Below are 56000 nucleotides of genomic sequence, written 5' to 3'. Positions count from 1 at the left end.
GATCTCGCCCGAGCAGTCCAATGCCGGGATCATTCCCGCCGACATCGCGCCGAAGGCCGGCCGGATCGGACTCGTGTCGAAGTCGGGCACGCTGACCTACCAGATGATGTACGAGCTGCGGGACTTCGGCTTCTCCACCGCGGTCGGCATCGGCGGCGACCCGATCATCGGCACGACGCACATCGACTGCCTGCAGGCCTTCCAGGACGACCCCGAGACCGATGCGATCGTGATGATCGGCGAGATCGGCGGCGATGCGGAGGAGCGTGCGGCCGAGTACATCAAGGCCAACGTGACCAAGCCGGTCGTCGGTTATGTCGCAGGCTTCACCGCACCGGAGGGCAAGACGATGGGCCACGCGGGCGCCATCGTGTCCGGCTCGGCCGGCACGGCCGCGGCGAAGAAGGAGGCCCTCGAGGCCGCCGGCGTGAAGGTCGGCAAGACGCCGAGCGAGACCGCCGCCCTGATGCGCGAGATCATGGAGCAGGTGGGCGCGCAGGCCTGATCCGCAGGCGCGACGAGTCGGCGGGCCCCGGGAGACTTCCCGGGGCCCGCCTTCTTCGTTGTACTGGCCGGGCCGTCAGGTGCTGTGTGCGCCGGGCTCATCATCCTCGGCGCCCGCACCGTTCCGGCTCTCGCGGCGCGGACCGCTGGCCCGCACCGCGCAGGACGCGGATCGGCTGTCGGGCAACCCTGCGCGAGCGTCGGATCGGTGCGCCCCGCGGCGCGCGATCAGCCCGCGCGCCTCCGTGCGGCGCTCAGGCCTGGACGGCGCGCTCCGCGGCGCGGGCGACCACCGCGCGCCACTGGTTGTCGGTGAAGTCGAACTTGGCGGTGGTGTTGGCCTGGACGAAGATCACCTGCTTGCCGACCGACAGCACGCCGAGGCGGAACCGGGACTCGGTGCTCGCGTTCTGCTTCTCCACGGCGGTGAACGCCGCACCCTGCGCGGTCTCCTTGCCCAGCTCCACCTTGATGTCGCCGCCGACCTTGTTGGCCTTCGCCGTCAGCTTGTCGTCGGCGCAGCCGGTGATCCCGTCGATCAACTGCTTGCGCAGGGCGTCGGCGGCCTTGTCGTCCTTCGTGGTGATCACGACCTGGTCCAGGCCGAAGTTCTCCGGCGCCGAACTGTCGTTCGTCAGCAGCATCGTCGACTGTTGGCGCTGGGCATCGCGGCCCCCCGCGCTGGCCAGATCCTGGCTGACGCACGTGCTGGTGGCCAGGCTGACCCGATCGGCCACCGCAGCCTCGCCCCAGGCGCCGATGCCCTTGGAGATCCGCGGCACGTCCGAACCGAGCAGCAGGCCGGTCGGCTTCGCCGGCTTCGCCGGTGGGCCGTCGGTGACCTCGATCTTGCCCGAGGCGCACAGACCGCCGGCGACCGAGCACTGGCGGTTCACGGCGGACGCAAGCGCCTGCACCGTCGGCTCCATCTCGACCTGGTTCTTGATCCGGGTGACGTCCAGCACCTGCACCACGCGGCCGGTGCGGGCGATCACCACATTGTGGGTCTCGTTCTCCTCACCCTGGTAGGTCGCCTTCACCGCGGCGGCCTCGTCGCCGACGCCCTCGATCGTCGAACCGCCGGTGATCACGAAGGTGCCACCGCGCGTACAGCCGGCGAGCGCGTCTGCGTAGTTCGCGTACACCTTCTCGGCCTGCGCCGCATCGGGATAGGCATCGGTCAGGTGCACCGCCGCGGTGCCGTCATCGCCGCTGGCCTGCAACTGGCGCCACCAGCTCAACTCCGGTACGGGAAGATTCGGGTCCGTTCCGACACAGACCGGAACCGGGGTGTCGCTCGGGCGGCCCTGCACGGTCCGGGTGGCCTGCCAGCTTCGCGCGTCGTCGATCTTGGAGGCCTCGGAGTCGTTGATCAGCGACTGCTCGCTGAGCACGGGGGCCGCGCTGGGCTCGGTCGGTCCGACCGGCTGTCCGGCCACGGTCTGCCGGTCCGGCCCGAAGGCCGCATAGGCGACCAGGGTCAGCGCGGTGAGCAGGGCGGCGGCCGCGGCCACGCCCAGGGCGAGCATTCGCCGGCGGGCCGAGGTCTCGGGGCTCGCCGGCGCCCAGCCGGCGCTGCGGGAGCGGCGAGGTGGCCGGGCCGCTCCGTCGCCGGAGCCGGAATCCGCGTTGGCCGGAGTGCTCTCGGAGCTGGCGGCCGCGGCGGCGGCCGGGATGACCGTCGCGGCGGTGCCGGCAGCGGCAGCCGCCGCCGAACCCGGCCGGGCCCACGGGCTGCCCGCCGGCGGTGGCGCCGCCGCACCCTCGTCGGTGGCCTTGGGGGCCTCGGGGGTGTCCTCCGGGCGGGCCAGCGGCAGGTTGATCTTGGGCTGGATCCGGGTGTCCTCGTCCTCGTCCGTGCCGGGCGCATCGGCCCGGGTGGCTCCGGCCGCGTCGGCGGGCACGCTGGGCAGCAGCACGGTGTCGGCGTCGCGGGAGGCCGCGGTCGCGGTGCTCGGCGTCGCCGCGGCGCGGTGCACCCGCACCGACCGCGCGGGCCGCTGCTCGCCCTGGACGAGCGGGGCCGGGGTCAGCCCGCGCCGGGCCTGGATCACCGGCTGGTCGGCCGCGGTCGCGTCGGTCGCGTTGTCGGCGAGCGCGCGGCGCCCGGGCGTCGCCTCCGGGTGAGGGGTCGCCGGCGTGGGGTCGGTCGCCGAGTCGTCGGCGGCCGCCCGGCGCGGTCGATTCTCGTGCCCTTCGGTCACGTGCGGGTCCTTCCATCTGGGCATGGGACCTACCAACTTTAGCTTGGTCAGCGAGTCCCCGCGATTTCCGACGGGCCGTGCGCGAGCATGGACCGCGTCATGACTTCCCCCATCTCGCGAACGCATTCCCGGGCGTTCAGGTTCCGGATCCGCAGCGATGACGCCCCCGAACCCGAATCCGGTCCGCAACTGCCGTGGTGGGCGGTCGCGGTCGGCGGGGCACTCGCCGCCGCCGCGATCGGCTGGCTGGTGGTGAGCGGAATCACTGTTCTCGGCTGGCTCAGCGCCGGCGCGGGAGACCTCGGCGACGCGATCGCGCTGGGCACCCAGTTCTGGCTGTCCGGCAACCTCGGGTACGCCGGGATCGGTGGCGAGACCTGGACGATGACGCCGCTGGCGATCACCATCGGGGCCGGCGTGCTGATCGCCCGGTTCGCCGCTGCGGCCGCGAACCGCCGGGCGATGACCGGCCGCCACTACCTGGCTGTCAGCCTGCTCACCGGAACGGTCTACGGCGTCGTGGTCGGCGGCGTCGCCCTCGCCGCGCGCGGGGGCGGGGTGGCGGCCGGCACGGCCTGGCTCGGGGCGTGGGCGCTCGGCGTGGTCGCGGCCGCCCTCGGCGCGCTGTCGGCCCTACCGGGCGCATCGCCCAGCCGCTGGCCCGGCTGGACCAGAGCACTGCCGCGCGCCGCCGCAGCCGCCGCGCTGGTGCCGGCGCTGGCCGGGGCGACGCTGCTGGTGATCGCCTTCGCGACCCGGCTGGACCGGGTGGCCGCGCTGGCCGAGGGCATCGGCGGTGGCCCGGGCGCGTCCGTGGTGCTGTTCGCCGCGCAGTTGGCGTACCTGCCGAATCTCGTGGTCTGGGCCGGTGCCTACGCGCTGGGAGCGGGCTTCGGGCTGGGCGAGGGCTCGATCGTCGCGCCGTCGGGGGTCCAACTCGGCCTGCTGCCCGGGCTTCCGGTGTTCGGCGCGGTGCCGGACGAGGGCGTCGGGCCCCTGCCCCCGGCGGCCTGGCTCGCGGTGGGTGTCGCCGCGGGTGCGTTGGCCGCCGTGGTCGTGCTGCGCCACCGGCCGCTGGCTCCGGTCGGTGAGGCGGCCGGGGTATCGGCGATCGCCGCCGCAGCCGCCGGCCTGGGGTGGCTGGTGGCCGGGTGGCTGTCGGCCGGCGATCTCGGCACCGGCCGGCTGGTCGGGCTGGGTCCCCGGCCGATCGAGTTGCTGGTCTTCGGGCCGGGGGTGATGGTGCTTGCCGCGGCCCTCGGCGGCGCCGCGTGGGCGCTGCTCCGGCCGCGCCTGGCCGCTCGCCGGAACGGCTAGGCTGCGCGGGTGGCGTATCGCGTTGTCGTCCTGGTCTCGGGATCGGGGACCCTGCTGCAGAGCCTGATCGACGCCACCGGCACCGCCCACCCCGCGGTCGAGGAGACCCCCGCCGAGCTGCCCGGAGTGGAGATCGTCGGCGTGATCAGCGATCGTGCCGACGCCGCCGCGCTGACCCGCGCCGCCGACGCGGGCGTACCCACCGAGGTCGTCGCCCTCGCTTCCGCCGCCGACCGCGATGCCTGGAATCTCCGGCTGCGCGACGCGGTCGCGCGGCACGATCCGGACCTGGTGATCAGCGCGGGATTCATGCGCATCGTCGGGCCGCCCTTCCTGGAACGCTACGCCGGGTCCATGATCAATACGCACCCGTCGTTGCTGCCGGCCTTTCCCGGCCGGCACGCGGTACGCGATGCGCTGGCCCACGGCGTCCGGGTGAGCGGCGCCACCATCTTCATGGTCGACGAGGGCGTCGACACCGGGCGGATCATCGCCCAGCATCCGGTTTTCATACATCCGAGCGATGACTCCGAGACGCTGCACGAGCGGATCAAGGTCGTCGAGCGGCAACTCCTGATCGACACCGTTCGGCACTTCGCCGAGGAGGGACGCCATGTCCGCGACTGACCAGTCCGCCGAGCCCGACCAGCTTGATCAACAGCGCCAGCCGATCCGGCGGGCCCTGGTGTCGGTCTACGACAAGACCGGCCTCGCGGAGCTGGGCCGCGCGCTGGCCGATGCCGGGGTCGAGGTCGTCTCCACCGGCTCCACCGCCCGGGCGCTGGCCGATGCCGGGGTCGCGGTGACGCCGGTCGAGCAGGTGACCGGATTCCCCGAGGTGCTCGACGGCCGGGTGAAGACCCTGCATCCGGCGGTGCACGCGGGCATCCTCGCCGACCGACGCCTGGCCGCACATCGCGATCAGCTCGACGAGCTGGGTATCGCGCCGTTCGACCTGGTGGTCAGCAATCTGTATCCCTTCGCCGACACCGTCGCCTCCGGCGCCGCACCCGAGGAGGTGATCGAGCAGATCGACATCGGCGGCCCGGCGATGGTCCGCGCCTCGGCCAAGAACCACGCCTCGGTCGCGATCGTCACCGCGCCCGGGCAGTACCCGGCACTGGTCGAGGCGATCGCCGCGGGCGGCTTCACCCTGGCGCAGCGACGCGAGCTGGCGGCCCGTGCGTACCGGCACACCGCGGCCTACGATGTCGCCGTCGCGAGCTGGCTGGGCGATCAGATCGCCCCCAGCGACACCGACGACACCGACGACACCGCGGGCTTCCCCGAATGGTTCGGCGCCACCTGGACGCGCGCCGAGGTGCTGCGCTACGGGGAGAACTCCCACCAGGGGGCCGCGCTCTACCGTGGCGCCGAGCCCGGGCTGGCATCGGCCGAACAGCTCGGCGGCAAGGCGATGTCCTACAACAACTGGGTCGACACCGATGCCGCGCGGCGCGCCGCCGACGACTTCGCCGAGCCGGCCGTCGCGATCATCAAGCACGCCAACCCGTGCGGCATCGCGGTCGCCGACGACATCGCCGCGGCCCATCGAGCCGCCAATGCGACCGACCCGATGTCGGCCTACGGCGGCGTGATCGCCGCCAACCGCCCGGTCACCGAGCAGATGGCCAGACAGGTTGCCGAGGTGTTCACCGAGGTGATCGTGGCTCCGGACTACGAGCCCGCCGCGTTGGAGGTACTGGCCGCCAGGAAGAACCTGCGGATCCTGCGCCGGGCCGCGGGCGAGCGCGAGGCGCCGACCGAACTGCGCCAGATCAGCGGCGGCCTGCTGCTGCAGACGGTCGATCGCTTCACCGCGCCCGGCGACGACCCCGCTAACTGGCGCCTCGTGGCCGGCCAGGCGGCCGATGCCGACACCCTGGCCGATCTGGCGTTCGCCTGGCGTGCGGTCCGCGCGGTCAAGTCCAATGCCATCCTGCTGGCCCGCGACCGGGCCGCGGTCGGGGTCGGGATGGGCCAGGTGAACAGGGTCGATTCCTGCCGGTTGGCGGTACGCCGCGCCGGGGATCGGGCCCCGGGATCGGTGGGGGCCTCCGACGCCTACTTCCCGTTCGCTGACGGCGCCCAGTTGTTGATCGACGGCGGGGTGCGGGCCATCGTCCAGCCGGGCGGGTCGATCCGCGACGACGAGGTGATCGCGGCGGCGCAGGCGGCCGGGGTCACGATGTACCTCACCGGCGCCCGGCACTTCTTCCACTGACCGTCGTGGCGAGACCTCGCGGTTCCGACACCTGGGCGATCATGGTGGTGCTCGCCGGGATCGCTGCCGGGCTGGTGATCATCGCCGTCGGGCCGTGGCGGCTGGGGGTGGCCGTGGTCGGCGCGGCGACGATCCTCGCCGGCGTGCTGCGCCTGGTGCTTCCGGTGGCGTGGGCAGGGCCGCTGCGGGTGCGTTCCCGGGCGGCCGACACCACGGTGCTGCTCCTCGCCGGCGCGCTGATCATCGTCCTCTCGGTGATCATCCCGATGCCGGGCTGATCACCGAGAGTCCGATCCTCAGATCAGGCCGAGCTGCTTGACCGCCTCGGCCTCCTCGCGGAGCTCGGCGACGCTGGCGTCGATCCGAGCCCGGGAGAACTCGTTGATCTCCAGGCCTTCCACGATGCTCGCCTCGCCGCCGGCCTCGGTGACGGGGAAGGAGGAGATCACGCCGGGCTCGATGCCGTACGCGCCGGTGGTCGGGATCGCCGCGGACGTCCAGTTCCCCCCCGGGGTGCCGAGCAGCCAGTCGCGGGCATGTTCCAGGGTGGCGTTGGCCGCAGATGCGGCCGAGGAGGCGCCGCGCGCCTCGATGATCGCCGCGCCGCGCTTCTGCACCGTGGGCAGGAAGTAGGACTCGACCCACTCCAGGTCCTTGCCGATCGCGTCGAACGCGGGCTCACCGTTCACCTTCGCGTTGAAGATGTCCGGGTACTGGGTGGCGGAGTGGTTGCCCCAGATGGTCATGTTCGTCACGGCGCTGACGGGTACGCCGGCCTTGTTCGCGACCTGCGCGATGGCCCGGTTGTGGTCCAGCCGGGTCAGCGCGTTGAACCGCTCGGCGGGGATGTCGGGCGCATTGCGCTGCGCGATCAGCGCGTTCGTGTTGGCCGGGTTGCCGGTGACCAGCACCCGGATGTCATCGGCGGCGTGGTCGTTCAGCGCCTTGCCCTGCGCGGTGAAGATGGCGCCGTTGGCCTCCAGCAGGTCGCCGCGCTCCATCCCCTTGGTCCGCGGGCGGGCGCCGACGAGGAGGGCGAGATTCGCGCCGTCGAAGATGGCATTGGGATCGTCGCCGATGTCGATCGACTCCACCAGATCGAAGGCGCAGTCGTCGAGCTCCATCACGACACCCTCCAGGGCCTGCAGGGCGGGGGTGATCTCCAGCAGCTTCAGCCGGACCGGCTGGTCGGCGCCGAGCATGTCGCCCGCGGCGATCCGGAACAACAGGCTGTAACAGATCGCGCCGGCAGCTCCGGTGACGGCGACGGTGACGGGCGGCTTGCTCACTGGCTCTCCTGGCTGGTGGGATGGGTCCTGGTGCCGGTCGATTCCGACGCCACGACGCTAGCACCCGCCCACGGAGCCGGTCAGGCCTGATCGCGCGGGCGGCGCTCCACGTAGGTCTCGGTGACCGACGAGCGGCGGCGCATCGCGGTCATGATCAGGCCGAGGATGATCGACAAGATGCCGGCGCCCAGCAGGATGTAGCCGAGCGTGTCGTCGTCCATCCCCGGGATGTTTCCGTCCCAGGCGAACGCGAGGATCAGTCCGGCGACGAGGAGTACGATGCCGATTCCGATGAGTCCCATGCCGCCATCCCTTCCGCTTGACGCTCGGCCGCCCTCGCGGCCGGTCGATTCGTCACCTTGTCAGGTGCCGGTCGCGCTGGCAAGGTCTCGCCCGCCGGCCCGCCGATGAGTCGCTCGGGCATCGACGCCGAGGCGGCCCTGGTTCGCCTGCGGCCGCGGTTGCGCGAGCTGGCGGACGGGCGTACCCGCCTGATCGGCATCGACGGTTTCGGCGCGACGGGCAAGACCACCTTCGCCGACCGACTCGCGGCGCAACTGCCCGGCGCGGTCGTGGTGCACATCGACGACTTCGCCCATCCGGACCTGCCGGCCTGGGACCGTGCGCGCTTCCTGGCCGAGGTGATCGAGCCGCTGCGGGCGGGCCGGACCGCGCGCTACCGCGTCGGTGCGTGGAACGTCGGAGATCTCACCGGGGCACCTCTGCGCACGATCCCGCCGGGCGTACCGGTCGTCGTGGAAGGTGTCTCCTCGACCGATCAGCGGCTGGGGATCGACTGGGACCTGCGGATCTGGCTGGACGCCGACCGGGAGGTACGCCTGGCGCGGGCCCGCGAGCGGGACGGCGAGGCGATGCTCGACACCTGGCTGGAGCGCTGGATGCCGTCGGAGGAGGCGTACGCGAAGGCCCAGCGCCCGCGGGACCGGGCGGACATGGTGGTACGCACCTGAGCGGGCCGTCCGTGTAGCGTGGCGTCGGCACAACGCGCAGAATCGGAAGGTCACTTCATGGAGAAGATCAAGGTCGCTGGCACCGTCGTCGAGCTCGACGGCGACGAGATGACCCGGATCATCTGGCAGTTCATCAAGGACAAGCTGATCCACCCCTATCTCGACATCAACCTCGACTACTACGACCTGGGCATCGAGAACCGCGATGCGACCGACGACCAGGTGACCGTCGATGCGGCGAACGCGATCAAGAAGCACGGGGTCGGCGTGAAGTGCGCCACCATCACCCCCGACGAGGCTCGGGTCGAGGAGTTCGGCCTGAAGCAGATGTGGAAGAGCCCGAACGGCACCATCCGCAACATCCTCGGTGGCGTGATCTTCCGCGAGCCGATCATCATCTCCAACGTCCCGCGGCTGGTGCCGGGCTGGACCAAGCCGATCATCATCGGTCGTCATGCCCACGGTGACCAGTACAAGGCGCAGAACTTCAAGGTGCCCGGCAAGGGCAAGGTGATGATCACCTGGCAGCCCGAGGACGGCTCCGGCGAGCCGGTGGAGCTCGAGGTCGTGGACATGCCCGAGGACGGCGGCGTCGCGATGGGCATGTTCAACACGAATGCCTCGATCGAGGACTTCGCGCGGGCCTCGCTCAACTACGGCCTGCAGCGCAACTACCCGGTCTATCTGTCCACCAAGAACACGATCCTGAAGGCCTACGACGGGCAGTTCAAGGACATCTTCCAGCGGATCTACGACGAGGAGTTCAAGGCCGAGTTCGAGGCGCGCGGGCTGACCTATGAGCACCGCCTGATCGACGACATGGTCGCCTCGGCGCTGAAGTGGGAGGGCGGCTACGTCTGGGCCTGCAAGAACTACGACGGTGATGTGCAGTCCGACACCGTCGCCCAGGGTTTCGGCTCGCTCGGCCTGATGACCTCGGTGCTGATGACCCCGGACGGTCAGACGGTCGAGGCCGAGGCCGCCCACGGCACGGTCACCCGGCACTTCCGCCAACACCAGCAGGGCAAGCCCACCTCGACCAATCCGATCGCCTCGATCTATGCCTGGACCCGCGGCCTGATGCATCGCGGCAAGCTGGACGACAATCCCGAGCTGATCGAGTTCGCCCAGACGCTGGAGGATGTCGTCGTCAAGACCGTCGAGAGCGGCAAGATGACCAAGGATCTCGCGCTGCTGGTCGGGCCGGATCAGGAGTACCAGACCACCGAGGAGTTCCTCGCCACCCTGGACGAGAATCTGTCCCAGCGACTGAACGCCTGAGGCGACCGGCCGGGCGTTCTCCCATTCGTTGGGGGTACGCCCGGCCGTGGTCACTTCTTGATCTCGACCCGCCCGGCAACCTGGTCGGTCTCGTCCAGGAACTCCAGCGTGCCGTCGGCGCGGGGCGCATCGAAGACGACCTTCCCGGTCACGTCCTTGCCCTTCTCCAGGGTCCCGGTGCCGAGGATCGGGCCGTAGCCGTCGCGGCCACCGGTGAAGGTGAGGCTCTTGTCGCCCGCGCGAAAGCGGAGCGCTGCCGGGTTGTGGTAGCAGGTGCCGTCTGCGCAGTTGATCTTGACCTCGACCACCAGGTAGTTGTCCTTGGGCGGTACGGATCCCGATTTGGCGCCCTGGCGGTGCCAGGCGTACCCGACGATCTCGAGCGTTCCCTTGCCGGTCTGGGTGACGAACTCGGTGCTGCCGCCGCGGGTCGGCTCGATGGTCTCGGGGGTGAAGGCCGGGGTCGGGGTCGAGTCGGGCAGCGGCGGGGCGGATCCGGTGGGCGGGGCCAGGGTCGGGGAGGCGCTCTCGACGGTGGTGCCGCCGCAGGCGGTGAGACCGCACAGTCCGAGGATGATCATGGCGATGGCGGGTGCGCGCCGCACCCCGCGGCACGACAGGAACCCGGCGAGCTGCATGGGGCCGATGATGCCACGGTTGTCCGGCGTGACCGGTGATGCCGTTCGGGCGGTTCGGGCTCAGATCCAGCCGCGGGCGGCCGCCTTGGCGCCGGCCTCGAAACGGCTGTGCGCCTCCAGCCGCTCGGTCAGCTCGGCGACGATGCGCCGGATGGTGCGCACGGAGACCTGCAGCCGTCGCGCGGCCGACTCGTCGGTGTGTCCCTCGGCGAGGAGCCGCATCAACTGGGCCTCCTGGGGAGTCAGCCCGTGCACATCGCGGGGGGCGCTGTCGCCCAGTTGCACCGCCTGGGCCCATTGGGACTCGAAGAGCCGGACCAGGGCAAGGATCATCCCGGGGCTGCGGATCTCCAGAGCGCCGAGCCGGGCGTTCTCGGGATCGATCGGCAACAGCGCCACCGACGCGTCGACGACGACCATCTGCAGCGGGACCACCGGGACCGTGCGCAGTTCGCCGCCGTTCTCGGTGAGCCAACGCGCGTACTCCAGCGTCTCGGGGTCGTTGCGCAGGCTGTCGGGATAGATGCAGCGCAGCACCACTCCCTTGCCGAGCGCGAGGGCGTTCAGGGGGCGGCTGGCATCCATCGTGTCGTGGGAGACGGTGCGCTGCGGGGTGAACGACAGGCAACTGTGGATCGCGCCCTCGCTGAGCTCGGTCAACCGCTCCCGGACGGCATCCAGGGAGGTGAGCTCCACGACCGCCTCGTGGGTACGCAGTTCCGAGTACTCGCGGCTCATCTCGACCAGGTGGGTACGCGCGCGGTCCATCGTGCTCCGGCGGGCGCGCAACTCCTCCTCGGCGCCCCCGATCAGTCGGGCGTAGCCGAGCTGCGGGGGAACGGCATGCAGGCCGTTCTCGTCGTCGGTGACCAGTCCGAGAGCCACCAGCCGGCCAACGGACCGGTCCACCGTGGAATCGGAAAGGCCACCGCGGGCACCGATGACCGCGGCTGCGGCACCGGGAGTCTTGAGCAACTCCCGGTACACCAGCCGGTCATCCTCGCTCAGGTCGATCAAGAGGTCCATCCTAGGCAGGTAGCTGTCATGCAGCATCTTGCCAGCCCTCGAAGGGTGACAGCGCGGTGATCAGAACGGCATCGTAGGGCGTAAGCGGCACCCGGGGCCCGGAAAGGCCCGGAAGCACGCAGTACTGTATCCGAGCGACAGGAGCCCCCCAATGTCCGGTGTCCCGGGCCGCGCCCCCCGTATTGTCATCGCCATTGCTTCGCTGGCCGCCGCCGCTGGCATTGGCCTCGGCACGATCGGCAGCCTCGGCGTCGACAGCGCCAAGGGTGGATTCCAGTGGTCGGTCCAGCCGACGCAGACCACGACCAATGCCGGCCCCGCTGCCGGTGGATTCCAGTGGTGAACTGAGCTTTCCTACTCCCATCGCGAGCAGCCCGACCCCGTCCGGGGTCGGGCTGCTCGTCTGTCCGGCCGAGTGTGCGCGGTCAGGGGACGGCCCACAGGGTCAGGTCGGCGGCCGGCCGCCCCGGCCGGGGACCGGCCTCGCGCAGCACTCCGACGCGCCGCCAACCCGCCCGCTCGGCGACCCGCTGACCGGCGGGGTCAGCGGTGTCCACCAGCAGATGGATCGATGTCGTCCACTCGGCGAGGGCGTAGGTCGTGAGGATGCGCAGCGCTTCGGTGGCGACCCCGCGACCGCGCGCGTCCGGATGCACGAAGCCGTCGACCGAGAGGCGGCGCGCGGGCTGGTCGAGGTGGTGCAGCGCGACCCAACCGAGACAGGCGTCGGTGCGGGGATCGGCGAGGGCGAAGCGCGCTGCCGACCGGCGGGCCCGCTCCTCGCGCGCCCGCTCCAGCAGGGCGGCGCCGGCTGCGGGTGAGTCCCCGATCCGCCGGGCGTCGGTCTCGCGCGGCTCGCGCAGCACCACGCGCTCGCCGCGCAGGTCCGGCAGGCTGAGCCAGCGCGGCGCGGGCGTGGTCAGGTCGGCCGGGGTGATCGAGGCGATCCAGCCGTCGACATCGCCCGTGCGCAGATGGACGCGATGCCGGCCGATGCCCTCGTGGCGGAAGCCGGCCGCCTCCGCGGCTCGGCGCGAGCCCCAGTTGCCGACCGCGGCGTACCAGCGGATCACATGGAGCCCCTGGGTCGCGAAGGCCCACGGCACGAGCAGCCCGAGCGCCGCCCGCATGACCCCGCGACCGCGCATCGCCGGGTGGGTCACGAAGCCGACCTCGCCGCGGCCCGGTTCGGTGAACCGCAGGTCGAGCTGCCCGGCGTACCTCGGTCGCCCGTCGATCGGAACCTCGACCGCGAACCCGGCCTGGCTGCCGTCGCGCCAGCCCTTGGCCTGGATCTGCTCCAGGAATGCGCGCGCCTCGGCCATCCCGTAGGGCTGCGGGACCGTTGTCCAGCGCGCCGTGTCGGGGTCGTTGGACTGTTCGATCACCGCGGGCAGGTCGTCCTCGGTCAGCGCGCGCAGCCTGAGGCCGGTTGCGGTGTCGATCAGCTCGGGTACGTCCGCGGGGAACGCGACGCCCGGTCGTCGGCCATCCATGGGCGCATGGAAGCCGCTCGGGGGCTCGTCACGCAAGACCATTTTGCGCCCGACCAACCGGTTCGACGCCGATCGCGCGGCGGTGGAAGGATGGCGGCCATGTCGGAGTCTCGTCCCCGTGTTCTGTCGCTGTTCCAGCCGACCGCCGATTCGTTCCATCTCGGCAATTTCCTCGGGGCGCTTCGGCAGTGGGTGCCGATGCAGGACGAGTTCGACGCCTATTTCGGCATGGCCGACCTGCACTCGCTGAACGAGCAGCCCGATCCCGAGGTGCTGCGCGAGCGCACCCTGCGCAGCGCCGCGCAGATGATCGCCGGCGGGATCGACCCGAGCCGGGCGACGCTGTTCCTGCAGTCCGAGGTGCCCGAGCATGCCCAGTTGATGTGGGTGTTGTCGTGTTACACCGGTTTCGGCCAGGCGTCGCGGATGACCCAGTTCAAGGACAAGTCGGCCCGGCGCGGATCGGACGCGACCAATGTCGGGCTGTTCACCTACCCGATCCTGATGGCGGCCGACATCCTGCTCTACCAGGCAGATCGCGTGCCGGTGGGGGAGGACCAGCGCCAACACCTCGAACTGACCCGTGATCTTGCGGTGCGGTTCAATGGCCGGTTCGGGCAGACCTTCGTGGTGCCCGAACCGCACATCGTGAAGGCGACGGGCAAGATCCTCGATCTGGCCGACCCGACGATCAAGATGAGCAAGTCCGCATCCTCGCCGACCGGGATCATCGAGCTGATGGACGAACCCCGGGTGAGCGTGAAGAAGGTCCGATCGGCCGTCACCGATTCCGGGCGCGAGATCGCCTTCGACCCCGAGAGCAAGCCCGGGGTGTCGAACCTGTTGACCATCTTGTCCGCGCTGGACGGTCGGGATGTCGACGCGCTGGTCGCCGACTTCGACGGGAGGGGCTACGGCGACCTGAAGGGCGCGGTGGCCGATGCCGTCGAGGCCCTCGTGACCCCGTTCCGGGCGCGCGCCCTGGAGCTGCTGGAGGACCGGGCAGAGTTGCAGCGGATCCTCGATGCCGGCGCCGAACGGGCGCGGGAGGTGGCCGCGCGTACCCTCGCGGACGTGTACGCCAAGGTGGGCCTGCGCGGCTGAGGATCGGCCTGTCGCCTCCGCACCGCCGATCCGACGGCGGTAGGCTGCTGCGGTGGCGCTAGTGCCGGGACTGACCGCGGGTCCGCGAGACGACGGGGCCGACCTGTTGACCTCGCCGCGCGTGGGAGAGTTGCTGGCGGTTGCCGTGGAGCACGCGGGCGGGCGGCTGATCGACTGGCGCATCGACCACGTCGACGCCCAGCCCGAGCACTCCACGACCGCGACCTTCTCCACGATCGTCGACTGGCCCGACGGCCGGCGCAACGAACTGCTCGGAGTGAGCGCGCGCGCCGGGGAGACGACCGATGCCGATGCTCGCGCGGAGATCTTCCACGACGGCGACCGCGAGGTGGCGGTGTGGATACACCCCGCCGATCCCGATCTGCCGGGGCTGGCGCGGTTGGCGTACCCCGCGGAGATGGCGGGCGTGCTCGCCCCGCTGGTGGGTCGGCCCATCGCGACGGACGAGGTCGAGGTCGACCTGCTCGGCTACCGGCCGCGACGGCGCGCGGTGGCGAGGGTGCGGGTACGCGGCGAGGGCACCTGCTATGTGAAGGCCGTTCGGGCCAAGGCGGTCGCGGGGCTGCGCCGGCGGCACCAGTTGTTGTCCGGGGTCGGCGTACCGGCGCCGGAGCTGTTGGCCATCACCGATGATCATCTGCTGCTGTTGCGCGAGCTGCCGGGGCGCCCGCTCGCGACCGCGCTGTTCGATGATCAACCGCCGTGTACCGGCGAGGACCTGATCGGCGTGCTGGACGCAATGCCGCCGGCGATCGGCGCGCTCGGCAGGCGGCCGAGCTGGGTCGCCTCCCTTGATCATTATGTGGAGATGGTGGCGCGGGCGACGCCCGATCAGGAGGGCCGGCTGCGCCGGCTGGCGGCGCTGATCGATGCCGGGCTGGCCGGGGCGACGTCGGACGAGGAGCCCGCCCATGGCGATTTCCACGAGGGGCAGGTGCATGTGGACGGCGGCCGCGTCGTCGGGCTGCTGGATGTCGACACCGTCGGGCCCGGTCGGCGAGCCGACGATCTTGCCTGCCTGATCGCTCACCTGTCGACGGTGCAGCGGATGAACGCCGGGCAGGCCGAGCGGGTCGGGCGGTTGCTGGCGAGCTGGGTGCCGGTCTTCGACGAGCGGGTGGACCCGGTCGAGTTGCGGTTGCGGGCGTCCGCGATCGCCATCTCGTTGGCGACCGGCCCCTACCGGGTCCAGGAGGCGGATTGGTACGCCGAGACCGTGGGCATCATCGATGCGGCGGAGACCCTGGCCCACCGGGCCAACTGAGGCCCCGGCAACCGTGCTCAGTCCGCCGCACCGGCCAGGTCGAGAATTGCGGCGGCCGCCAGGGACGGCGTCAGGGAACCCTCGGCGACGCGGGACTCGATGGCGGCGCGGCCGTCCCGCACCCCCGGGCTGCGCTCGACCCGTTGCCGGAGCCGATCGTGCACGAGCTGCCAGGTCCAGGCGACCAACTGCTCCCGCCGCCGATCGTCGAACCGGCCGGTCTCCCGCATCCGCTCGGCATGCTGAACCACGGCCTCCCAGAACTCCGCCACCCCGACATCTTCCAGCGCGCTCATCGTCAACACCGGCGGCCGCCAGTCCGACTCCGGCGGGTGCAACAGACGCAATGCCCCCGCCAGCTCCCGCGCGGCCCGTAGGGCGTCGTTGCGATGCGGGCCGTCGGCCTTGTTGATCACCACCACATCGGCAAGCTCCAGCACGCCGCGCTTGATCCCCTGGAGTTGATCACCGGTCCGGGCCAGCGACAACAGGGCGAAGGTGTCCACCATCTGCGCGACCGCCACCTCGGACTGGCCGACCCCGACGGTCTCGACCAGCACCACGTCATAGCCGGCCGCCTCGACCAGCACCATGGTCTCCCGGGTCCGCGTCGCGACGCCGCCGAGGGTGCCCGAGGTCGGCGACGGCCGGATGAACGCATCGCGGTGTTGCGACAGCCGTCCCATCCTGGTCTTGTCGCCGAGGATCGACCCGCCCGACCGGGTCGAGGACGGGTCGACCGCGAGCACCGCGACCCGGTGCCCGCGCTCGATCAGATGCATCCCGAGCGCCTCGATGGTCGTCGACTTGCCGACGCCCGGTACGCCCGTGATCCCTACCCGGGCGGCATTCCCGGCCGCCGGCTGCACGGCCAGCAACAGCTCCTGCGCGGCATCGCGATGATCATCACGGGTCGACTCGACGAGCGTGATCGCCCGCCCCAGGCCCGTCCGGTCGCCCGCGCGCACCGCCTCGGCCAGCCGGTCGACTTCCATCAGTTCCCCGGCGCGGGGTGCCCCAGCCGCCGGGCCAGCGCCGCCAACAGCTCGACCGCGGAGTCGGCGATCACCGTGCCGGGGCCGAACACCGCGCTGGCCCCCTCGGCCAGCAGCGTCGACACGTCCGCCGGCGGGATCACCCCGCCGACGACGATCATGATGTCGTCGCGGCCGACCCCGGCCAGCGCGTCGCGCAGGGCCGGCACCAGGGTCAGGTGCCCGGCGGCCAACGAGGACACCCCGATCACGTGCACGTCGTTGTCGGCGGCCGAGCGGGCGACCTCCTCCGGGGTGGCGAACAGCGGACCCACGTCGACATCGAAACCAAGATCGGCAAAGGCCGTGGCGATCACCTTCTGCCCGCGATCGTGGCCGTCCTGGCCCATCTTCGCGACCAGGATCCGCGGGCGCCGGCCCTCGGCGACCGCGAACGCCTCCGCCAGCTCGGCCGCCCGCGCGACATTGCCGCCCTCGCCGGCCTCGTCCCGATACACCCCGCTCAGCGTACGGATCTCAGCGGAGTGCCGGCCGAAGGCCCGCTCCAGCGCATCGGAGATCTCGCCGACGGTCGCATGTTTGCGGGCCGCGTCGATGGCGAGCTCCAACAGGTTCCCCGTGCCGGGCTGTTCCGCGGCGCCGGCGAGTTGCTCCAGGGCGTCCGCGCACGCGGCCTCGTCCCGCTCGGCACGGAGCCGTTCCAGCTTCGCGAGCTGCTCACTGCGTACCCGCGCGTTCTCCACCTTCAACACCTCGACCTCGTCGGGATGCTCGGGGCGGTAGGTGTTCACGCCGATCACCGGTTGCCGGCCCGAATCGATCCTGGCCTGCGTCCGCGCCGCCGCCTCCTCGATCCGCAGCTTCGGGATGCCCTCGTTGATCGCCGCCGCCATCCCGCCGGCGGATTCCACCTCGGCGATGTGTGCCTGCGCCCGCTCGGCCAGCCGTGCGGTCAGCCACTCCACGTAGTAGGACCCGCCCCACGGGTCCGCCGGTGCCGTGGTGCCGGACTCGGCCTGCAGCACGAGCTGGGTGTTCCGGGCGATCCGCGCGGAGAAGTCGGTCGGCAGCGCCAGCGCCTCGTCCAGCGCGTTGGTGTGCAGCGACTGCGTGTGCCCCTGGGTCGCCGCCATCGCCTCGATGCAGGTCCGCGCGACGTTGTTGAACACGTCCTGCGCGGTCAGCGACCAGCCCGAGGTCTGCGAATGGGTACGCAGCGACGACGAGCGCGGGTTGGCCGGCGAGAACTGCGCCATCAGCTCGCTCCACAGCAGTCGGCCGGCCCGCAGCTTCGCGATCTCGGTGAAGAAGTTCATCCCGATGCCCCAGAAGAAGCTCAGCCGGGGCGCGAAGGCGTCCACGTCCAGCCCGGCGGCCAGCCCGGCGCGGACGTACTCGACCCCGTCGGCCAGGGTGTACGCCAGCTCCAGGTCGGCCGTCGCCCCGGCCTCCTGGATGTGATAGCCCGAGATCGAGATCGAGTTGAACCGCGGCATGTGCGCGCTCGTGTAGGCGAAGATGTCGGAGATGATCCGCATCGACGCCTGTGGGGGATAGATGTAGGTGTTGCGGACCATGAACTCCTTGAGGATGTCGTTCTGGATGGTCCCGGCGAGCTGCTCCGGCGCGACGCCCTGCTCCTCGGCCGCGACCACATAGAGTGCCAGCACCGGCAGCACGGCGCCGTTCATGGTCATCGAGACCGAGACCGCACCAAGATCGATTCCGGCGAACAGCTCGCGCATGTCCAGGATCGAGTCGATCGCCACCCCGGCCATTCCGACATCGCCCGCCACCCGCGGATGGTCGGAGTCGTAACCGCGGTGGGTGGCAAGATCGAAAGCGACCGACAGACCCTTCTGCCCGGCGGCGAGATTCCTGCGGTAGAAGGCATTCGACTCCGCCGCGGTGGAGAACCCCGCGTACTGCCGGATCGTCCACGGGCTGGTCACGTACATCGTCGGGTAGGGCCCGCGCAGATAGGGCGGCTGGCCCGGCAGCGAGTCGACGCCGGATTCCGGGCCATCCGGTCGATCGGTACGCCGAAATGCCGGCGGCACCTCGATCTCCTCGGGCATCTGCCACGGCTCGCCGGTCGGCATCGGCCCGTCGGCCGGCGCCGGCTCGGACCACGCCAGGGCGGCGAAGTCCGGCAGCTCGCCGGTGCCCGCCCGCTGTTGATCAATACTCATCGCCGCGCCTCCTCGGCGGTCTCGAAGTCGCCGAGCAGATCGTCCAGCAGGGCGGCCGCGTCGATGTCGGCGCCCCAGTCGGCGACCTCGACCCGCGGCACGCCGGCCGCCTTTGCCGCATCCCGGTGCGCGTCGGCGCCGTCGGCAAGATCATCGGGGCGGCCGGTGATCACCGCGAGCGCGGGAGCGTGCTCGGCGACCACCGCGGCGATCCCGCCCGGCTCGACCGGTCCCGGGTTGATCGCTTCGATGCCGCCGCTGGCCAGCAGGTTCGCCGTCTCGGTGGCCGCGGAGTTGTGCCGGGCGAGCGGGCCGATCGGCAGCAGCAGGGCGCGCGGGCGTACCCCCGTCGCGGCGAGCAGCGCGTCCGACCGGTCGCGCAGTCGCTCGAAGACCCGGCCCCAGCGGGCCAGCGCGGGCGATCCGGTCGGCAGGTCGGTCCGGTCGGCGATCGGCCCCGGATCGGTGGTGGGGGACGGCTCGGCCAGGTTGGGATAGTCATTCACCCCGGTCAGCCGGACCGCGCGCCGCGCCACCAGATCGTCGCGGGCGGCCGCCGCCTCCGCCAGCTCCGCGCGTACCTGCGCGGCCGCGTCCGGCAGGCCGCCCGCCGCCTCGATCCGCCGGAACGCGGCCCATCCGTCGGCGGCGAGCTGACGCGTGGCCTGCTCCAGCCACCAGGAACCGGCGCCCGGATCGAGCACCCGGCCGAGCTGGGACTCCTCCAGCAGCAGCGCCTGCGTGTTGCGCGCGATCCGGCGGGCCAGCCCGGGCGCCGCCCCCGGCTGCCCGCCGGGAATCGCCACATCGAAGGGATGCACGGTGACCAGCTCGGCGCCGCCCACCCCCGCGGCGAGGCCGGCGATGGTGCCGCGCAGGACGTTGACATAGGGGTCGCGTTGGCTCGCCATCGCCAGGGACGTGACCGCATGGATCCGCGCGCGGGCGGCCTCCGCCGCGCCCGACGCCTCGGCCACCCGCGCCCAGAGCAGCCGCGCCGCGCGCAGCTTGGCGATGGTGGCGAACTGGTCGTCGCTCGCCGCCAACCGGAAGTCGATCGCCGCGAATGCCTCGGGGAGGGTACGCCCGGAGGCCAGCAACGCCCGCAGGTAGCCGGCCCCGGCGGCGAGTGCGATCCCGAGCTCGAGCGCCTCGCCGGCGCCGGCATTGTGCGCGGCGTAGCCGTCGGCGGTGAAGATCGTGCCCGAGAGCCCGCGAGCGGCCTCGATGGCCCGCTCCGCGCTCACCGTCTCGGCGCCGGTGAGCGCGGCCGTGAGCGGCGCGGCGCCCAGCGAGACCACGTGGCCCGCGGTGGCGGCGAGGGCATCGACCGCCCCGTCGAGCAGCAGCGGCGCGATGCCCGGATGAACCCCGCGCAGCGCGCGCGTCAGCTCATCGGCACCGGGGCTGCCGCCCAGCCAGATCGCCGATCCCCCGTTGCCGAGCGCCTGCAGGATCGCGGTGTTCAACTCGGCCGGGTCGCCGCCCGTCTCGAACCGCTCGGCGACGTGCCAGCCGGTGCGTCCGTCGGGCCAGCCGGCGCCGGAGCCGCGGGTGAAGGGAAAGACGCCGGGCGGCGGATCCTCGGCGCGTTCGTCGGCGGCGGTGTAGAGGGGGCGCACGACGAGGCCTCCGGCGCGGGTGCTGGTCAGCGCCGCGGCGGGGTCGTCCCCGGCTGGCGTACCGGCCTTGGCCAGGACCTTCGCGGCGGCCTCCAGCCATGCGCGGACGGCCGGCCCCGGTGAGGCGGCGGGTGCTTCGTCGGACACCCCGACACGATATCGGTCACAGGTCGGTATCGCCGCCCCCATTGGTGCGCGCGGCCGCGGGCGACTCGGTAGTCTGCCGTCCTGCCCGCCGGGCCACAGACCATTCAGGAGATCGAGATGAAGCAGATGTTCGCCGTGTGCGCCGCAGCCGGCGCGCTCACCCTTGCCCTGGCCGGATGTGCGCAGCCCCCGGGCCAGAACACCGCCGAGCCGGGCGGCCAGGCCTCGCAGCCGTCCGCGGGTGCCGCCGACTTCAAGGCGTGCATGGTGTCGGACTCCGGCGGCTTCGACGACAAGTCGTTCAACCAGACCTCCTACAAGGGCCTGACGGATGCCGCGGCCAAGCTCGGCATCCAGACCGGCGAGGTGGAGTCGACCAATACCGCCGACTTCGCACAGAACATCCAGTCGATGATCGACGCCGACTGCAACATCGTGATCACCGTCGGCTTCCTGCTCTCCGACGACACCCTGGCGGCGGCGAAGGCCAATCCCGATGTCGATTTCGCGATCGTCGACGCCGCGCCGGAGGGCTTCGAGGAGCTGGACAACCTCAAGCCGCTCGAGTTCAACACGGCCGAGTCGAGCTTCCTCGCCGGCTACCTCGCGGCGGGGATGTCGAAGACGGGCAAGGTCGGCACCTTCGGTGGCACCAACATCCCGACGGTGACGATCTTCATGGACGGGTACGCCCAGGGCGTGCAGCACTTCAACACCGCGCGCGGCGCGAAGGTCGAGGTGCTGGGCTGGAACTCCGAGCGCCAGGACGGCCAGTTCGTGCCCGGCGACAACCCCTTCGAGAACGTCCAGGGTGGCCAGCAGACCGCGCAGAACCTGATCGCCCAGGGCGCCGACGTGATCATGCCCGTCGCCGGCCCGGCCGGCGAGGGCGCCCTGCAGGCCGTCCAAGGCAGCGGCGGCAATGCCAGTGCCATCTGGGTGGACACCGACGGGTGCGTGAGCGCCCCGAACTACTGCCCCGTGATCGTCTCCTCGGTCTACAAGGGCATGGATGTCGCGGTGGAGCAGGCGATCACCGACTCCCAGGCCGGCACGTTCAGCAACGAGCCCTACATCGGCACGCTGGAGAACGACGGCACCGGCCTCTCGCCGTTCAACGACTTCGAGAGCAAGGTCCCGGCCGAGCTGAAGACCGAGTTGGACACGCTGCGCGGGCAGATCATCTCCGGCGAGATCAAGATCACCTCGAAGGCACAGCCGAAGGGATGACCGCCCGGGTCGACGCACCTGACGCCGGGCTGAAGCTGCGCGGGATCACCAAGCGCTTCGGCCCGGTCGTCGCCAACTCCGACATCGACCTCGACATCGCACCGGGCGAGATCCACTGCCTCCTCGGTGAGAACGGTGCCGGCAAGTCGACCCTGATGAACGTCCTCTACGGGCTGCTGCAGCCGGACGAGGGCGAGATCTCGATCGACGGTGAACCGGTCAGGATCGCCAATCCGCGTGATGCGATGGCGCGCGGGATCGGCATGGTCCACCAGCACTTCATGCTGGTCGACCCGTTCACGGTCGCCGAGAACCTGATGCTGGGTCGCGAGGAGGGCCCGCTCGGGGTGTTGTCGACCGCCCGCGCGCGGCAGCGGGTCCGGGAGCTGTCCGACCGGTATCGGCTGGCCGTCGACCCCGACGCCGTGGTCGGCGAGCTGCCCGTCGGGGTGCAGCAGCGGGTGGAGATCATCAAGGCGCTGGCCAACGACGCGGACTATCTGATCTTCGACGAGCCGACCGCGGTGCTCACCCCGCAGGAGATCGACGAACTGATCGCGGTGATGAAGGACCTTCGCGGTGAGGGCAAGGCCATCGTCTTCATCACCCACAAGCTCCGCGAGGTACGCGAGGTCGCCGACCGGACCACCGTGATCCGGCGCGGCGCCGTGGTCGGGGAGGCCGAGCCGGGCGCGTCCGAGGCCGAGCTGGCCGAGATGATGGTCGGCCGCGCGATCAGCCTGACCGTCGACCGGGAGCCCGCGCAGCCGACCGGGGTACGCCTGGCCGTGGACAATCTGACCATCACCGCCCCGTCGGGCGTCGTGGTCGTCGACGATGTCAGCCTCGACGTCCAGGGCGGGGAGATCCTCGGCATCGCCGGCGTCCAGGGCAATGGTCAGTCCGAGCTCGCGGAGGCCCTGATCGGTCTGGTCCCGATCACGGCCGGCACGCTCACGCTGGACGACCGCGACATCACTCGGTTCGATCCCAAGCAGGCCATCCGCGCCGGCATCGGGTACGTCCCCGAGGACCGCAAGCACGACGGGTTCGTCGGGTCCTTCTCGGTCGCGGAGAACCTGATCCTGAACCAGTTCGACGAGCGGCCCTACGCGCGCGGGCCCGCGCTGGACGGGCGGGCCATCGCGGCGAACGCGGCCCAGCGGATCGAGGAGTTCGACATTCGCACCGGCTCTGCTGCGACTCCCGTGCAGACCCTGTCCGGCGGCAACCAGCAAAAGGTCGTGCTGGCCCGCGAACTGTCCCGCCCGCTGTCGTTGCTGATCGCCTCCCAGCCGACCCGCGGCGTCGATGTCGGCGCGATCGAGTTCTTGCACAAGCGGATCGTCGCCGAGCGCGACCGCGGCACCGCGGTGGTGATCATCTCCACCGAGCTGGACGAGGTGCTCGCCCTCTCGGACCGGATCGCGGTCATGTATCGCGGCCGGATCGTCGGCATCGTTCCGGGCGGTACGCCGCGCGACGTGCTCGGCCTGATGATGGCCGGCGTCCCCTACGAAGAGGCCACCGCGACCAGGAGTGACGATGCCTGAGGCCGCCACCACGTCCAGCGCCAGCACGCGCTCCCGACTCTCCGGCACGCTGACCGAGGCGGCGACCACGCTGATCGCCATCGTGCTCGCCTTCGCCGTCGGCGCGGTGTTGATGATCGTCTCCGACCCGGCGGTGATCGGACAGTACGCCTACCTGTTCACCGCGCCGCAACTGCCGCTCGGCGCATCCTGGGCCAAGGTCTCCGGCGCCTACGCCGCGCTGTTCGCGGGCTCGCTCGGCGGGCTCGGGCCGCTCACCGAGACGACGGCCCAGGCGGCGCCGCTGATCTGTGCGGGCCTCGGCGTCGCCATCGCCTTCCGCGCCGGGTTGTTCAACATCGGCGCCCAGGGACAGGCGATCGTCGGCTCCATCGTCGCCGCCTGGGTCGGCTTCTCGATCACCGGGGTGTGGTATCTCTCGCTGCTGCTCGCCATCGTCGGCGGCATCCTCGCCGGTGCCGTCTGGGGCGGCCTGGCCGGCTGGCTGAAGGCCCGCTTCGGCGCGCACGAGGTGATCGTGACGATCATGCTGAACTACATCGCCGCCGGTCTGCTCGCCTGGCTGCTCACCACCACGGCCTTCCAGCGGCCGGGGCGTACCGATCCGATCGCGCCGGTGATCGACTGGTTCGCGACCATGCCGCGAATCGAGGGCACCCGCCTGCACCTGGGCTTCATCCTGGCCCTGATCGCCGCCGCCGCGTGCTGGTGGCTGCTGGACCGATCGACCCTCGGGTACGCCATCCGAGCCGTCGGCGCCAACCCGAATGCCGCGGCGACCGGAGGAATCTCGGTGCCGCGGGTGATCATCGCCGCGATGGCCATCGCCGGCGGACTGGCCGGGCTGGCCGGGGCGCAGGCCGCGCTGGGCCCGGCCGCCGGCGGCACCGCCGTACCGCTCACCGCCGGCCTGGTCGGATCGATCGGGTTCGACGCCATCACCGTCGCGCTGCTCGGGCGATCGCGGCCGCTCGGGGTGGTGCTCGCCGGGCTGTTGTTCGGCGCCCTGAAGGCGGGCGGGCTCGCGATGCAGTCGGTGGCCCAGACCCCGCTGACCCTGACCATCGTGTTGCAGGCGCTGATCGTGTTGTTCGTGGCCGCGCCCGCGCTGGTCCGCAAGATCGCGCCGTTCCTGCGCCGCCGCCCCGTGCGCGCCCCGGCCGGACCCGCCCAGGGAGGTGCGCTGTCGTGAGCACGTCGTTCCAGTCCTCCGCCGCGGCGCCGGAGCCGTCGGCGCCCCGTCCGGGCGACCTGGCCGCAGAGGACGAGCCGGCCCGCCTCGAGTCGCGCGAGGCGCGCACCCAACGCCGTTCGGTCGGCGTCCTGGTCGGCGTCGTCGGTGCGCTGCTGTTGGTGCTCGCACTGGTCAACACCACCGGTGTCGCGCGATTCGCGCTGTCCAACGCCTTCGACGCGGTCCAGTTGCCGACCGTTGGCCTGCCCGGCCAGCCCGTGGTGATCACCTGCGCGCTGGCGCTGCTGGGAGCGGCCGCCGGCTATCTCGCCGGCGGGCGCATGCGCCGGTGGCTGCCGTTGCTCGGCACGATCGCCGGCATCGCCGTCGTGTTGGGCTTCCTGACCTGGGCCGCCGCCGGACGCGCCCTGCCGTTCCCGGTCAGCAACCAGCTCAACGGCACCCTCACCCTCGCCACCCCGCTCGTCCTCGGCGCCCTCTGTGGCGTGTTGTGCGAGCGCGCCGGGGTGGTCAACGTCTCGATCGAGGGCCAGTTCCTGACCGGCGCCTTCGCCGCCGCGCTGACCGGCTCGATCGCGCGCGGTGCGGGCATGCCGGCGGCCGTCGCGATCGTCGTCGCCCTGGTCGCGGCAATCCTCGCCGGCATCGCGATGTCGGCGCTGCTCGCGGTCTTCGCCATCAACTTCAGGGTCGACCAGGTCGTCCTCGGCGTGGTGTTGAACCTGCTGGCGGCCGGCATCACCGGATTCGTCTTCGACCAGCTCGTGCAGGAGAACGCCCGCGCGTTCAACTCACCGCCGATCATGAGCCGCCTGTCCATCCCGCTGCTGTCCGACATCCCGTTCCTCGGGCCGGTCCTGTTCGAGCAGACGCCGCTGGTCTACATCGCCATCGCCGCGGTGATCTTCGTCTGGTTCGTGGTCTTCCGCACCAAGTGGGGGCTGCGGGTGCGGGCGGTCGGCGAGCACCCGCAGGCGGCCGACACGGTCGGGATCAGCGTACCCGCCGTGCGCTGGTCGTCGGTGCTGCTGGCCGGCGTCTTCGGCGGACTCGGCGGCGCCTTCTTCACGATCGGCTCGACCGGGACCTTCGTCAAGGACATGACCGTCGGCAACGGCTTCATCGCGCTCGCGGCGCTGATCATGGGCCGCTGGCACCCGATCTGGGCGGCCGTGATGGCGCTGTTCTTCGGCTTCGTGACCCAGCTCGCGGTGCAGGTGCAGACGCTGGGTACGCCGGTGCCGAGCCAGTTCTTGTTGCTGCTGCCCTATGTCGCGACGATCATCGCCGTCGCCGGCCTGGTCGGCCGGGTACGCGCGCCCGCCGCGGACGGCAAGCCCTACGAGAAGAGCGAGTGAGCGTGGACTTCTCGGCCCTGCGCGAGCGGGCGCGCGAGCTCGCCGGGCGGGCCTATGCGCCCTACTCGGGCTTTCCGGTCGGCGCCGCGGCACTGGTGGACGACGGCCGGGTGGTGGCCGGTTGCAATGTCGAGAACGCCGCCTACGGCGTGGTGCTGTGCGCCGAATGCGGGCTGGTCTCGGAGTTGATCGCCACCGGCGGCGGGCGGCTGGTCGCGTTCGCCTGCGTCAACGGCGACGGTGAGGTGCTGATGCCGTGCGGGCGCTGCCGTCAGTTGTTGTGGGAGCACGGGGGCCCGCAGTTGCTGGTCGACACCGTCGACGGGCCGGTGCCGATGACCGAGATCTTGCCGTACGCCTTCGGCGCGCACGACCTCGAGCGCTGATCCGGCTCAGGCCAGCGCGCGCTCGCTCAGCTCCCACAGCCGGGTCGCGGCATCGGGGTCGGCGGCCCACGACCGGACGCCGCGATAGGGCTGCTCGCCCGCCGGTTCGGCGATCTCGACGTCCTCGCAGTAGGCGCCCGGCCGCTCGCTGAGCCGGGGCTCGACGGCCGCCCAGACGCTCGTCGCGGCACCCTGCTCCGGCGTCTTGAACGACGGATCGACCACCGCCCCGGACGCGTCGATCCAACCCCGCTCGATCATCTCGGCATCGCTCATGTGCCGCTGCAACGGGGTGCGGATGTTGCCCGGATGCACCGACCAGGCGCCGATCCCGTCCGCTGCGCCGCGTCGGGACAGCTCGAGCGCGAACAGCGCATTCGCCGTCTTGGACTGCCCGTAGGCGAGCCACGGATCGTAGGGTTCGCGTTCGAACGCCGGATCGTCCCAGCGGATCGGCGAGTTGTGGTGACCCGCCGAGGACACCGCGACCACCCGGGCGTCCCCGGCCGCCGCCAGCAGCGGCCAGAGCGCGCCGGTCAGCGCGAAGTGGCCGAGATGGTTCGTCGCGAACTGAGGATCCCAGCGCCCGATCCGGCGCAGGGGTGCGGCCATGATGCCCGCATTGCAGATCAGCAGGTCGACGGGCCGCCCGGCGGCGCGTAGCTCACCGGCCAGCGCCTCGACGGAGGACCGGTCGCCGAGGTCCAGCGCCGCCGTCGACGCCCGCGGTACGCCCGCGAGGGCGTCGCGCGCCCGGTCCGGGCGTCGTGCCGGCACCAGCACGTCGGCTCCGGCGCCGGCCAGTGCGGACGTGGTGGCCAGCCCGATCCCGGAGTAGCCGCCGGTGATCACGGCGTACCGTCCGGCCAGGTCGATCCCGGACAGGACCTCCGCGGCGCCGGTCCGCGCGTCGAATCCGGAACCCAGTGGACGTTGTCGTTCGATCCCTTCGATCATGGTCGCGACGCTACGACCTGGACCGCGGTCCAGGTCAAAGCCATGACCCTCGCGCTGCATAGGGTCCGTGACACCGGGCCGACGGAGGGGGAGATTGATGGCGGACGGGCGGGGGATCTGGTTCACCGACCGCTGGGGCATCGAGTTCGACGACGACACCACGATCGAGCGCTTCGGCGCGCTGCTGGACGAGTTGGCCGACGGCGACGACCCCGAGCATGCCTGCGTGGACATCACCGATGTCGGCGGCTGGAATCTCGAGTTCACCACCGATCGGGCCTGGTTCGAGAATGTCGAGGACGGCGGCGAGCAGGTCGGCCAGCTCCGGATCGACGATCGAGAAGACGCGCTCGCGATCGCGGCCGACTTCCTGAGCGGCGACTTCGCCGCCCTGCGTGCCCGCCCGTGGATCTCGGCCGTCGCCTGAGCCCGGCGACTAGTCTGGCCGGCGATGAACGATGCGACCCGGGCGATCGGAGAGGTGGCCGAACAGCTCGGCCTGAGCGCCGATGCGCTGCGCTTCTACGAGCGCGAGGGCCTGCTGATCGGCCCGGTCGTCCGCGACGCGGCCGGCCGGCGTCGCTATGCCGAGCGTGACGTGTCGTGGCTGGGCGTGTGCACCCGGCTCCGGGACACGGGGATGCCGATCGAGAAGATCCGGCGCTACGCCGCGCTGGTCCGCGACGGCGGCGACAACCATGCCGAGCGGCTGGCGCTGCTGCGCGAACACGAGGCAGCCGTCAGCCACGACATCGACGAGCTGATCGCCGCCCGCGCCGTGATCCGGTCCAAGATCGACAGCTACGCCGAGCAGCTCGCGCACGGCGCCGCCGATCGGCTCTGGGACAACCCCCGCTGACGCCGGCGCACGGCCTTGCGGGCGGAGCGCCCGGTCAGGGCAGGAACAGCCGGGCGGCCGTGATCAGGGTCTGGGACACGCCGTAGCCGAGCAGGATGATCGCCAGGCCCCAGCCGATGACCAGCGACACGGTGCCGCCGCCGGTCCCCGCGGCGGCGGGCGCGCCCGCTGCCTGCGGCCCGGCCGACGCCCGGGCCGCCGCGCCCGCTGTCTGCGGCGCCGCCTCGGGCTCGTGGAATCGTTCGTTGACCGGGCGGACCAGCAGGTTGGCGATGAACCCGATCGCGAGCAGGCCGACCATCGTCAGCAGGGCCGGGCGGTACGCCGCGGCGGTCAGCTCGCCCGGCGTACCCTGCGCGTCGAGGAAGCCGTTGATGATCAGCGGCCCGACCACGCCGGCGGCGGACCAGGCGGTGAGCAGGCGGCCGTGGATCGCGCCGACCTGGAACACGCCGAACAGGTCACGCAGGTACGCCGGGATGGTCGCGAAACCGCCGCCGTAGAAGGAGATCGCGATGGCGGCGAGTAGCACGAACCAGGCGACGGCGAGATTGCCGGTCATGGCGAGCAGGGCGTACAGCACCATGCCCACGCCGAGATAGATCATGTAGATCGGCTTGCGGCCGATCTTGTCCGAGGCGGTCGACCAGCCGAACCGGCCCGCCATGTTGAACAGCGACAACAGGCCGACGAAGCCGGCGGCCGCGCCCGAGGCGACCAACGAGACACCGGTCGGCTGGCGGAAGAAGTCGGTGATCATCGGGCTGGCCTGCTCCAGGATGCCGATGCCTGCGGTGACATTGCAGAACAGCACGATCCACAGCAGCCAGAACTGCGGTGTCTTGATGGCATTGGTCGCCGACACGTTGCCCCGCGAGACAAGCGGCTTGGCGGCGACGGTCGACGGGTCGAAGCCCGCCGGCGCCCAGCCCGGCGCCGGGACGCGGATCGTCCGGACCCCGAACATCATGATCACGAAGTAGGCGATGCCGAGGGTGACGAAGAGCATCGTCAGGGCGTACCCGTTGGCGATCGAGCCGGACACCGTCGGGTCGTAGTTCGGGTCGTACAGGCTCATCAACTGCCGCTCGGCCGGGCTGGCGACCAGCGCGCCGCCGCCGAAGCCCATGATCGCCATGCCGGTGGCCAGGCCCGGGCGGTCGGGGAACCACTTGATCAGCGTGGACACCGGCGAGATGTAGCCGATACCCAGCCCGATGCCGCCGATCACGCCGTAGCCCAGGTAGAGCAGCCACAACTGCGAGGTCGCGATGCCGAGTGCGCCGACCAGGAAGCCCGCCGACCAACAACAGGCGGCCGCGAACATCGCCGCGCGCGGGCCGACCCGGTCGACCCAGGTGCCCAGCACGGCCGCGGACAGGCCGAGCATCACGATGGCAATCGAGAAGACGATGCCGACCGCGGTCTGGGTCGAGCCGAAGTGTTCGACCAGCGAGGTCTTGTAGACGCTGGTGGCGTACGCCTGGCCGATGCACAGGTGCACGGCGAGCGCCGCCGGGGGAATGAGCCAGCGGTTGTAGCCGGCCGGGGCGATGGTGTGTGCCCGGTCGAGAAAACCCATCATGTGCCTCCTTGCGCCAACTGATCCTCGCGCAGCATACGCACGCTGGGTAGGAATTGCTGGCAAAGGGGCAATGTGCGACACCCCCGTGGTCGCCCGGTTGTCGGTTCACCCGCCAAGGCCGCCCCGAGCCGCGGCGCGGCGAGTAGGCTGCCGCTGTGATCGATTCCGTTCTGCGCGCCGCGCCCAAGGTTGCCCTACATGATCATCTCGACGGCGGCCTGCGGCCCGGGACGGTGATCGAGCTCGCGGCCGAGGTCGGTCACGAACTGCCGGTGGGCGGCGACGCGGAGGCGCTCGGCGACTGGTTCTTCGCAGCGGCCGACTCGGGATCGCTGGTGCGCTACCTGGAGACGTTCGAGCACACGGTTGCGGTGACCCAGACCGCGCAGGCCCTGCGGCGTGTCGCCCGGGAGTTCGTGGCCGACCAGGCCGCGGACGGTGTGGTGTATGCCGAGGCGCGCTGGGCGCCGGCCCAGCACACCCGCGGCGCGCTCAGCGAGGAGGACGCGGTGATCGCCGTCCGCGACGGCCTCGCCGAGGGGATGGCGGCCGCGGCCGCCGGGGGTAGCCCGATCATCGCGCGCCAGTTGATCACCGGACTGCGCCACCACGATGACGCGCTCTCCATCGCCGAGCTGGCGGTGGCCTACCGGGACGACTCGGTCGCCGGCTTCGATGTCGCCGGCCCGGAGGACGGTTTCCCGCCGAGTCGGCACAGCGCGGCGTACGAGCTGCTGAACCGGGCACATGCCCGCTACACGATCCACGCCGGCGAGGCCGCCGGGGTGGATTCGATCCGCGAGGCCGTCCGCGAGTGTGGCGCGCAGCGGATCGGCCACGGAGTGCGGATCATCGAGGACATCGAGGTCGACGGCGACGAGCTGCGGCTCGGCGAGGTCGCCAGCCACCTGCGCGACGAACAGATCCTGCTGGAGGTCTGCCCGTCGTCGAATCTGCAGACCGGCATCGCGGCGACCATCGCCGAGCACCCGGTGCGCACCCTCGACCGGGCCGGCCTCAAGATCACCATCAGTTGTGACAACCGACTGATGAGCCGGACCACCCTGAGCCGGGAGTTCGCGCTGTTGGCCGATGCCTTCGGCTACGGGCTCGACGATGTCGAACGGTTCACGATCAACGGCGCGGAGGAGGCCTTCCTGCCCGAGGCGGAGCGGCGTGCCCTGATCGATGACGTGATCATCCCGGGGTACGCCGCCCTGCGCTGACCGCCGCGGCGATCAGTCCAGCAGTCGGCGCAGCGCCGCAAGCTCGCCGGCGCTGACCCCGTTGGCCGTCAGGTACGCCCGCGCGCCGCCGAGCTCGTCGAGGCGGCGCAGCGTACCGATCATCACCGCGGCCGGACTGCCGGCGAGCAGGGCTCGCACCCGCGGCGTGTCGGGCACCCCGAGCGGCGCGAGCCGGCCGAGCGTCGTCTCGGCCCATTCGCCCACCAGACCCTCCTCCGAGCGTGCGTAGTCGGCGGCGATCGCCTCGGCATCGACCCCGAGCGCGGCCAGCACCGTGCCGATCACCAGGCCGGTGCGGTCCTTGCCGGCCGAGCAGTGCACGAGCACGGTGCCGGGCGCCGCGCCGGCGATCAGGCGTACCGCCTGCGCCAGCTCGGCACCGCGCCGTTCCAGCAGCGTGTGGTTGACGTCGAGCAGTTCGATTCCCTCGATGCCGTGCTGCTCCGCGGCCGCGGCCAGTTCGCCGCCGTCGAGGTCGATCGTCTCGGTCCGCGCGGCGAGGCCGTCGATGCTGGGGTCGACGGTGCGCTCCCAGTCGGCACGCAGGTCGATGATCAACTCGAGCCCGAGGCGGCGCACGGCGTCGCCGCCGGACTCGCTCAGGGCGTGCAGGGCATCGGAACGATAGAGCCGGCCCGCCGGTAGGTCGCCGCCGTCGGCGTGCTGCGGTCCGACATCGCGAAGGTTGTGGACACCGTGGCCCGGCTCGATCGGAACGTTCATGGGCCCGTGTCTACCAGCCGGCCGGGGCGCGGGTTAGCGTGTTCGGCATGAGCGAGGCGATGCTGCAGGCCGTGGACGAGGACTGGCAACGGGCGCTGGCGGTCGTCGCCCACCCCGACGACATGGAGTACGGCTCGGCGTCGGCGGTGGCGCGCTGGACGGGGCAGGGCAAGGAGATCGCCTACTGCCTGGTGACCAGGGGCGAGGCGGGCATCGACGGGATGGACCCCGACGAGGCGAGGGGAGTCCGGGAGACCGAGCAGCGCGCCTCCTGTGCGGCGGTCGGGGTGGACGACGTGACCTTCCTCGGGCTGCGGGACGGGGCCTTGGAGTACGGGCTCGCGCTGCGCGGCGCCATCGCCCGGGTGATCCGCGAGAAGCGGCCGGAGATCGTGATCACCAACAGCTTCCGCCTCACCTGGCCCGGCGGGATCACCAACCAGGCCGATCACATCGCCACCGGTCGCGCCACCCTGGACGCCGGCCGCGATGCGGGCAACCGCTGGATCTTCACCGAGCAACTGACCGACGGCCTGGAGCGCTGGGACGGGGTACGCCAGGTCTGGGCCGCCGGCTCGCCCGAAGCCGGTCACGCGGTCGACGTCACCGAGTCGCTCGACGCGGGGGTGGCCTCGTTGCGGGAGCATCGCGCCTATCTCGACGGGCTCGGCTCGGCCGACTTCGATCCCGATGCCTTCCTGCGCGATCTGGCAGCGGCGGCGGGCGAACGGCTCGGCACCCGGTACGCGGCCACCTTCGAGGTGTTCTCGCTGAAGTGAGTGGGCCCGGGAGTTTCGCCGCGGCCGAGGTCCCGCGCGACCTGGCCGGGCATCGCGAGCTGGGGGAGGGCTGGCCGGACTGGCTGGACCGGTTGCCCCGGCTTGCCGCCGACCTGCTGGCCGAGTGGGAGCTGACCCGCGACGGCGCCGAGGTCTGGCACGGCTTCGGCTCGCTGGTCCTTCCGGTGCGCGACCGCGACGGCGTACCCGGCGTGTTCAAGATCGCCTACGACGGCGACGACGAGGGGCTGCACGAGGCGCTCGGCCTGCAACGTTGGGCTGGCAACGGGGCGGTACGCCTGTTGCGGGCCGACCCACGCCGCCGCGCGCTGCTGCTGGAGCGACTGCACCGACGCGATCTCGGCGAGCTGTGGGACGTCGAGGCGTGCGAGATCGTCGCGGGTCTCTATGCCAAACTGCACGTCCCCGCCGGCGCCCCGCTGCAGTTGATCACCGATCACGTCGCCCGCTGGCTGGACGATCTTGCTCGGCTGCCGCGCGATGCGCCGATCCCGCGCCGCCACGTCGAGCAGGCGCTCGCGCTGGGCCGCGAGCTGGTCGCGGACCCGGCGAGCACCGGGGTGATCATCCACGGCGACCTGCACTACGCCAACGTGCTGGCGGCCGACCGGGCGCCCTGGCTGGCGATCGACCCGAAGCCGATGTCCGGCGATCCGCACTACGAGCCGGCGCCGATGCTGTGGAACCGGTTCGACGAGCTGGGCACCGGGGCGGCGCTGCGGTACGGGCTGCGTACCCGGCTGGAGACCTTGGTCGATGCCGCCGGGCTGGACCATGATCGTGCCCGCGACTGGGTGATCGTCCGGATGATCATCAACGCCCACTGGTCGATCCAGGATGCCGAGCGGGCGGGGCGGTCGCTGAACGCCGAGGAGCGGGAATGGATCACCCGGTGCATCACGATCGCCAAGTCGGTGCAGGATTGAGGGCACCTGCGGACCCAGGAGAAATCGTGAAGAAGCTGCTCAACAACCCCGACGACGTGGTGACCGAGGCGCTGGAGGGCACCGCGCTGACCCAACCGTGGCTGGCGCTGCTGGCCGGCCGGACGATCGCGGTCCGCCGCGACCGGCTGGTCACCGACGACAACCGCGCGGAGCTGCCCGTCGCCCTGATCTCCGGTGGCGGCGCGGGCCACGAGCCCGCCCATGCCGGCTATGTGGCGCCGGGCATGCTGACCGCCGCGGTCTCCGGGGCCGTCTTCGCCTCGCCGAGCGTCGACGCGATCTGTGACGGCATCCGGGCCGTCACCGGGGACGCCGGTGCCCTGCTGATCGTGAAGTCCTACACCGGGGACCGGCTGAACTTCGGGCTGGCGGCCGAGCTGGCCCGCGCCGACGGGCTGGCGGTCGAGATGGTGGTGGTCGCCGACGATGTCGCGCTCACCGATGACGACGGCAACGCGGGCCGCCGCGGGCTGGCCGGCACGATCCTGGTGCACAAGATCGCCGGCGCGCTGGCCGAGCGCGGGGCCGGTCTGGCCGAGGTTGCGGCCGCGGCCCGCCGAGTCGCCGAGACGGTCGGCACGATGGGCGTCGGGCTCGGCCCGGCGACGGTGCCCGGAGGGGCGGCGGGATTCGAGCTGGGCGGCGACGAGATCGAGCTCGGGCTGGGCATCCACGGCGAGCCGGGGGTGTCGCGGGAGAAGCTGCCCGCGGCGGACGAGCTGGCGGCGACCATGATCGACCGGATCGTTGCCGATCGCGGCCTGTCGGCCGGTGACCGTGTCGTGTTGCTGGCGGGCAATGCCGGCGCGACGCCGACGATGGAGCTGATGATCATGGTACGCGCGGCGGCACGGGCGCTGCGCGAGCGGGGGATCGAGGTCGCCCGGGTCTGGCAGGGGCCGGTGCTGACCAGCATCGACATGCCCGGTGCCTCGCTGAGCGTGCTGCCGGTCGACGACGAACAGCTCGGGGCGCTGGATGCCCCGACCGCGGCGCCCGCCTGGCCGGGCGGCGGCGGGAGCGAGCCGGCCGGAGCCGACGAGGTGTACGTGCCCGTGCCGCAGGCGGGCGAGGCCGGGGCCGAGCTGGGCGAACCGGATGCCGGCGTACGGGCCGCCGTCGATCGGGCGACCGAGGCCCTGCTGGCCGCGGAGGCCGAGTTGACCCGGCTGGACGCCGAGGTCGGCGACGGCGACCTCGGCCAGGCGCTCGCCCGCGGCGCGCGGGCGTGGCAGGCGGAGCCGGTGGACGGTTCGGCCGCGGCGATCCTGCGTACCCTCTCCGCGATCGCCCGCCGCGAGATCGGCGGCACGTCGGGGCCGCTGTATGCCGCCGGGTTGTTGCGCGCCGGCGAGGCCCTGGCCGAGGGCGCCGGCTGGCCGGACGCGTTCTCCGCCGGGGTGGACGGCGTGATCGAGCTCGGCGGCGCGCAGGTGGGCGACCGGACCATGGTGGATGCCCTGGTCCCCGCCGCCGAGGCCTCGCGCCGCGGCCTGGACGCGGCGATCGAGGCCGCGCGGACCGGCGCGGCGGGCACCGCCGAGCAGACCGCGCGCCGCGGCCGGTCCAGCTACCTCGGCGAGCGGGTGCACGGGCACCCCGACCCCGGCGCCGTCGCCGTGGTCATCTGGCTGGAGGCCCTGCGGGGCTGAGCTGTGGGATGTGCGGTTTGTCGTCACTTCCGTCGGCCGGAAGACGACAAAGCGCACAGAGGCGGACCGGTGTCGGGCTGCGGGCAGGAACTTCCTGTGGACAACCTCCGTCCGCGGCCCGTTCGTGCCGCCCGCCGCGCGAGGATCGTTGGGTGGGACACGGCGAGCTGGCCGCGCTGAATCGGCCCTTCACGGTTGCCGAGGCGGCCGCGCATGGCGTCAGCCGGACGATGCTCGATTCCGCGCGGTACGCCGGTGTGCTCCCGGGCGTGCACGTGGCCGTCGGCACGACGGTCGAGGCAACCGGCCTGGCGGCTGCGATCCGCGGCCTGCTCCGCTCGCCGGTGCTGTTCGACGGGCTGACCGCCCTGCAGTTGCGGGGACTCGACCTCGGCCGACCCCTGCCCGTCCGGCTCGCGGTGCCACCCGCTCGGGTCATCCGGCGTCGCGGGATCGTCGCGCGTCGCGTGGTCCGGCTGCCCGAGGCCGATGGTGACGTTGCGGTCGTCGCCGATGCGTTCGCCAGGGTCGGGGCCGACCACAGCGCAACGGACACGGTGATCATCGGCGATCGGTTGTTGCACCTCGGCCTCGCCACACCCGAGGAACTGGCCGGCGTGCCGCTGGTGCGCGCCGGTGCGGAATCGCCGCGGGAGACACTGCTCCGGCTCGCCCTGGTGTTGGCCGGGCTGCCGGAACCGCAGTGCAATGTCTGGATCCGCGACGGCGCCACCCGGGTCGCCCGGGTCGATCTGTACTACCCCCGGTGGCGGGTTGCGATCGAGTACGAGGGTGATCATCACCGCACCGAGCGCCGCCAGTGGAACCGCGACATCGAGCGCTACGCCGAGCTCGGCCGGCTCGGCGTACACACTGTTCGGGTCACGGCCAGCCATCTCAGCCGCGCGAACAACGTTGCCGTGGATGTCTATCGGGCCATCGCCGAACGCGGATACGACGGGCCGCCACCCCTGCTCGGCGACGCGTGGGCCGCGACCTTCGCGCGGCCGTCCGGCGCCGCGCTGTCCGAGGTGCCGGTGACAGAGCTGTGAGCGGCAGAATGTGCGGACTGTCGCCGTCTTCGTGGCCCGATCGACGACAAACCGCACATCCTGCCGGCCGTCGCAAGATCGGAGAAGCGCGGCGTCGGCGCCCGGGCCTAGCGTGAAGGCATGCGAAACGACAAACCCTGGCCCGCGGGTACGCCCTGCTGGGCAGATTTGACCGCCAGCGACCTCGACCGGTCGATGAAGTTCTATTCCGAGCTGCTCGGCTGGACGTTCGACGCGCCGCAGCCCGAGTTCGGCAACTACACCAATGCCCGCCTCGACGGCCTCACGATGGCCGGGATGTCGCCGCCGATGAGCGACGACGACCAGCACCACTGGGTCCTCTACTTCGCCACCGACGACGCCGCGGCGACGGCCCAGGCCGTGCGCGACGCCGGCGGTCAGGTGATCGTCGAGCCGATGCAGGTCGCCGACTTCGGCACCATGGCGCTCGGCACCGACCCGACCGGCGCGTTCTTCGGCTGGTGGCAGTCCGGCACCCATACCGGCTTCGGCGTGGTCGGTGAGCCCGGCGGCTTCGCCTGGGACGACGGGATGACCCGCGACCCGGCGGCCAGCCAGGACTTCTACGGCAAGGTGTTCGGCTGGACGTTCCAGCAGTTGCCGATGGGCGACTACGAGTACTACGTCTACACCACCCCCGACGGCACCGAGCCCGCCGGCGGCCTCGGCAAGCTCGGCCCCGAGACGCCGGCCGAGGTGCCCTCGCACTGGCACGTGTACTGGTCGGTCGCCGACACCGACGCCGCCTGCGCGAAGGCGGCCGAGCTGGGCGGCGAGGTGTTCCGCGAGCCGACCGACACCGAGTACGGCCGGATCGCGACCCTGACCGGCCCCGACGGCGAGCGGTTCACCGTCTCCGGCCCGGTGGCCGGGGGCGCCTGAGCGGTGCCGATCGCGCGGCGGCTCGCGACGGGCCGCCGCGCGATCGATGAGTAGGGTGCGGGGCATGAGTTCTCCCGTGCTGACCGCCGTGGCGTGGCCGTACGCCAACGGCCCGCGCCACATCGGACACGTGTCCGGTTTCGGCGTACCCGCCGACGTCTTCGCCCGCTACCAGCGGATGATCGGCAACGACGTGCTGATGGTCTCCGGCACCGACGAGCACGGCACGCCGATCCAGGTGCAGGCCGAGTCGGAGGGGCTGAGCACGCGGGAGCTCGCGGACAAGTACAACCGGGTGATCGTCGAGGACCTGGCCGGCCTCGGCCTGTCCTATGACCTGTTCACCCGCACCACCACGGCCAACCACTACGCGGTGGTCCAGCAGATCTTCACCGCGCTGCACGACAACGGCTACGTGGTCGCGCGCAAGTCCCTCGGCGCGGTCAGCCCGAGCACCGGGCGTACCCTGCCGGATCGCTTCATCGAGGGCACCTGCCCGATCTGCGGGTACGCCGGCGCGCGCGGCGACCAGTGCGACAACTGCGGCAACCAGCTCGACCCGGCCGACCTGATCGACCCGCGCTCGCGGATCAACGGCGAGACGCCGGAGTTCGTCGAGACCGAGCACTTCTTCCTCGACCTGCCGGCGTTCGCGAACGCGCTGTCGCAGTGGCTGTCCACGCGCGCCGACTGGCGCCCGAACGTGCTCAAGTTCTCGCAGAACTTCATCGACGATCTCAAGCCGCGCGCGATCACCCGCGACCTGGACTGGGGCGTACCGGTTCCGCTGGAAGGCTGGCGCGATCAGCCGATGAAGCGGCTCTATGTGTGGTTCGACGCGGTGATCGGCTACCTGTCGGCCTCGATCGAGTGGGCGCGGCGCACCGGCGATCCGGAGGCCTGGCGCAGGTGGTGGACCAATCCCGACGCGCGCGGCTTCTACTTCATGGGCAAGGACAACATCGTCTTCCACTCGGTGATCTGGCCGTCGCTGCTGCTCGGCCAGAACGGGCAGGGCGACCGCGGCGGGCAGCCCGGCCCGTTCGGCGTACTCGATCTTCCCGACGAGGTGGTCTCGAGTGAGTTCCTGACCATGAGCGGCGCGAAGTTCGCGACGTCGCGCGGCATCGTGATCTATGTCCGCGATTTCCTCGCCGAGTTCGGGCCGGATGCGCTGCGCTACTACATCGCCGCCGCCGGTCCGGAGAACGCGGATGCCGACTTCACCTGGGAGGAGTTCGTTCGCCGCAACAACTCCGAGCTGGCCAACGAGTGGGGCAACCTGGTCAACCGGTCGATCTCGATGGCGCACAAGAACAACGGCGCGATCCCGGAGGCAGGCGAGCTGACCGAGCTTGATCAACGACTGCTGACCGCCTCGCGCGACGCCTTCGGCACCGTCGGTGACCTGCTGGGCCGGCGCCGGTTCAAGAACGCGCTGGGCGAGGCGATGCGGCTGGTCGGGCAGGCGAACGCGTACCTGTCCGAGACCGAGCCGTGGAAGCTCAAGGACGACCAAGATCACCCGGAGAACGCCGCACGCCGCGACACCGTGCTGCACGTCGCGCTGCAGGTGGTCAGCGATGCGAACGCGCTGCTCACGCCGTTCCTGCCGCACGCCGCGCAGAAGGTGCACGAGGCGCTGGGCGGCGACGGGGTGTGGGCGGCGCAGCCGCAGATCCGCACCGTCGGCGAGGACGGCGGCCCCGACTACCCGGTGCTGATGGGCGACTACGCCGACGAGCAGGCGGTCTGGGAGTCGCGGCCGATCAAGGCGGGTACGCCGTTGGCGAAGCCCGTGCCGCTGTTCGCCAAGCTGGACGCCGAACTCGGCCGCACCGGGCCCGTGTGGGCGCCGATCGCGGGTGCGGACGCATGAGCGTGCAGGTGCTGGTGGTGATGGGGGTCTCCGGCACCGGCAAGACCACCCTCGCGCAGAACCTGTCCCGCACGCTGGGCTGGCCGATGGCGGAGGGAGATGATCTTCACTCCGACGCCAACCGGGCGAAGATGGCCGCCGGAATCCCCTTGACCGACGCCGATCGCTGGCCGTGGCTGCGCCGGATCCGCGCGTGGATCGATTCCCGGCTCGAGTCCGGCGAGCCGGGCGTGATCACCTGTTCGGCGCTGAAGCGCAGCTACCGCGACGTGCTGCGCGCGCCCGGAGTGGTCTTCGTCCACCTCGACGGCGACCGCGCGGTGCTGGCCGACCGGCTCGGCCGCCGCCGCGGCCACTACATGCCGCCGTCGCTGCTGGACTCCCAGCTCGCCACCCTGGAGCCGCTCGGCCCGGACGAGGACGGGATCGTCGTGCGGATCGGCGGCACCCCGGAAGAGGAGCTGGACCAAGCGCTCGACGCCCTGCGCGGCCGCCTGGGCTGACGGCCGCGCCGATCCTCCTCAGTGGGCGGCCGCCACGTCGAACAGGTTGCCCTCGGGGTCGCGCAGGGTCACCCAGTTGAAGCCGTGTTCGTCCACCCGCCGGACGAACTCCGCGCCCAGCCCGACGATCCGGTCCACCTCCGCCAGCCAGTCGCCCTCCGCGGCGAGATCGACGTGGATCGGGGTCTTGTCGGCGGTGTGCTCGTCGACCCGGGCGAAGAACCATGCAGGCCCGGCCGAACTGCGGCCCAGGGTGGCGAACCACTCGTTGGCCCCGTCGTCGATGTCGATCTTGGTCACGGCGGACCAGAAGGCGGACGTGCGGGCCACATCCAGGCAGTCGAAGGTGACGGCGGCTAGTCTGCTGGTCATGATCATTTCCTTTCGTCGGTGCGGGGCCGGACGGGCCAGCACACCTCGGTGATCCATTGGGTGGGGTCGTGGGTCTTGTCCGGACCGACGAGATAGATCTCGCGGACCGCGCCGGCCGCCGGCTCGACGCCGAGCGGGTGGGAGTCGTCGTGCAGGGCGCGGCCGAGCGCGGCGTACGTCCGGTCGAAGCTGTACGCGCCGCGGTGCACCGCCACGGCGTACCGTCCGCCGGGCAGCTCCTGGGTCGCGGCACGGCCCGCGCGCGTCGGCTCGGCGACCGGCAGCCACGCGGTCACCGCGCCCGCATTGTCGGCGAAGAACGGTTCGGCGTAGTCCGCGCCGGCCGGCCCGGACGGCCACGCGCCGGCGCGCGCGGCCCGCTCCGTCAGCTCCGGATAGGTCGCCGCGCACCAGGCGTCGATGTCGTCGCGCGCGACCCGCGCCCGTGCCGCCAGCACCCGCTGTGCGGGCGCCGCGCGCAACTCGACGGCGGGCGCGGGCGTACCGGCGAGCTCCTCGCGCAGCTCCGCGATCGCTGCCCCGTGATCGCGCACGGTCCGCTCCAGCTCGGCGAGGTGCCGCTCGATGGCCGCCGTCCGATCGCCGTCCAGCGTCTCGGCGACCATCGCCACCGGCATCTCGACCGCGCGCAGCATTCGGATCGTCCGCGCCCGCTCCACCTGGTCCAGCGCATAGCTGCGGTAGCCGGTGACCGGATCGACCGCGGCCGGCTGCAGCAGCCCGGCCTCGTGGTAGTTGCGCAGCTGCCGCACGCTCAGGTGCGTCATCTTGGAGAACTCGCCGATCGGGATCAACACGGTGCCGAGTCTGAACCCTCCCCGCGGGGGAGAGTCAATGCCCGCGCCGTGATCGACGCCTAGGCTGAGCAGGTGAAGAAGCCGGATCCCGCGATCGTCCTGGTCGCCGATACGTCGTCGGAGCCGCTGCGGCAGGCCCTGCAGCGGTACGCCGGGGAGTACCGCGTCGAATCGGCGGACAGTCTCGCCAGCTCGCTGCCGCTGGTGCAACGGCTGCTCGCGGGCGGGGTGCCGATCGCGATGCTGATCGTGGAGAGCACGCTGCCCGACGCTTCCGGGTTGATCACCATGGACTGCCTGCAGGCGCTCAGCCCGACCAGCAAGCGGGTCGTGTTCACCACCGTCGGGGACTACCTGGCCACGATCGGGCAGTTGCGGACGGCGATGTCGGAGGGGCGTCTCGATCTGGCCGGCGTCGCGCCGCGCGGGCCGCGCGATGAGGAGTTGCACGCCGCGTTGACCGATCTGTTGTCGGACTGGGGCTGGAGTTCCGGGCGCCCCGTGGTCGAGGCCCTGCGGGTGGTCGCGCCGGCCAACAATCCCGACGCCGCCCGGATCCACGACTTCCTCGACCGGCTCGGCATGCCGCACGGGATGTGGTCGCCGGAAAGCCCGCCGGGGCGCGAGGTGCTGGACGAGCTGGGGGAGGATGCCGGCGGGCCCGATCAGGCGTACCCGGTGGTGCGGATGCATGATGCCCCGCCGATGGTTCGGCCGACGATGGCCGAGATCGGCGCGGCGATCTACAACCCCGAGACGCTCGGCGACCGGGTCTTCGATGTCGCCATCGTCGGCGGCGGTCCCGCCGGGCTCGGTGCGGCGGTCTACGGCGCATCGGAGGGGTTGGAGACGGTCGTGATCGACGCCGATGCGATCGGTGGCCAGGCCGGATCGAGTTCCATGATCAGGAACTATCTCGGCTTCCCGAACGGCATCTCGGGGATGCGGCTGACCCAGCGCGCGAGGTTCCAGGCGCTGCGGTTCGGCGCGAAGCTGCAGGCGGCGCGGCCGGTGCAGGAGCTGCGGCTCGGCGATCCCGCCGGCAACGGGCACGTGCTGCAGACCCCGGCCGGCGAGATTCGCGCGCGCAGCGTGATCATCGCCACCGGGGTGAAGTATCGCCGGCTCGGCGTACCGGCCCTGGAGGACCTGGTCGGTCTCGGCGTGCACTACGGCGCGGCGACCTCGGCGGCGCGCGACCTGGCGGGGCTCGATGTCCATGTCGTCGGTGGTGGCAATTCCGCCGGTCAGGCGGCGATGCACCTGTCGAGGTACGCCCGCTCGGTGACCATCGTGATCCGCCGCCCCGACCTGACGGCAACCATGTCGGACTACCTGATCCGCGAGATCGTGGCGAACGCGCGGATCACCGTGCGCGGCGAGTCCGAGGTGATCGACGGTGGCGGGAACGGCCGGCTGGAGTGGCTGATGATCCGCGACAACGCGGCCGATGCGGTGTCCAAGGTCGCCGCGGGCGGGCTGTTCCTGCTGCTCGGCGCCAACCCGCACTGCGGCTGGCTGCCTCCGGAGATCCTGCTGGACGAGCACGGCTTCGTGCTCACCGGGCGGGACGTGCCGAAGGGCTACTGGCGCGACGGCGTACCGCCCGCTTCGCTGGCCACCACCGCGGCCGGGGTGTTCGCCGTGGGCGACGTGCGCGCCGGCTCGATGAAGCGGGTGGCGGCCGCCAGCGGCGAGGGGTCATCGGTCGTCCCGCTGGTGCACGGTTTCCTCGCGGGCATCGACCGCGGCTGACCCCGGTCGAGCACGCGGGCTGGGGTACGCGGAGCCTCCCGCCGAAAGCGACCACTCGTCCGGGTTTCGGCCGCCTCGGGGGCGAGATGGTGGCCAGAACCCTGGCGAGTGGTCGATAACGGCGGCACGGCGTGACGGCGCCCGCCGCGGTCAGCGCCGCGCGAGCCCGGCGACCAGGCGGCGCGCCGAGGCCATCCCCACCGGACGAAAGCCGAGCGCCAGGGCCTCGCGCCGGCGGCGGCCCTCGTCTCGCCACAGCGCGATCCCGCGAAAGATCAACACGTGGGCGGGTTTGCGGCGCTCGGCCAGATCGCGCGCCAACCGGCGTACCCCGTTCAGCGTTCGCGACCTGTCCAGCCACAGGGGAACGACCCGCAGGCCCGCGGCGCGCAGGGGGCCGAGCGCCTGCGGGGCGAAGACCCCCTCCGCGACCACCGCCGAGGCGTCGCCGAGCTCGATCGCGCGCTCACCCACCGCGGCATTGGCGGCCAACCGGTAGACGGGCGCGCGCACCCCGCCGGTCCTGATCAACTTCTCGATCGCGGCGACCGCCGCCGGGCAGTTCCAACTGCGCGGATCGTCCCAGTCGATCACCCGCTCGCCGCCGAGCTCGGTGACCGGCAGCGCCGGATGATCACCGTCGAGATAGAAGTCGTCCAGGCTGACGTGCGGTACGCCCGACAGGGCCGCGAGCCTGGACTTGCCGCTGCCGGAGGGGCCCGCGACCAGCACGACCGTCGCCGACGCGCTCACAGCCCGAGCGCCGCGGCCATCTCGTCGCGCAGCCGTAGCAGCCGACCGGCGGCGGCACCGGCATCGGCGCCGGGGGCATCCCAGACCTCCAGATAGCACTTCAGCTTCGGCTCGGTGCCGGACGGCCGGACGACCGCTCGCACGCCGTCGCCGGCCAGCAGCACGCCGTCGGTCGGCGGCAGCTCGGGCGTACCCTCCGCCAGATCGGTCACCCGCACCGGCCGGCCCGTCAGCTCCGCGGGCGGCGCGGATCGCAGCCGGGTCATCGCCTCGGCGATGATCGACTGGTCCTCGACACGGACGGACAACTGGTCGGTCAGGTGCGGGCCGAAGACCCGGGCCAGCTCGGCCAGCCGGCCCGCCAGGGTTTCCCCACGCGACTTCAGCTCCGCGGCCATCGCGAGCACGGTGACGAGTGCGGTGATGCCGTCCTTGTCCGGCACGTGCGCGGGATCGCAGCAGTAGCCGATCGCCTCCTCGTAGCCGAACGCCAGCCCCGGCACCCGGCCGATCCACTTGAAGCCGGTCAGCGTCGGCACGAACGGTTGATCATGGGCCGCGGCCAGCTCGGCCAGCAGCACGCTGGACACCACCGAGCAGGCGTAGGCGCCCTGCACCCCGCGGCGCAGCGCATCGTCGGCGAGCAGCCAACCCAGCTCGTTGCCGCTCAGCATCCGCCAGCCGCCGGCCGCCTCGGGGGCGGGGATCGCCACCGCGCACCGGTCGGCGTCCGGATCGTTGGCGACCACCAGGTCGACCGGCTCACCGCCACGACCCGCCTCGCGGGCAGCGGCCAGCGCAAGATCGATCGCGCCGGGCTCCTCGGGGTTGGGGAAGGCGACGGTCGGGAAGTCGGGATCCGGGGACGCCTGCTCGGCGACCTCGACCGGCGCCGGGATCCCGGCACGCTCGACGACCGCCCGGACGATCTCGGTGCCGACGCCGTGCAGCGCGGTGTGCACCCAGCGCAGGTCCGCGCCGCGGGCGCGTTCGCCCAGTTCGGCGGCGCGGGCGATGTAGCCATCGCGCAGCCGCGGATCCCAGGTACGCCAGGAGTCGGCGCGGGGAAGATCGGCCAGCGGCAGGCGCGAGACCTCCTCGATCGCCGCGGCGATCTCGACATCGGCCGGCGGCACGATCTGCGAGCCGTCGCCGAGGTAGACCTTGTAGCCGTTGTCGGCAGGCGGGTTGTGCGAGGCCGTCACCACGACCGCGGCGACGGCGCCGAGCGCCCGGATCCCCCAGGCCGCCAGCGGTGTCGGCACGGGGCCGGGGGAGAGCAGCACCTCGAACCCGGCGCCGGCCATGATCTCTGCGGTGTCGCGGGCGAAGCGGTCCGAATTGTGTCGTGCGTCGTGACCGATGATCACCGGCCCGCCGGTCAGGCCGTTGTCGCGCAGATACTTCGCCAGGCCCGCCGCGGCGCGCGTCACGACGACCCGGTTCATCCGGTTCGGCCCGGGGCCGAGGCGCCCGCGCAGGCCGGCCGTGCCGAATTCCAGCGGGCCCGCGAAGGCGTCGGCGAGCTCGGCCACCGCGCCGGCGTCCCCGGCCTGCGCGGCGGTGATCACCTTCGCCAGCTCGGCGGCCGTCGCCGGATCCGGGTCGGCGCGCTGCCAGGCATCGGCCGCGCTCAGCAGCTCGGCGCTCACAGCTTCTCCGCCAGCCCGCGGAGCAGGGCGCGCAGCTTCGGCGCCGCGGCATTGCCGGCCTCGATCACCTCGGCGTGGTCGAGCGGCTCCGGCGAGATGCCCGCCGCCAGGTTCGTGACCAGGGAGATGCCGAGCACCTCCAGCCCGGCCTCGCGCGCCGCGATCGTCTCCAGCGCCGTCGACATGCCGACCAGATCGCCACCGATGGTCGCGGCCATCGCCACCTCGGCCGGCGTCTCGTACTGCGGGCCCCGGAACTGCACATAGACGCCGTCCGGCAGGCCCGGGTCGACCTCGCGGGCCAGCTCGCGCAGCCGTGGCGCATAGGCCGCGGTGAGATCGACGAAGGTCGCCCCGCGCAGCGGCGTCGCGCCCGTCAGGTTGATGTGGTCGCTGATCAGCACCGGCGTACCGGGTCCCCAGTCGGCATTGAGGCTGCCGCAACCGTTGGTCAGCACGAGCGTCCGGGCGCCCGCGGCGGCCGCCGTGCGTACCCCGTGCACCACCGGTTCGGCGCCCCGGCCCTCGTAGAAGTGGGTACGCCCGGTGAAGACCCCCGCCACCTTCCCGGCCGGCGTGCGGACGATACGCAACTGTCCGCCGTGGCCCGCGACCACGGGCTTGCTGAACCCGGGCAGCTCGCCGAGGTCGAAGCTGTGCAGTTGCTCGCCAAGATCATCGGCGGCGGCCGACCAGCCCGAGCCGAGCACCAGAGCGAGGTCCAGACCGTCGATGCCGGCCCCGGTCCGGACGGCGTCGGCCGCGGCGTTCGCGAGCGCGGAGGGATCGTCGAATGCGTCGTTCACCCCCGCACTATGGCACGCCCCGACCACCGAGGTTCGGCGTCCGGGGCACGTGCTGGAAGATTGCGCGTGCTGGAAGAATGCAGGCGTGACGCGCGTGGTGATCGTCGGTGGTGGACCGGGTGGGTACGAGGCTGCGCTGGTGGCCAGCCAGCTCGGCGGTGAGGTGACCCTGGTCGAGGAGGTCGCTCCGGGCGGATCCTCGGTGCTGACGGACGCGGTCCCGTCGAAGACGCTGATCGCCACCTCCGATGTGATGGACATGGTGCGCACCGCGGGCACGCTCGGCATCCGGGTCCGCGAGGACGCGGCCGCCGAGGGCGACTCCCCGCTGGAGGCCGTCGAGGTCGACCTGGACCGGGTGAACACCCGCGTCCGCGAGCTGGCCAGGGCCCAGTCCCGCGACATCGCGCGCTCGCTGGGCGCCGCGGGGGTGACGGTGATCGCGGGCCGCGGCCGGCTGGCCGACGCGCACACCGTGCAGGTACGGACCGAGGACGACGAGCTGGAGCTGCCCGCCGACGTGATCCTGATCGCGACGGGTACGCACCCGAGGATCCTGCCGACGGCCCAGCCGGACGGCGAGCGGATCCTGACCTGGACCCAGCTCTACCACCTCGACGAGCTGCCCGAGCGGCTGATCGTGGTGGGATCGGGGGTCACCGGGGCGGAGTTCGCGAGCGCCTACGACGCGCTCGGCAGCGATGTCGTGCTGGTCTCCTCCCGCGACACCGTGCTGCCCGGGGAGGACTCCGATGCCGCCAAGGTGCTGCAGGACGTCTTCGAGCGGCGCGGGATGGAGGTGATGTCGCGTTCGCGTGCCGAGTCGGTCACGCGCGACGGCGACGAGGTCGTGGTGACGCTCACCGACGGCCGCGAGGTCCGCGGCAGCCACTGCCTGATCGCGGTCGGCTCGATCCCGAACACCTCGGGCATCGGGCTCGTCGAGGCCGGTGTGGAGCTCGACGACAACGGCTTCGTCGTCGTGGACAAGGTCTCGCGCACCACCGCGCCCGGGGTGTACGCCGCGGGTGACTGCACCGGCGTGCTGATGCTCGCCTCGGTCGCGGCGATGCAGGGCCGCAAGGCGATGTGGCACGCGCTCGGCGATGCCGTCACCCCGCTCGATCTGGCCAAGGTCGCCTCGAACGTGTTCACCGCACCGGAGATCGCAACGGTCGGCTTCACCCAGAAGCAGTTCGACGAGGGGGCGCTGCCGGCCGAGCGGGTGATCTTGCCGCTGGCCAGGAACCCGCGCGCCAAGATGCAGGCCATCGACGATGGTCTGATCAAGCTCTTCGTGCTGCCGCTGACCGGGATCATCGTGGGCGGTGTCGTGGTCGCGCCGAAGGCGAGCGAGCTGATCCACCCGATCTCGCTCGCGGTGTCGGCGCGGATGACCGTCGACGACTTCATGAGCGCCTTCACCGTCTATCCCTCGCTCACCGGGTCGCTCGCCGAGGCCGCGCGGCAGTTGCACCGGCGGGGCCAGGTCGGTAGTTGATCATGGAGCCCGGTGGCGTCGCCGAGCTCGCGGAGCTGATCGCGGGCCGCCGCTGGGTCGCGCTCACCGGCGCCGGGATGTCGACCGATTCGGGTATTCCGGACTATCGCGGGCCGACGTCGCCGCCGGCCAACCCCATGTTGTACGCCGACTTCGTGCGATCGGCCGACAACCGGCGGCGCTACTGGGCGCGATCCTTCCGTGGCTGGCCGCGGATGCTGCGGGCGCGGCCGAATGCGGGCCACGTCGCGCTCGCCTCGCTCGCGGGGGCGGGCCTGGCGGGAGTGCTCACCCAGAACGTCGACGGCCTGCACACCGCCGCCGGCAGCCCGGACGTGATCGATCTGCACGGGAGGCTGGCCGAGGTGATCTGCCTGGCCTGCGGCGAGGTCAGCGACCGCGCCGATCTTCAGGTACGCCTGGCGGCCGCCAATCCCGACGCGGCCGGACTCGACATCGCTCCCGGACAGGCGGAGCTGCGTCCCGACGGCGACCTCGAGGTCGATGATCACCGCTCGTTCGTGGTGCCGGACTGTGAAACCTGCGGTGGCGTACTGAAACCGCATGTGGTCTTCTTCGGCGAGTCCGTGCCGCGGGAGCGAGTGACGCGGGCCTATGCACTGGTCGACGGCGCGGAGGTACTGGTCGTGCTCGGGTCCTCGCTGGCCGTGATGTCCGGCCTGCGGTTCCCGCGGCATCTGGTCCGCACCGGGCGGTCGGTGGCGATCGTCAACCGCGGCGCCACCCGGGGCGACGAGCTGGCGACGGTACGCCTGGCCGCCGGGACCTCGGAGACCCTCGGCGCGCTCGCCGCCGCCTTGTCCGCGCCGGCCTGATCTCGTCGAATCGCTTGACGCGCATCTGCGTCGCTGGTGGGCTCGTCCCGAAAGATCCAATCATTCGGACGAACTCGACGGAGAGCAGACATGGATGAGGACCTCGGGACCACGAGCAGGCGGATGGTGCTGGGCGGTGCGCTGGCGGTCGGTGCCGTCGCGGGGCTGGGCGCGCAACGGGCCCAGGCCGCGCCGGTCGAGCGCAGGCGACCGCGCCGCAAGGGACAGAAGTCGATGATCGGCGTCCCGTACGCCCAGCGCGACACCGTGCGGGTGGGCGTGATCGGGCTCGGCAACCGCGGCTCGGGCATGGCGCTGGGCTGGGCATCCATCCCCGGCGGCGAGGTGACCGCGGTCTGCGACATCCGGGCCGATCGCGCGAACCGCGTCGCTGATCGCTTGCAGGCGGCCGGTCACGATCGCCCCGCGACCATCGGCGGCAGCGAGAGCTCCTATCTGGAGCTGTTGCGCCGCGACGACGTCGACTACGTCTACATCGCCACGCCGTGGGAGTTCCACTTCAGCCAGGGCCGCGACGCGCTGCGCCACGACAAGGACGCGGCGGTCGAGCTGCCGATCGCGATGGAGCTGGACGAGCTGTGGGAGCTGGTCGATGCCAGCGAACAGTCCCGCCGCCACCTGATGCTGGCCGAGAACTGCAACTACGGCCGCAACGAACTGGCGATGCTGAAGATGGCCCGCGCCGGGCTGTTCGGCGAGATCACCGACGCCCACGGCGGCTATCTGCACGATCTGCGCGAGCTGTTGTTCAGCGACACCTACTACACCGATGCCTGGCGGCGGAAGTGGCACACCCGCTCCCGGGCCGCCTTCTACACCATGCACGGCCTGGGCCCGATGTCTGCCTGCCTGGACATCAACCGCGGCGAACGCTACGTGTCGCTGGTCGCCATCGACACCCCGGCCGAGGGCCTCGCCGATTACCGCGAGCGGTTCGTCCCGCGCGATCATCCGTCCTGGCAGGAGGAGTACGTGCACGGGGACGTGCAGACGGTGCTGCTGACGACCAATAGCGGCAAGATGTGCCGCGCCGTGCACTCGGTGTCCTCGCCGCGCCCCTACAGCCGGATCAACTCGCTCCAGGGCAGTCGCGGGATCGTCGAGGACTATCCGGAGCGGATCTATGTCGAACCCGACCACAAGGGCCACGCCTGGGCCGACTTCGGCCCCTATCGCGACAAGCACGAGCACTGGCTGTGGCGCAAGCTGCGCGAGGACGCCGAGGGCGGCGGGCACGGCGGCATGGACTGGATCATGCAGTGGCGGATCGTGCAGCAGATACGTACCGGCCAGGTGCCCGACATCGATGTCTACGATTCCGCGGTCTGGTGCTCGTCGGTGCCGCTGTCGGCGGAGTCGCTGAAGAAGGAGAGGGCCGTGGCGGTGCCCGACTTCACCCGCGGCGACTGGGACGACTCGTCGCGCGGCGGGCTGGACTCGGCGGAGTCCGACATGCCCGGCTGAGACGCGACGAACGGGCGGCCCCGGGTTCGTCCGGGGCCGCCCGTTCGTCTGTCGCTCCGCCCGTCTGTCGGTACGCCCGGCTGTTCGGTACGCCCGTCTGTCGTACGCGGCCTCAGTCGCCGAAGATGTCCCCGAACATGTCGCCGATCCCCTCGCCGATGTTGCCGAAGCCCTCGCCGATGCCCTCGAAGCCCTCGCCGATCCCTTCGCCGATGGCGCCGATCCCCTCGCCGATACCGCCGAAGATGTTGCCGCCGCCACCGAACAGCAGGCTGCCGATCAGCATGCCGGACACCAGATCGGAGCCGCGCCAGGAGTTGTAGTACCCCTGTGCCCACGGTGCGTAGGCCTTCCCGCCCTCCCAGTAGGGCACGCGGCGCGAACCGACCGGAACCGTGCGCACGTAGGGATCCGCGCCCGCCTCGACGCGCTCGGCGTCCGCTGCGCAGGCCGGGATGTCGCGGGCGGCGCCGCCGGGCGGGGCCCAGCTCACGTTCTTCACCGACGGACCGTGGGCGGGGTTGAAGAAGCACGGCGGTCGCTTCTGCGGCAGCGGCTCGCCCGCGATCCGGGCCTTCACGCAGGCGATGGCGTACCGCCCGTCCTCGAGGATCTCGGTGACATTGCGGATCTCGTTGGGCTGCTGGACAGCGGCGAGAGAGGTCTTGGCGTCTTCGTAGGCATCGAGCGCGCGCTGGTAGTCCTGCTGCATCGGCTCGTCCAGCGGGTGCCCGGCGACGTCGGTGTCGAGCGTCTGCAGCTCCTCGCCGAAGCGGGTCACGTCCTCGTCCGCGACGCGGCGAGAGGCGGTCAGTTGGGACTCGAGCTCGGCGCGCCGCGCACGGTCCTGTTCGAGGGCCCGTCGGCGCAGGATCACGGCGATCACCGCCGCGACCGCCGCGATCAGGATCACGGGCAAGAGGAATTCCACGTGGTCCATCATGTGCGACGCCGCCCGGCGACAACACACCGGGCAGGCATTTTCAGCACATTCTTTGTGTTCTCGGCCGGATGCTTGTGTGAGACTGAGTGGTTGACGTCACTCGGGGTCGACGATTTCGCACACGACGGCGCCGCTGCTCACGGTCTGGCCGACCTCGGCCGCCAGCTTGCGGATCACGCCATCGCGATGCGCGGCCAGGGGTTGCTCCATCTTCATCGCCTCGAGCACGACCACGGGATCGCCCTGGTTCACCGTGTCGCCGTCGGCGACGTTCACCTTGACGATCGTGCCCTGCATCGGGCTGGCCAGCGCCTCGCTGGAGGACGAGGCGGCCGCCGCCCCGCCACCGCGCCGGCGGGTGGGTCGGCGGGCGGCGGCCCCGCCGCCACCGGCAGTGCCGACGGACAGACCGGCCGGCAGGCGTACCTCGATCCGCTTGCCGTTGACCTCGACCAGCACGGCCGTCTTCTCCTCGGCCTCGGGGGCCTCGCCGCTCGGCCCGGCATAGGCATCGAGCTGGTTGTCCCACTCCGTCTCGATCCAGCGGGTGTGCACGGCGAAGTCGCCGTCGGCGGCGGTGAACGCCGGGTCGTCGAGGACGGCGCGGTGGAAGGGCACCACCGTGGGCATGCCGGCAACCACAATCTCGTCCAGCGCCCGGCGGGAACGGGCCAGCGCCTGCTCGCGATCGGCGCCCGTGACGATCAGCTTGGCGACCAGCGAGTCGAAGGCGCCGGGCACCGTCATTCCCGCGACATAGCCCTCGTCGACCCGGACCCCGGGCCCGCCGGGGGCGCGCCAGTCGGTCAGGGTGCCGGGAGCGGGCATGAAGTTGTTGGCGGGTTCCTCTGCGTTGATCCGGAACTCGATCGAGTGGCCGGTCGATGCCGGGTCGTCGTAGCCGAGCTCCTCGCCGTCGGCGATCCGGAACATCTCGCGGACCAGATCGAGCCCGGTCACCTGCTCGGAGACGGGATGCTCGACCTGCAGGCGCGTGTTCACCTCCAGGAAGGAGATGGTGCCGTCGGTGCCGACCAGGAACTCGCAGGTGCCGGCGCCGACATAACCGGCCTCGCGCAGGATCGCCTTCGACGAGTCGTAGAGCGTGGCAAGTTGATCATCGCTGAGGAACGGCGCGGGTGCTTCCTCGACCAGCTTCTGGTAGCGGCGTTGCAGCGAGCAGTCGCGGGTGGAGACGACGACCACATTGCCGTGCGAATCGGCCAAACACTGGGTCTCCACGTGCCGGGGCCGGTCGAGATAGCGCTCGACGAAGCACTCGCCGCGCCCGAACGCCGCGGTGGCCTCGCGGGTCGCGGACTCGAACAGCTCGCGGATCTCCTCGGGCCGGCGGGCCACCTTCATGCCGCGGCCGCCACCGCCGTAGGCGGCCTTGATCGCGATCGGCAGACCGTGCTGCTCGGCGAAGGCGACGACCTCGTCGGCATCGGCGACCGGGTCCGGCGTGCCGGGAACCAGGGGCGCGCCGACCTTCTCGGCGATGTGGCGGGCCTTGACCTTGTCGCCGAGGGAGTCGATGGCGGCCGGCGGCGGGCCGATCCAGGTCAGCCCCGCATCGATCACCGCCTGGGCGAAGTCGGCATTCTCGGCGAGGAATCCGTAGCCGGGGTGCACGGCATCGGCGCCGGACTTCTGCGCGGCGTCGAGGATCTTGGTGATGTCGAGGTAGGAGTCGCCGGGGGTCGCACCCCCGAGGGCGTACGCCTCGTCGGCGAGCTGGACGAACAGGCCGTCGGCATCGGGCTCGGCATAGACGGCGACACTGGCCAGTCCGGCATCGCGGGCCGCCCGGATCACCCGGACGGCGATCTCACCCCGGTTGGCGACGAGGACCTTGCTGATGGCCATGTGCACTCCTCCTGTGATCGGGCGTCCGTGCCCAGTGGGGGAGTCTATGGCCGGTCATGGCCCGGGTCACGTCCGGCCGGGCGGGCCCGGCCGGACGCTGCGCGTCGAGCATCGGTCAGCGCTGCTCCGCGAATTCCGTCAGCGCGTCAGCGCTGCTCCGCGAATTCCGTCAGCGCGTCAGCGCTGCTCCGCGAACTCCACGTGCCGCCCGGCGACCGGATCGAACTTGCGAATCCGCAGCCGGTCGGGGTCGTTGCGCCGGTTCTTGCGCGTCACGTAGGTGTAGCCGGTGCCGGCGGTCGAGCGCAGCTTGATCACCGGGCGTAGTTCGTTTCGCTTGGCCATGGTTCCTCCTCGCGGTTCTGAGTTGATCAACGCCGGGCGGGGCGCGGCTATTCCGGTGCGGGTACGCCCGGCGCGCGCAGGCCGACCGCGACGACCGCCGCACCGAGCAGCCACGCGACGATCGCCACGGTGGCGAAGCGGTGCGCGCCCGCGGCGATCGCCCCGGGGGTGTCGGCGGAGGCGACCAGCACGCCCGCGAGCGCCACCCCGAACGAGGTGCCGAGCTGGCGGCAGGTGTTGCCGATGCCGCCGGCCAGGCCGGGGCGCCCGGGCAGCGCAGCGAGCCCGGCGGCGACGATCGCCGGCGTCAGTGCCGCCAGCGCCACGCCCACCCCGAGCAGGGGAGGCACCAGCGCGGGCCAGTCCGCGCCCGGGGTGGCTGCGTACAGGCTGGCCAGCATCGCCGCTCCGGTCACGAATCCGACCATGATCATCACCCGCGGCCCGAACCGGGCGAGCGCCCGGCCGCCGAGCGGGGAGAGCGCCGCGAACGGCACCGTCGCGACGAGCAGCAGCGCGCCACCGGCCGCGACCGGCAGCCGGTACGCGCGCTGGGCGAGCCAGGTGATCGTCAGCAAGGTGCCGTTGCCGACGGTGTTCATGGCGAACGCGGCAACGCTGGCCGCCGCGAGCCGGCCGGGCAGCACGCGCCGGCCGGCCGGCTCCTCGCCCCCGCGCGGATCGCGGACCAGGACGACCGCACCGACCAGCGCGAGCGCGAGCGGCGCCAGGTTGATCAAGAAGATCATCCGCCAGCCGGCCAGGCCCGTGAGCAGCCCGCCCAGGCCCGGGCCGAGGGCGGTGCCGGCGGCCGAGACGCCCGACCAGATGCCGAGCGCCCGCGCCCGGGCGGGCCCGGCCCAGTCGTGCTGCAGCACCGCGAGCCCGGCGGGCAGCATCGCGGCCGCGCCGAGCCCCTGACCGACGCGCCCCGCCAGCAGCACCGCGGCGCCGGGAGCCAGCGCGCACGCCAGCGACGCCGCGCCGAAGACCGCCAGCCCGGCGACCAGCGGCCGGCGCGGACCCAGCCGGTCGCTGGCCCAGCCGGCCGGCAGCAGGGCCGCGGCGAGCGGCAGGGTGTAGGCGTCGATGGCCAGCGCCGGCTGGGCGAGCGCGAGGTCGGCGCCCAGCTCCGGCAGCGCGACATTGACGATCGTCACGTCGAGCAGCACGAGGAACATCGGTACGCAGATCGTGGCCAGCGTGAGGCCGCGTCGGGCGCCAGGCGGCGCGGTGGTGGGGGACGGCATGTGGCCCAGTCCATCGGGCGGAGTCTTCGCCGGGCGCCGAAGCGTCGGCGCAGCACAATGGCGGGGTGAGTGCACCAGCCCCGGACCCGTTGAGCCCCGACATTGCGCCGATCGCCGCGCTGTTCGCCGACCGCTCCCGGGCCAGGTTGTTGTCGGCGCTGCTCGACGGGCGGCGATTGCCGGCCTCGCGACTGGCCGCCGAGGCCGGGGTGTCGGCCTCCACGGTGAGCGGACATCTGGCCAGGCTGACCGCCGCGGGCGTGGTCGAGGTCGAGGCCTCGGGCCGCTTCCGGTTCTATCGGCTCGCCGGGCCCGAGGTGGCCCGGGTCATCGAGTCGCTCTCGGTGCTCGCCGGCCTGCCGCCCGTGGCCTCGTTGCGCGGTCACACCCGGGCGGCCCGGCTGCGCGCCGCGCGTACCTGCTATGACCATCTCGCGGGACGGCTCGGCACGGCGGTGCTCGCCGCGCTGGTCCGTGACGGCGCCCTGGTTCGCACCGACGGGACCGACGGACTGGAGCGGGCGCCGGGCGAGCGGTTGTCCGCGGTGGTGGCGAAGGCGCCGTGGGCGCTCGGCCCCCGCGCGGAGCAGGGCTTCCGGCGCTGGGGCGTCGATCTTCCCGTGGTCTGCGCGGCCAGGCGGGAGCCGATCCGGAGTTGCCTGGACTGGACCGAACAGCGCCACCACCTCGGCGGCGGCCTCGGTGCCGCGCTGCTGGACGCCGTCCGTGGCCGGGGCTGGATCGCCTCCGGCCCCCGACCCCGGGAGGTCGTGATCACCGAGTCCGGCGAGGCGGCCCTGACCGAGCTGCTGGGCGAACTCTCCTGACCTCGGCGCCGGAGCGACCCAGCTCGGCGAGATCGGCGCGGCAGCGCGCCTCCACCTCGGCCAACTCGGCCAGCGTGGTGTCGATGTCGGCGCGCCGGGACTCCAGCTCGGCGCGCCGCTCGGCGATCTCGGCCAGCAGGTAGCGCAACTGGCCCGCCTCGCCCGGCGCGGAGTCGTACATGTCGACGATCCGGGCAATCTCGTCGAGGGCGAAGCCCAGCCGCTTGCCGCGCAGGACCAGGCGCAGGCGTACCCGCTCCCGCTCGCCGTAGATCCGCCGCTGCCCCTCGCGGCGCGGGGCGAGCAGGCCCTTGTCCTCGTAGAACCGGATGGTCCGCAGCGTCGTGTCGAACTCCTCGGCGAGCTCGGAGATGCTCCAGGTGCGCGCGGCCATGGGCTTACGTTAACGTAAGCGTCACCGAGCAACCGCCGAGCCGGCCCACGAGGAGTGACGATGTCGTCCGACCTGCTGCAATCTGCCGAGCACCGCGAGTTCCGCGCCGCGGTCGCCGCCTTCGCCGACGCCGAGATCGCCCCCCATGCCGAACGCTGGGACCGCGAGCACCACTTCCCGCTGGAGGCCGTGCGCAAGATGGGCGCCATGGGCCTGTTCGGGCTGAACGCGCCCGAGGCCTACGGCGGCTCGGGCGACTTCACCAGCCTGTGCATCGCCATCGAGGAGCTGGGCCGCGCCGACCAATCGGTCGGGATCACCCTGGAGGCGGGCGTCGGCCTGGGCATCAATCCGATCGCGGCCTTCGGCACCGACGAGCAGAAGGCGCGCTGGCTGCCCGACCTGATCGCCGGCCGCGCGCTCGCCGGCTTCGGGCTGACCGAGGCCGAGGCCGGCTCCGATGCCGGCGCCACGCGTACCAGGGCCGAGCTGGTCGACGGCGAATGGGTGATCAACGGCGGCAAGCAGTTCATCACCAATTCGGGTACGCCGATCACGTCGGTGGTGACGGTGACCGCGCGTACCGGCACCCGTGAGGACGGCCGGGCGGAGCTGTCGACGATCATGGTCCCGTCGGGTACGCCCGGCTTCACCGTCGAGCCGGCGTACCGCAAGCTGGGGTGGTATGCCTCGGACACCCATCCGCTGACCTTCACCGACGCCCGGGTCAGCGAAGATCATCTGCTCGGCACCCGGGGACGCGGCTTCGCGCAGTTCCTGGCGACGCTCGACGACGGCCGGGTGGCGATCAGCGCGCTGGCGCTCGGCTGCATCCGGGCCTGTCGCGATCTTGCCGTGGCCCATGCGGGGCAGCGCACGACCTTCGGTGTACCGATCGGGGCGAAGCAGGGGGTGGCCTTCCAGCTCGCCGATCTTGACGCGATGGCCCACACCGCGCACACGCTGGTCTATTCCGCGGCCCGGATGAAGGACGCCGGGGCCGACGCCGCGGCATTCAAGCGGGCCGCCGCGATCACCAAGCTGCAGACCACGGAGATGGCCGTCACGGCGACCCGGATCGCGACCCAGGTCTTCGGCGGCTACGGGTTCATGGAGGAGTATCCGGTCGCCCGGTTCTACCGCGATGCCAAGATCCTGGAGATCGGCGAGGGCACGTCGGAGGTGCAGCGGCTGCTGATCGCCCGCGGCCTCGGGCTGCCCGTCGAGTGATGCCGGGTGGAAGGATGAGCGCATGAGTGAGGACAGTCAG

General features: G+C 71.9%; 54 protein-coding genes (2 of these 54 only partly in view). 32 read left to right on the top strand and 22 right to left on the bottom strand.

The window, feature by feature from the left end; all coding sequences use genetic code 11:
• Window positions 1–505, top strand: partial view of a succinate--CoA ligase subunit alpha gene (gene sucD / locus GGQ54_RS04375; RefSeq protein WP_179444281.1) — the 3' portion only. It extends 395 nt beyond the left edge of the window; the window shows 505 of its 900 coding nt (coding positions 396–900); the start codon falls outside the window, past its left edge; the stop codon is at window positions 503–505.
• 253 nt (window positions 506–758) lie between these two features.
• On the opposite strand, the gene GGQ54_RS04370 is transcribed toward sucD, so the two are convergent.
• Entirely contained in the window at window positions 759–2708 is a 1950-nt protein-coding gene (locus GGQ54_RS04370) for a hypothetical protein (RefSeq protein ID WP_179444280.1), read from the bottom strand.
• A 99-nt stretch (window positions 2709–2807) separates the two neighbouring features.
• Here GGQ54_RS04370 and GGQ54_RS04365 point away from each other — a divergent pair, with 99 nt between their 5' ends.
• From GGQ54_RS04365 to GGQ54_RS04350, 4 genes are read left to right on the top strand one after another with little or no spacing between them, the layout of a single operon-like run.
• Window positions 2808–4025 (top strand): cell division protein PerM, encoded by a 1218-nt coding sequence (locus tag GGQ54_RS04365; RefSeq protein ID WP_179444279.1) that lies wholly within the window; start codon window positions 2808–2810, stop codon window positions 4023–4025.
• Between the two features lie 9 nt (window positions 4026–4034).
• Window positions 4035–4652, top strand: coding sequence for a phosphoribosylglycinamide formyltransferase (gene purN, locus GGQ54_RS04360; RefSeq protein ID WP_179444278.1), 618 nt, complete (start codon window positions 4035–4037; stop codon window positions 4650–4652).
• Complete coding sequence (gene purH / locus GGQ54_RS04355; protein WP_179444277.1) at window positions 4639–6249, top strand: bifunctional phosphoribosylaminoimidazolecarboxamide formyltransferase/IMP cyclohydrolase; 1611 nt, start codon at window positions 4639–4641, stop codon at window positions 6247–6249. Before purN ends, purH begins: the two co-directional genes overlap by 14 nt.
• 5 nt (window positions 6250–6254) lie before the next feature.
• Window positions 6255–6527: a DUF3017 domain-containing protein gene (locus tag GGQ54_RS04350; protein WP_179444276.1), complete on the top strand. Its 273-nt coding sequence runs from the start codon at window positions 6255–6257 to the stop codon at window positions 6525–6527.
• 18 nt (window positions 6528–6545) lie between these two features.
• Here the strand turns inward: GGQ54_RS04350 and GGQ54_RS04345 are convergent, their stop codons facing one another.
• Window positions 6546–7538, bottom strand: a complete 993-nt coding sequence (locus tag GGQ54_RS04345) for a malate dehydrogenase (protein ID WP_179444275.1) — start codon at window positions 7536–7538, stop codon at window positions 6546–6548.
• An 80-nt stretch (window positions 7539–7618) separates the two neighbouring features.
• Window positions 7619–7840, bottom strand: coding sequence for a DUF6458 family protein (locus GGQ54_RS04340; protein ID WP_179444274.1), 222 nt, complete (start codon window positions 7838–7840; stop codon window positions 7619–7621).
• Window positions 7841–7945: 105 nt separating this feature from the next.
• On the opposite strand from GGQ54_RS04340, the gene GGQ54_RS04335 reads away from it, so the two are divergent.
• Together GGQ54_RS04335 and GGQ54_RS04330 are read left to right on the top strand one after the other, a co-directional pair.
• Window positions 7946–8509 (top strand): uridine kinase family protein, encoded by a 564-nt coding sequence (locus GGQ54_RS04335; RefSeq protein WP_179444273.1) that lies wholly within the window; start codon window positions 7946–7948, stop codon window positions 8507–8509.
• Between the two features lie 57 nt (window positions 8510–8566).
• Window positions 8567–9790 carry an NADP-dependent isocitrate dehydrogenase gene (locus GGQ54_RS04330; protein WP_179444272.1) on the top strand — a complete coding sequence of 408 codons (1224 nt, stop codon included), beginning with the start codon at window positions 8567–8569 and terminating at the stop codon, window positions 9788–9790.
• A gap of 50 nt (window positions 9791–9840) precedes the next feature.
• On the opposite strand, the gene GGQ54_RS04325 is transcribed toward GGQ54_RS04330, so the two are convergent.
• Window positions 9841–10428 carry a DUF4352 domain-containing protein gene (locus tag GGQ54_RS04325; RefSeq protein WP_179444271.1) on the bottom strand — a complete coding sequence of 196 codons (588 nt, stop codon included), beginning with the start codon at window positions 10426–10428 and terminating at the stop codon, window positions 9841–9843.
• Window positions 10429–10488: 60 nt separating this feature from the next.
• A complete protein-coding gene (locus tag GGQ54_RS04320) occupies window positions 10489–11445 on the bottom strand; it encodes a helix-turn-helix domain-containing protein (RefSeq protein ID WP_179444270.1) in 957 nt (318 codons plus the stop codon).
• Window positions 11446–11605: 160 nt separating this feature from the next.
• On the opposite strand from GGQ54_RS04320, the gene GGQ54_RS04315 reads away from it, so the two are divergent.
• Window positions 11606–11797, top strand: coding sequence for a hypothetical protein (locus GGQ54_RS04315; RefSeq protein WP_179444269.1), 192 nt, complete (start codon window positions 11606–11608; stop codon window positions 11795–11797).
• An 82-nt stretch (window positions 11798–11879) separates the two neighbouring features.
• Here GGQ54_RS04315 and GGQ54_RS04310 read toward each other — a convergent pair whose 3' ends face one another.
• A complete protein-coding gene (locus GGQ54_RS04310) occupies window positions 11880–12950 on the bottom strand; it encodes a GNAT family N-acetyltransferase (RefSeq protein WP_179444268.1) in 1071 nt (356 codons plus the stop codon).
• Between the two features lie 90 nt (window positions 12951–13040).
• Here GGQ54_RS04310 and trpS point away from each other — a divergent pair, with 90 nt between their 5' ends.
• Complete coding sequence (trpS, locus tag GGQ54_RS04305) at window positions 13041–14054, top strand: tryptophan--tRNA ligase (protein WP_179444267.1); 1014 nt, start codon at window positions 13041–13043, stop codon at window positions 14052–14054.
• A 52-nt stretch (window positions 14055–14106) separates the two neighbouring features.
• Window positions 14107–15339: a phosphotransferase gene (locus tag GGQ54_RS04300; RefSeq protein ID WP_179444266.1), complete on the top strand. Its 1233-nt coding sequence runs from the start codon at window positions 14107–14109 to the stop codon at window positions 15337–15339.
• Window positions 15340–15356: 17 nt separating this feature from the next.
• Here GGQ54_RS04300 and meaB read toward each other — a convergent pair whose 3' ends face one another.
• The 3 genes from meaB to GGQ54_RS04285 are packed head-to-tail and all read right to left on the bottom strand — an operon-like array spanning window position 15357 to window position 20295.
• Window positions 15357–16334: a methylmalonyl Co-A mutase-associated GTPase MeaB gene (meaB, locus tag GGQ54_RS04295; protein ID WP_179444265.1), complete on the bottom strand. Its 978-nt coding sequence runs from the start codon at window positions 16332–16334 to the stop codon at window positions 15357–15359.
• Window positions 16334–18526, bottom strand: a complete 2193-nt coding sequence (scpA, locus tag GGQ54_RS04290; protein WP_179444264.1) for a methylmalonyl-CoA mutase — start codon at window positions 18524–18526, stop codon at window positions 16334–16336. The genes meaB and scpA overlap by 1 nt, the downstream gene beginning before the upstream one ends.
• Window positions 18523–20295: a methylmalonyl-CoA mutase family protein gene (locus GGQ54_RS04285; RefSeq protein WP_179444263.1), complete on the bottom strand. Its 1773-nt coding sequence runs from the start codon at window positions 20293–20295 to the stop codon at window positions 18523–18525. The genes scpA and GGQ54_RS04285 overlap by 4 nt, the downstream gene beginning before the upstream one ends.
• Window positions 20296–20412: 117 nt before the next feature.
• On the opposite strand from GGQ54_RS04285, the gene GGQ54_RS04280 reads away from it, so the two are divergent.
• Genes GGQ54_RS04280 through GGQ54_RS04260 form a run of 5 tightly spaced genes read left to right on the top strand, consistent with a single transcriptional unit; the run spans window position 20413 to window position 26017 of the window.
• Window positions 20413–21525, top strand: coding sequence for a BMP family lipoprotein (locus GGQ54_RS04280; protein ID WP_179444262.1), 1113 nt, complete (start codon window positions 20413–20415; stop codon window positions 21523–21525).
• On the top strand, window positions 21522–23078 hold the full coding sequence (locus GGQ54_RS04275) for an ABC transporter ATP-binding protein (protein WP_179444261.1): 1557 nt from the start codon (window positions 21522–21524) through the stop codon (window positions 23076–23078). The genes GGQ54_RS04280 and GGQ54_RS04275 overlap by 4 nt, the downstream gene beginning before the upstream one ends.
• Window positions 23071–24270 (top strand): ABC transporter permease, encoded by a 1200-nt coding sequence (locus GGQ54_RS04270; RefSeq protein ID WP_179444260.1) that lies wholly within the window; start codon window positions 23071–23073, stop codon window positions 24268–24270. Before GGQ54_RS04275 ends, GGQ54_RS04270 begins: the two co-directional genes overlap by 8 nt.
• Before the next feature lie 59 nt (window positions 24271–24329).
• On the top strand, window positions 24330–25631 hold the full coding sequence (locus tag GGQ54_RS04265) for an ABC transporter permease (RefSeq protein WP_218844004.1): 1302 nt from the start codon (window positions 24330–24332) through the stop codon (window positions 25629–25631).
• Window positions 25628–26017, top strand: a complete 390-nt coding sequence (locus GGQ54_RS04260) for a cytidine deaminase (protein WP_179444258.1) — start codon at window positions 25628–25630, stop codon at window positions 26015–26017. Before GGQ54_RS04265 ends, GGQ54_RS04260 begins: the two co-directional genes overlap by 4 nt.
• Before the next feature lie 6 nt (window positions 26018–26023).
• Here the strand turns inward: GGQ54_RS04260 and GGQ54_RS04255 are convergent, their stop codons facing one another.
• Complete coding sequence (locus GGQ54_RS04255) at window positions 26024–26974, bottom strand: oxidoreductase (RefSeq protein WP_179444257.1); 951 nt, start codon at window positions 26972–26974, stop codon at window positions 26024–26026.
• Window positions 26975–27071: 97 nt separating this feature from the next.
• Between GGQ54_RS04255 and GGQ54_RS04250 the strand changes: the two genes are divergently transcribed.
• Both GGQ54_RS04250 and GGQ54_RS04245 read left to right on the top strand, forming a co-directional pair.
• Window positions 27072–27401, top strand: coding sequence for a hypothetical protein (locus tag GGQ54_RS04250; RefSeq protein ID WP_179444256.1), 330 nt, complete (start codon window positions 27072–27074; stop codon window positions 27399–27401).
• 24 nt (window positions 27402–27425) lie between these two features.
• Window positions 27426–27833, top strand: a complete 408-nt coding sequence (locus GGQ54_RS04245; RefSeq protein WP_179444255.1) for a MerR family transcriptional regulator — start codon at window positions 27426–27428, stop codon at window positions 27831–27833.
• 34 nt (window positions 27834–27867) lie between these two features.
• Here the strand turns inward: GGQ54_RS04245 and GGQ54_RS04240 are convergent, their stop codons facing one another.
• Entirely contained in the window at window positions 27868–29418 is a 1551-nt protein-coding gene (locus tag GGQ54_RS04240) for an OFA family MFS transporter (RefSeq protein ID WP_179444254.1), read from the bottom strand.
• Between the two features lie 155 nt (window positions 29419–29573).
• Here GGQ54_RS04240 and GGQ54_RS04235 point away from each other — a divergent pair, with 155 nt between their 5' ends.
• Window positions 29574–30644, top strand: coding sequence for an adenosine deaminase (locus GGQ54_RS04235; protein WP_179444253.1), 1071 nt, complete (start codon window positions 29574–29576; stop codon window positions 30642–30644).
• Between the two features lie 12 nt (window positions 30645–30656).
• Here the strand turns inward: GGQ54_RS04235 and GGQ54_RS04230 are convergent, their stop codons facing one another.
• Window positions 30657–31388 (bottom strand): tyrosine-protein phosphatase, encoded by a 732-nt coding sequence (locus GGQ54_RS04230; protein ID WP_179444252.1) that lies wholly within the window; start codon window positions 31386–31388, stop codon window positions 30657–30659.
• 47 nt (window positions 31389–31435) lie between these two features.
• On the opposite strand from GGQ54_RS04230, the gene GGQ54_RS04225 reads away from it, so the two are divergent.
• From GGQ54_RS04225 to GGQ54_RS04195, 7 genes are all read left to right on the top strand, one after another.
• A complete protein-coding gene (locus GGQ54_RS04225; RefSeq protein ID WP_179444251.1) occupies window positions 31436–32167 on the top strand; it encodes a PIG-L deacetylase family protein in 732 nt (243 codons plus the stop codon).
• Complete coding sequence (locus GGQ54_RS04220) at window positions 32164–33114, top strand: aminoglycoside phosphotransferase family protein (protein WP_179444250.1); 951 nt, start codon at window positions 32164–32166, stop codon at window positions 33112–33114. The genes GGQ54_RS04225 and GGQ54_RS04220 overlap by 4 nt, the downstream gene beginning before the upstream one ends.
• 26 nt (window positions 33115–33140) lie before the next feature.
• The gene (locus GGQ54_RS04215) at window positions 33141–34787 is read left to right on the top strand and encodes a dihydroxyacetone kinase family protein (protein ID WP_179444249.1); all 1647 of its coding nucleotides are present in this window, start codon (window positions 33141–33143) and stop codon (window positions 34785–34787) included.
• Between the two features lie 152 nt (window positions 34788–34939).
• Entirely contained in the window at window positions 34940–35839 is a 900-nt protein-coding gene (locus GGQ54_RS04210) for an endonuclease domain-containing protein (RefSeq protein ID WP_179444248.1), read from the top strand.
• Between the two features lie 120 nt (window positions 35840–35959).
• Window positions 35960–36742, top strand: coding sequence for a VOC family protein (locus GGQ54_RS04205; RefSeq protein ID WP_179444247.1), 783 nt, complete (start codon window positions 35960–35962; stop codon window positions 36740–36742).
• 64 nt (window positions 36743–36806) lie between these two features.
• Entirely contained in the window at window positions 36807–38621 is a 1815-nt protein-coding gene (gene metG, locus GGQ54_RS04200; protein WP_179444246.1) for a methionine--tRNA ligase, read from the top strand.
• A complete protein-coding gene (locus GGQ54_RS04195; RefSeq protein ID WP_179444245.1) occupies window positions 38618–39124 on the top strand; it encodes a gluconokinase in 507 nt (168 codons plus the stop codon). The genes metG and GGQ54_RS04195 overlap by 4 nt, the downstream gene beginning before the upstream one ends.
• A gap of 18 nt (window positions 39125–39142) precedes the next feature.
• Here the strand turns inward: GGQ54_RS04195 and GGQ54_RS04190 are convergent, their stop codons facing one another.
• Together GGQ54_RS04190 and GGQ54_RS04185 are read right to left on the bottom strand one after the other, a co-directional pair.
• Window positions 39143–39496, bottom strand: a complete 354-nt coding sequence (locus GGQ54_RS04190; protein ID WP_179444244.1) for a VOC family protein — start codon at window positions 39494–39496, stop codon at window positions 39143–39145.
• Window positions 39497–39498: 2 nt separating this feature from the next.
• Window positions 39499–40314, bottom strand: a complete 816-nt coding sequence (locus GGQ54_RS04185) for a MerR family transcriptional regulator (protein ID WP_218843691.1) — start codon at window positions 40312–40314, stop codon at window positions 39499–39501.
• Between the two features lie 72 nt (window positions 40315–40386).
• Here GGQ54_RS04185 and GGQ54_RS04180 point away from each other — a divergent pair, with 72 nt between their 5' ends.
• Entirely contained in the window at window positions 40387–42069 is a 1683-nt protein-coding gene (locus GGQ54_RS04180) for an FAD-dependent oxidoreductase (RefSeq protein WP_179444243.1), read from the top strand.
• Window positions 42070–42219: 150 nt separating this feature from the next.
• Here GGQ54_RS04180 and GGQ54_RS04175 read toward each other — a convergent pair whose 3' ends face one another.
• Genes GGQ54_RS04175 through GGQ54_RS04165 form a run of 3 tightly spaced genes read right to left on the bottom strand, consistent with a single transcriptional unit; the run spans window position 42220 to window position 45280 of the window.
• Window positions 42220–42822 carry a uridine kinase gene (locus GGQ54_RS04175; protein WP_179444242.1) on the bottom strand — a complete coding sequence of 201 codons (603 nt, stop codon included), beginning with the start codon at window positions 42820–42822 and terminating at the stop codon, window positions 42220–42222.
• Entirely contained in the window at window positions 42819–44474 is a 1656-nt protein-coding gene (locus GGQ54_RS04170) for a phospho-sugar mutase (RefSeq protein WP_179444241.1), read from the bottom strand. The genes GGQ54_RS04175 and GGQ54_RS04170 overlap by 4 nt, the downstream gene beginning before the upstream one ends.
• Window positions 44471–45280 (bottom strand): purine-nucleoside phosphorylase, encoded by an 810-nt coding sequence (locus tag GGQ54_RS04165; protein ID WP_179444240.1) that lies wholly within the window; start codon window positions 45278–45280, stop codon window positions 44471–44473. Before GGQ54_RS04165 ends, GGQ54_RS04170 begins: the two co-directional genes overlap by 4 nt.
• An 85-nt stretch (window positions 45281–45365) precedes the next feature.
• Between GGQ54_RS04165 and GGQ54_RS04160 the strand changes: the two genes are divergently transcribed.
• The 3 genes from GGQ54_RS04160 (at window position 45366) to GGQ54_RS04150 (ending at window position 49102) form a co-directional block, all read left to right on the top strand.
• Window positions 45366–46781, top strand: a complete 1416-nt coding sequence (locus tag GGQ54_RS04160; RefSeq protein WP_179444239.1) for an NAD(P)H-quinone dehydrogenase — start codon at window positions 45366–45368, stop codon at window positions 46779–46781.
• Between the two features lie 2 nt (window positions 46782–46783).
• Window positions 46784–47617: a Sir2 family NAD-dependent protein deacetylase gene (locus tag GGQ54_RS04155; protein WP_179444238.1), complete on the top strand. Its 834-nt coding sequence runs from the start codon at window positions 46784–46786 to the stop codon at window positions 47615–47617.
• 90 nt (window positions 47618–47707) lie between these two features.
• Window positions 47708–49102 carry a Gfo/Idh/MocA family protein gene (locus GGQ54_RS04150; RefSeq protein WP_218843689.1) on the top strand — a complete coding sequence of 465 codons (1395 nt, stop codon included), beginning with the start codon at window positions 47708–47710 and terminating at the stop codon, window positions 49100–49102.
• Between the two features lie 112 nt (window positions 49103–49214).
• Here GGQ54_RS04150 and GGQ54_RS04145 read toward each other — a convergent pair whose 3' ends face one another.
• From GGQ54_RS04145 to GGQ54_RS04130, 4 genes are all read right to left on the bottom strand, one after another.
• A complete protein-coding gene (locus tag GGQ54_RS04145) occupies window positions 49215–50033 on the bottom strand; it encodes a hypothetical protein (protein WP_343045847.1) in 819 nt (272 codons plus the stop codon).
• A gap of 108 nt (window positions 50034–50141) precedes the next feature.
• Window positions 50142–51920 (bottom strand): acetyl/propionyl/methylcrotonyl-CoA carboxylase subunit alpha, encoded by a 1779-nt coding sequence (locus GGQ54_RS04140; protein WP_425487395.1) that lies wholly within the window; start codon window positions 51918–51920, stop codon window positions 50142–50144.
• A gap of 171 nt (window positions 51921–52091) precedes the next feature.
• Complete coding sequence (rpmG, locus tag GGQ54_RS04135; protein ID WP_179444236.1) at window positions 52092–52259, bottom strand: 50S ribosomal protein L33; 168 nt, start codon at window positions 52257–52259, stop codon at window positions 52092–52094.
• 47 nt (window positions 52260–52306) lie between these two features.
• A complete protein-coding gene (locus tag GGQ54_RS04130) occupies window positions 52307–53509 on the bottom strand; it encodes an MFS transporter (RefSeq protein WP_179444235.1) in 1203 nt (400 codons plus the stop codon).
• A 65-nt stretch (window positions 53510–53574) separates the two neighbouring features.
• On the opposite strand from GGQ54_RS04130, the gene GGQ54_RS04125 reads away from it, so the two are divergent.
• Complete coding sequence (locus tag GGQ54_RS04125; protein WP_343045846.1) at window positions 53575–54336, top strand: ArsR/SmtB family transcription factor; 762 nt, start codon at window positions 53575–53577, stop codon at window positions 54334–54336.
• On the opposite strand, the gene GGQ54_RS04120 is transcribed toward GGQ54_RS04125, so the two are convergent.
• On the bottom strand, window positions 54284–54730 hold the full coding sequence (locus GGQ54_RS04120; RefSeq protein WP_179444234.1) for a MerR family transcriptional regulator: 447 nt from the start codon (window positions 54728–54730) through the stop codon (window positions 54284–54286). The genes GGQ54_RS04125 and GGQ54_RS04120 overlap by 53 nt on opposite strands.
• Before the next feature lie 60 nt (window positions 54731–54790).
• On the opposite strand from GGQ54_RS04120, the gene GGQ54_RS04115 reads away from it, so the two are divergent.
• Both GGQ54_RS04115 and GGQ54_RS04110 read left to right on the top strand, forming a co-directional pair.
• Window positions 54791–55960: an acyl-CoA dehydrogenase family protein gene (locus GGQ54_RS04115; protein ID WP_179444233.1), complete on the top strand. Its 1170-nt coding sequence runs from the start codon at window positions 54791–54793 to the stop codon at window positions 55958–55960.
• 22 nt (window positions 55961–55982) lie between these two features.
• Window positions 55983–56000, top strand: partial view of an acyl-CoA carboxylase subunit beta gene (locus GGQ54_RS04110; RefSeq protein WP_179444232.1) — the 5' end (the start) only. It continues 1533 nt past the right edge of the window; the window shows 18 of its 1551 coding nt (coding positions 1–18); it begins with the start codon at window positions 55983–55985; the stop codon falls past the right edge of the window.

The sequence above is a fragment of the Naumannella cuiyingiana genome, from assembly GCF_013408305.1.
GTDB lineage: Bacteria > Actinomycetota > Actinomycetes > Propionibacteriales > Propionibacteriaceae > Naumannella > Naumannella cuiyingiana.
This window is presented reverse-complemented; position numbering and strand designations above follow the sequence as displayed.

What these genes read in the sequence shown, in the direction of transcription:
- GGQ54_RS04365 (WP_179444279.1), top strand. Translation starts at nt 2,808, where the DNA reads ATGACTTCCCCCATCTCGCGAACGCATTCCCGGGCGTTCAGGTTCCGG.
- purH (WP_179444277.1), top strand. Translation starts at nt 4,639, where the DNA reads ATGTCCGCGACTGACCAGTCCGCCGAGCCCGACCAGCTTGATCAACAG.
- GGQ54_RS04340 (WP_179444274.1), bottom strand. Translation starts at nt 7,840, where the DNA reads ATGGGACTCATCGGAATCGGCATCGTACTCCTCGTCGCCGGACTGATC.
- GGQ54_RS04335 (WP_179444273.1), top strand. Translation starts at nt 7,946, where the DNA reads ATGAGTCGCTCGGGCATCGACGCCGAGGCGGCCCTGGTTCGCCTGCGG.
- GGQ54_RS04330 (WP_179444272.1), top strand. Translation starts at nt 8,567, where the DNA reads ATGGAGAAGATCAAGGTCGCTGGCACCGTCGTCGAGCTCGACGGCGAC.
- GGQ54_RS04325 (WP_179444271.1), bottom strand. Translation starts at nt 10,428, where the DNA reads ATGCAGCTCGCCGGGTTCCTGTCGTGCCGCGGGGTGCGGCGCGCACCC.
- GGQ54_RS04315 (WP_179444269.1), top strand. Translation starts at nt 11,606, where the DNA reads ATGTCCGGTGTCCCGGGCCGCGCCCCCCGTATTGTCATCGCCATTGCT.
- GGQ54_RS04310 (WP_179444268.1), bottom strand. Translation starts at nt 12,950, where the DNA reads ATGGATGGCCGACGACCGGGCGTCGCGTTCCCCGCGGACGTACCCGAG.
- trpS (WP_179444267.1), top strand. Translation starts at nt 13,041, where the DNA reads ATGGCGGCCATGTCGGAGTCTCGTCCCCGTGTTCTGTCGCTGTTCCAG.
- meaB (WP_179444265.1), bottom strand. Translation starts at nt 16,334, where the DNA reads ATGGAAGTCGACCGGCTGGCCGAGGCGGTGCGCGCGGGCGACCGGACG.
- scpA (WP_179444264.1), bottom strand. Translation starts at nt 18,526, where the DNA reads ATGAGTATTGATCAACAGCGGGCGGGCACCGGCGAGCTGCCGGACTTC.
- GGQ54_RS04280 (WP_179444262.1), top strand. Translation starts at nt 20,413, where the DNA reads ATGAAGCAGATGTTCGCCGTGTGCGCCGCAGCCGGCGCGCTCACCCTT.
- GGQ54_RS04275 (WP_179444261.1), top strand. Translation starts at nt 21,522, where the DNA reads ATGACCGCCCGGGTCGACGCACCTGACGCCGGGCTGAAGCTGCGCGGG.
- GGQ54_RS04270 (WP_179444260.1), top strand. Translation starts at nt 23,071, where the DNA reads ATGCCTGAGGCCGCCACCACGTCCAGCGCCAGCACGCGCTCCCGACTC.
- GGQ54_RS04255 (WP_179444257.1), bottom strand. Translation starts at nt 26,974, where the DNA reads ATGATCGAAGGGATCGAACGACAACGTCCACTGGGTTCCGGATTCGAC.
- GGQ54_RS04250 (WP_179444256.1), top strand. Translation starts at nt 27,072, where the DNA reads ATGGCGGACGGGCGGGGGATCTGGTTCACCGACCGCTGGGGCATCGAG.
- GGQ54_RS04245 (WP_179444255.1), top strand. Translation starts at nt 27,426, where the DNA reads ATGAACGATGCGACCCGGGCGATCGGAGAGGTGGCCGAACAGCTCGGC.
- GGQ54_RS04240 (WP_179444254.1), bottom strand. Translation starts at nt 29,418, where the DNA reads ATGATGGGTTTTCTCGACCGGGCACACACCATCGCCCCGGCCGGCTAC.
- GGQ54_RS04230 (WP_179444252.1), bottom strand. Translation starts at nt 31,388, where the DNA reads ATGAACGTTCCGATCGAGCCGGGCCACGGTGTCCACAACCTTCGCGAT.
- GGQ54_RS04225 (WP_179444251.1), top strand. Translation starts at nt 31,436, where the DNA reads ATGAGCGAGGCGATGCTGCAGGCCGTGGACGAGGACTGGCAACGGGCG.
- GGQ54_RS04205 (WP_179444247.1), top strand. Translation starts at nt 35,960, where the DNA reads ATGCGAAACGACAAACCCTGGCCCGCGGGTACGCCCTGCTGGGCAGAT.
- metG (WP_179444246.1), top strand. Translation starts at nt 36,807, where the DNA reads ATGAGTTCTCCCGTGCTGACCGCCGTGGCGTGGCCGTACGCCAACGGC.
- GGQ54_RS04195 (WP_179444245.1), top strand. Translation starts at nt 38,618, where the DNA reads ATGAGCGTGCAGGTGCTGGTGGTGATGGGGGTCTCCGGCACCGGCAAG.
- GGQ54_RS04190 (WP_179444244.1), bottom strand. Translation starts at nt 39,496, where the DNA reads ATGACCAGCAGACTAGCCGCCGTCACCTTCGACTGCCTGGATGTGGCC.
- GGQ54_RS04155 (WP_179444238.1), top strand. Translation starts at nt 46,784, where the DNA reads ATGGAGCCCGGTGGCGTCGCCGAGCTCGCGGAGCTGATCGCGGGCCGC.
- GGQ54_RS04150 (WP_218843689.1), top strand. Translation starts at nt 47,708, where the DNA reads ATGGATGAGGACCTCGGGACCACGAGCAGGCGGATGGTGCTGGGCGGT.
- rpmG (WP_179444236.1), bottom strand. Translation starts at nt 52,259, where the DNA reads ATGGCCAAGCGAAACGAACTACGCCCGGTGATCAAGCTGCGCTCGACC.
- GGQ54_RS04130 (WP_179444235.1), bottom strand. Translation starts at nt 53,509, where the DNA reads ATGCCGTCCCCCACCACCGCGCCGCCTGGCGCCCGACGCGGCCTCACG.
- GGQ54_RS04120 (WP_179444234.1), bottom strand. Translation starts at nt 54,730, where the DNA reads ATGGCCGCGCGCACCTGGAGCATCTCCGAGCTCGCCGAGGAGTTCGAC.
- GGQ54_RS04115 (WP_179444233.1), top strand. Translation starts at nt 54,791, where the DNA reads ATGTCGTCCGACCTGCTGCAATCTGCCGAGCACCGCGAGTTCCGCGCC.